The 54,934-nt window shown below is 64.6% G+C and carries 65 protein-coding genes and 1 tRNA gene (2 of these 66 running past the window's edge); 19 read left to right on the top strand and 47 right to left on the bottom strand.

Features of this window, described 5'->3' with window-relative positions; translation table 11 throughout:
• The 3 genes from QA639_RS26560 to QA639_RS26570 all read right to left on the bottom strand — a co-directional run.
• A protein-coding gene (locus QA639_RS26560; protein ID WP_198400322.1) for a hypothetical protein crosses the window boundary here: on the bottom strand, positions 1-43 show its beginning. The gene continues 380 nt to the left of window position 1, outside the view; only the first 43 of its 423 coding nucleotides appear in the window; the start codon lies at positions 41-43; the stop codon falls past the left edge of the window.
• 94 nt (positions 44-137) lie between these two features.
• Positions 138-611, bottom strand: a complete 474-nt coding sequence (locus tag QA639_RS26565) for a hypothetical protein (protein WP_283087660.1) — start codon at positions 609-611, stop codon at positions 138-140.
• A gap of 228 nt (positions 612-839) precedes the next feature.
• Positions 840-1,589 (bottom strand): sulfite exporter TauE/SafE family protein, encoded by a 750-nt coding sequence (locus QA639_RS26570; protein WP_283087661.1) that lies wholly within the window; start codon positions 1,587-1,589, stop codon positions 840-842.
• Between the two features lie 194 nt (positions 1,590-1,783).
• On the opposite strand from QA639_RS26570, the gene QA639_RS26575 reads away from it, so the two are divergent.
• The 8 genes from QA639_RS26575 (at position 1,784) to QA639_RS26610 (ending at position 5,236) form a co-directional block, all read left to right on the top strand.
• On the top strand, positions 1,784-2,224 hold the full coding sequence (locus QA639_RS26575) for a hypothetical protein (RefSeq protein ID WP_283087662.1): 441 nt from the start codon (positions 1,784-1,786) through the stop codon (positions 2,222-2,224).
• Positions 2,225-2,384: 160 nt separating this feature from the next.
• Positions 2,385-2,459 (top strand) — tRNA-Thr (locus QA639_RS26580).
• A 576-nt stretch (positions 2,460-3,035) separates the two neighbouring features.
• On the top strand, positions 3,036-3,293 hold the full coding sequence (locus QA639_RS26585; RefSeq protein WP_028335372.1) for a hypothetical protein: 258 nt from the start codon (positions 3,036-3,038) through the stop codon (positions 3,291-3,293).
• A complete protein-coding gene (locus QA639_RS26590) occupies positions 3,290-3,541 on the top strand; it encodes a hypothetical protein (protein ID WP_283087663.1) in 252 nt (83 codons plus the stop codon). Before QA639_RS26585 ends, QA639_RS26590 begins: the two co-directional genes overlap by 4 nt.
• Positions 3,542-3,770: 229 nt before the next feature.
• Positions 3,771-3,959, top strand: a complete 189-nt coding sequence (locus QA639_RS26595) for a hypothetical protein (protein ID WP_050384782.1) — start codon at positions 3,771-3,773, stop codon at positions 3,957-3,959.
• 55 nt (positions 3,960-4,014) lie between these two features.
• Positions 4,015-4,194: a hypothetical protein gene (locus QA639_RS26600; RefSeq protein ID WP_050384781.1), complete on the top strand. Its 180-nt coding sequence runs from the start codon at positions 4,015-4,017 to the stop codon at positions 4,192-4,194.
• A 137-nt stretch (positions 4,195-4,331) separates the two neighbouring features.
• Complete coding sequence (locus tag QA639_RS26605; RefSeq protein WP_157346258.1) at positions 4,332-4,562, top strand: hypothetical protein; 231 nt, start codon at positions 4,332-4,334, stop codon at positions 4,560-4,562.
• A gap of 134 nt (positions 4,563-4,696) precedes the next feature.
• Positions 4,697-5,236, top strand: coding sequence for a hypothetical protein (locus QA639_RS26610; RefSeq protein WP_157346261.1), 540 nt, complete (start codon positions 4,697-4,699; stop codon positions 5,234-5,236).
• A 36-nt stretch (positions 5,237-5,272) separates the two neighbouring features.
• Here QA639_RS26610 and QA639_RS26615 read toward each other — a convergent pair whose 3' ends face one another.
• The 3 genes from QA639_RS26615 to QA639_RS26625 all read right to left on the bottom strand — a co-directional run bounded on the left by QA639_RS26615 (position 5,273) and on the right by QA639_RS26625 (position 7,748).
• Positions 5,273-6,433, bottom strand: a complete 1,161-nt coding sequence (locus tag QA639_RS26615) for a DUF2652 domain-containing protein (protein ID WP_157346263.1) — start codon at positions 6,431-6,433, stop codon at positions 5,273-5,275.
• Positions 6,434-6,534: 101 nt separating this feature from the next.
• Positions 6,535-7,383 carry an alpha/beta fold hydrolase gene (locus tag QA639_RS26620; protein ID WP_283087664.1) on the bottom strand — a complete coding sequence of 283 codons (849 nt, stop codon included), beginning with the start codon at positions 7,381-7,383 and terminating at the stop codon, positions 6,535-6,537.
• Complete coding sequence (locus tag QA639_RS26625; RefSeq protein ID WP_028335365.1) at positions 7,380-7,748, bottom strand: hypothetical protein; 369 nt, start codon at positions 7,746-7,748, stop codon at positions 7,380-7,382. The genes QA639_RS26620 and QA639_RS26625 overlap by 4 nt, the downstream gene beginning before the upstream one ends.
• A gap of 537 nt (positions 7,749-8,285) precedes the next feature.
• On the opposite strand from QA639_RS26625, the gene QA639_RS26630 reads away from it, so the two are divergent.
• On the top strand, positions 8,286-8,537 hold the full coding sequence (locus QA639_RS26630; protein ID WP_028335364.1) for a hypothetical protein: 252 nt from the start codon (positions 8,286-8,288) through the stop codon (positions 8,535-8,537).
• A gap of 65 nt (positions 8,538-8,602) precedes the next feature.
• Here QA639_RS26630 and QA639_RS26635 read toward each other — a convergent pair whose 3' ends face one another.
• The 4 genes from QA639_RS26635 to QA639_RS26650 all read right to left on the bottom strand — a co-directional run bounded on the left by QA639_RS26635 (position 8,603) and on the right by QA639_RS26650 (position 11,197).
• Complete coding sequence (locus tag QA639_RS26635) at positions 8,603-8,842, bottom strand: DUF6719 family protein (RefSeq protein ID WP_028335363.1); 240 nt, start codon at positions 8,840-8,842, stop codon at positions 8,603-8,605.
• A gap of 298 nt (positions 8,843-9,140) precedes the next feature.
• Complete coding sequence (locus tag QA639_RS26640; RefSeq protein ID WP_283087665.1) at positions 9,141-9,857, bottom strand: outer membrane protein; 717 nt, start codon at positions 9,855-9,857, stop codon at positions 9,141-9,143.
• A 362-nt stretch (positions 9,858-10,219) separates the two neighbouring features.
• Complete coding sequence (locus QA639_RS26645; protein ID WP_028335361.1) at positions 10,220-10,645, bottom strand: hypothetical protein; 426 nt, start codon at positions 10,643-10,645, stop codon at positions 10,220-10,222.
• A 231-nt stretch (positions 10,646-10,876) separates the two neighbouring features.
• Positions 10,877-11,197, bottom strand: coding sequence for a His-rich protein BRANT (locus QA639_RS26650; protein ID WP_038377671.1), 321 nt, complete (start codon positions 11,195-11,197; stop codon positions 10,877-10,879).
• Between the two features lie 283 nt (positions 11,198-11,480).
• On the opposite strand from QA639_RS26650, the gene QA639_RS26655 reads away from it, so the two are divergent.
• Positions 11,481-12,029, top strand: a complete 549-nt coding sequence (locus QA639_RS26655; protein ID WP_028335359.1) for a tetratricopeptide repeat protein — start codon at positions 11,481-11,483, stop codon at positions 12,027-12,029.
• Between the two features lie 214 nt (positions 12,030-12,243).
• Here the strand turns inward: QA639_RS26655 and QA639_RS26660 are convergent, their stop codons facing one another.
• The 14 genes from QA639_RS26660 to QA639_RS26725 form a co-directional block, all read right to left on the bottom strand.
• Positions 12,244-12,522: a hypothetical protein gene (locus QA639_RS26660; RefSeq protein WP_038381721.1), complete on the bottom strand. Its 279-nt coding sequence runs from the start codon at positions 12,520-12,522 to the stop codon at positions 12,244-12,246.
• A gap of 146 nt (positions 12,523-12,668) precedes the next feature.
• Positions 12,669-13,418, bottom strand: a complete 750-nt coding sequence (locus QA639_RS26665; RefSeq protein WP_283087666.1) for a cation efflux transmembrane domain-containing protein — start codon at positions 13,416-13,418, stop codon at positions 12,669-12,671.
• A gap of 150 nt (positions 13,419-13,568) precedes the next feature.
• The gene (locus QA639_RS26670) at positions 13,569-13,871 is read right to left on the bottom strand and encodes a copper-binding protein (protein WP_050384848.1); all 303 of its coding nucleotides are present in this window, start codon (positions 13,869-13,871) and stop codon (positions 13,569-13,571) included.
• A gap of 29 nt (positions 13,872-13,900) precedes the next feature.
• Positions 13,901-14,374, bottom strand: coding sequence for a cupredoxin domain-containing protein (locus tag QA639_RS26675; protein ID WP_283087667.1), 474 nt, complete (start codon positions 14,372-14,374; stop codon positions 13,901-13,903).
• 41 nt (positions 14,375-14,415) lie between these two features.
• A complete protein-coding gene (locus tag QA639_RS26680) occupies positions 14,416-15,771 on the bottom strand; it encodes a multicopper oxidase family protein (RefSeq protein ID WP_283087668.1) in 1,356 nt (451 codons plus the stop codon).
• A 12-nt stretch (positions 15,772-15,783) separates the two neighbouring features.
• Positions 15,784-17,208: a TolC family protein gene (locus tag QA639_RS26685; RefSeq protein WP_028335353.1), complete on the bottom strand. Its 1,425-nt coding sequence runs from the start codon at positions 17,206-17,208 to the stop codon at positions 15,784-15,786.
• A gap of 9 nt (positions 17,209-17,217) precedes the next feature.
• A complete protein-coding gene (locus QA639_RS26690) occupies positions 17,218-17,535 on the bottom strand; it encodes a hypothetical protein (RefSeq protein WP_283087669.1) in 318 nt (105 codons plus the stop codon).
• 76 nt (positions 17,536-17,611) lie between these two features.
• Entirely contained in the window at positions 17,612-18,058 is a 447-nt protein-coding gene (locus tag QA639_RS26695) for a hypothetical protein (protein WP_428841188.1), read from the bottom strand.
• A gap of 140 nt (positions 18,059-18,198) precedes the next feature.
• Complete coding sequence (locus QA639_RS26700; RefSeq protein WP_283087671.1) at positions 18,199-21,366, bottom strand: efflux RND transporter permease subunit; 3,168 nt, start codon at positions 21,364-21,366, stop codon at positions 18,199-18,201.
• On the bottom strand, positions 21,363-22,805 hold the full coding sequence (locus QA639_RS26705) for an efflux RND transporter periplasmic adaptor subunit (RefSeq protein WP_283087672.1): 1,443 nt from the start codon (positions 22,803-22,805) through the stop codon (positions 21,363-21,365). The genes QA639_RS26700 and QA639_RS26705 overlap by 4 nt, the downstream gene beginning before the upstream one ends.
• An 11-nt stretch (positions 22,806-22,816) precedes the next feature.
• Complete coding sequence (locus QA639_RS26710; protein WP_157346277.1) at positions 22,817-23,218, bottom strand: FixH family protein; 402 nt, start codon at positions 23,216-23,218, stop codon at positions 22,817-22,819.
• A 99-nt stretch (positions 23,219-23,317) separates the two neighbouring features.
• Entirely contained in the window at positions 23,318-23,719 is a 402-nt protein-coding gene (locus QA639_RS26715; protein ID WP_283087673.1) for a hypothetical protein, read from the bottom strand.
• 86 nt (positions 23,720-23,805) lie between these two features.
• A complete protein-coding gene (locus QA639_RS26720; protein WP_283087674.1) occupies positions 23,806-25,983 on the bottom strand; it encodes a xanthine dehydrogenase family protein molybdopterin-binding subunit in 2,178 nt (725 codons plus the stop codon).
• A 3-nt stretch (positions 25,984-25,986) separates the two neighbouring features.
• On the bottom strand, positions 25,987-26,448 hold the full coding sequence (locus tag QA639_RS26725) for a (2Fe-2S)-binding protein (protein ID WP_283087675.1): 462 nt from the start codon (positions 26,446-26,448) through the stop codon (positions 25,987-25,989).
• A 181-nt stretch (positions 26,449-26,629) separates the two neighbouring features.
• Between QA639_RS26725 and QA639_RS26730 the strand changes: the two genes are divergently transcribed.
• On the top strand, positions 26,630-27,511 hold the full coding sequence (locus QA639_RS26730) for a LysR substrate-binding domain-containing protein (protein ID WP_028335346.1): 882 nt from the start codon (positions 26,630-26,632) through the stop codon (positions 27,509-27,511).
• Positions 27,512-27,882: 371 nt separating this feature from the next.
• Positions 27,883-28,389: a hypothetical protein gene (locus QA639_RS26735; RefSeq protein ID WP_283087676.1), complete on the top strand. Its 507-nt coding sequence runs from the start codon at positions 27,883-27,885 to the stop codon at positions 28,387-28,389.
• Positions 28,390-28,530: 141 nt separating this feature from the next.
• Here the strand turns inward: QA639_RS26735 and QA639_RS26740 are convergent, their stop codons facing one another.
• From QA639_RS26740 to coxB, 10 genes are all read right to left on the bottom strand, one after another.
• Positions 28,531-29,061, bottom strand: coding sequence for a tetratricopeptide repeat protein (locus tag QA639_RS26740; RefSeq protein ID WP_283087677.1), 531 nt, complete (start codon positions 29,059-29,061; stop codon positions 28,531-28,533).
• On the bottom strand, positions 29,058-30,065 hold the full coding sequence (locus QA639_RS26745; protein ID WP_283087678.1) for a winged helix-turn-helix domain-containing protein: 1,008 nt from the start codon (positions 30,063-30,065) through the stop codon (positions 29,058-29,060). Before QA639_RS26745 ends, QA639_RS26740 begins: the two co-directional genes overlap by 4 nt.
• Before the next feature lie 155 nt (positions 30,066-30,220).
• Positions 30,221-30,658 carry a DUF5658 family protein gene (locus tag QA639_RS26750; protein WP_028335342.1) on the bottom strand — a complete coding sequence of 146 codons (438 nt, stop codon included), beginning with the start codon at positions 30,656-30,658 and terminating at the stop codon, positions 30,221-30,223.
• 150 nt (positions 30,659-30,808) lie between these two features.
• Positions 30,809-30,973 (bottom strand): hypothetical protein, encoded by a 165-nt coding sequence (locus QA639_RS26755; RefSeq protein WP_167350399.1) that lies wholly within the window; start codon positions 30,971-30,973, stop codon positions 30,809-30,811.
• 452 nt (positions 30,974-31,425) lie between these two features.
• The gene (locus QA639_RS26760; protein ID WP_283087679.1) at positions 31,426-32,331 is read right to left on the bottom strand and encodes a heme o synthase; all 906 of its coding nucleotides are present in this window, start codon (positions 32,329-32,331) and stop codon (positions 31,426-31,428) included.
• 140 nt (positions 32,332-32,471) lie between these two features.
• Positions 32,472-32,879: a cytochrome C oxidase subunit IV family protein gene (locus QA639_RS26765; RefSeq protein ID WP_283087680.1), complete on the bottom strand. Its 408-nt coding sequence runs from the start codon at positions 32,877-32,879 to the stop codon at positions 32,472-32,474.
• A gap of 8 nt (positions 32,880-32,887) precedes the next feature.
• A complete protein-coding gene (locus QA639_RS26770) occupies positions 32,888-33,610 on the bottom strand; it encodes a heme-copper oxidase subunit III family protein (RefSeq protein ID WP_028335339.1) in 723 nt (240 codons plus the stop codon).
• A gap of 14 nt (positions 33,611-33,624) precedes the next feature.
• On the bottom strand, positions 33,625-34,329 hold the full coding sequence (locus QA639_RS26775; RefSeq protein WP_283087681.1) for a cytochrome c oxidase subunit 3: 705 nt from the start codon (positions 34,327-34,329) through the stop codon (positions 33,625-33,627).
• Positions 34,326-36,101: a cytochrome c oxidase subunit I gene (gene ctaD, locus QA639_RS26780; protein WP_028335337.1), complete on the bottom strand. Its 1,776-nt coding sequence runs from the start codon at positions 36,099-36,101 to the stop codon at positions 34,326-34,328. Before ctaD ends, QA639_RS26775 begins: the two co-directional genes overlap by 4 nt.
• Before the next feature lie 83 nt (positions 36,102-36,184).
• Complete coding sequence (gene coxB, locus QA639_RS26785) at positions 36,185-37,018, bottom strand: cytochrome c oxidase subunit II (protein WP_283087682.1); 834 nt, start codon at positions 37,016-37,018, stop codon at positions 36,185-36,187.
• Between the two features lie 546 nt (positions 37,019-37,564).
• Between coxB and QA639_RS26790 the strand changes: the two genes are divergently transcribed.
• Positions 37,565-38,461, top strand: a complete 897-nt coding sequence (locus QA639_RS26790) for a DUF2189 domain-containing protein (RefSeq protein ID WP_028342674.1) — start codon at positions 37,565-37,567, stop codon at positions 38,459-38,461.
• A 469-nt stretch (positions 38,462-38,930) separates the two neighbouring features.
• Here the strand turns inward: QA639_RS26790 and QA639_RS26795 are convergent, their stop codons facing one another.
• A complete protein-coding gene (locus QA639_RS26795) occupies positions 38,931-40,547 on the bottom strand; it encodes a S10 family peptidase (protein WP_283087683.1) in 1,617 nt (538 codons plus the stop codon).
• A gap of 163 nt (positions 40,548-40,710) precedes the next feature.
• On the opposite strand from QA639_RS26795, the gene QA639_RS26800 reads away from it, so the two are divergent.
• The 3 genes from QA639_RS26800 (at position 40,711) to QA639_RS26810 (ending at position 42,727) form a co-directional block, all read left to right on the top strand.
• Positions 40,711-41,490, top strand: a complete 780-nt coding sequence (locus QA639_RS26800) for an NAD kinase (protein ID WP_028336174.1) — start codon at positions 40,711-40,713, stop codon at positions 41,488-41,490.
• 103 nt (positions 41,491-41,593) lie between these two features.
• On the top strand, positions 41,594-42,139 hold the full coding sequence (locus tag QA639_RS26805; protein ID WP_028336173.1) for a response regulator: 546 nt from the start codon (positions 41,594-41,596) through the stop codon (positions 42,137-42,139).
• Positions 42,140-42,148: 9 nt separating this feature from the next.
• Complete coding sequence (locus tag QA639_RS26810) at positions 42,149-42,727, top strand: Hpt domain-containing protein (protein ID WP_050384756.1); 579 nt, start codon at positions 42,149-42,151, stop codon at positions 42,725-42,727.
• Between the two features lie 68 nt (positions 42,728-42,795).
• On the opposite strand, the gene QA639_RS26815 is transcribed toward QA639_RS26810, so the two are convergent.
• The 10 genes from QA639_RS26815 to folE all read right to left on the bottom strand — a co-directional run bounded on the left by QA639_RS26815 (position 42,796) and on the right by folE (position 51,612).
• Positions 42,796-43,977, bottom strand: coding sequence for a DUF2336 domain-containing protein (locus QA639_RS26815; protein ID WP_157346299.1), 1,182 nt, complete (start codon positions 43,975-43,977; stop codon positions 42,796-42,798).
• Between the two features lie 163 nt (positions 43,978-44,140).
• A complete protein-coding gene (locus tag QA639_RS26820; RefSeq protein WP_283087684.1) occupies positions 44,141-45,145 on the bottom strand; it encodes a transglycosylase SLT domain-containing protein in 1,005 nt (334 codons plus the stop codon).
• 92 nt (positions 45,146-45,237) lie between these two features.
• A complete protein-coding gene (locus tag QA639_RS26825) occupies positions 45,238-46,029 on the bottom strand; it encodes a c-type cytochrome (RefSeq protein ID WP_028336169.1) in 792 nt (263 codons plus the stop codon).
• Positions 46,026-47,651, bottom strand: a complete 1,626-nt coding sequence (locus QA639_RS26830; RefSeq protein ID WP_028336168.1) for a b(o/a)3-type cytochrome-c oxidase subunit 1 — start codon at positions 47,649-47,651, stop codon at positions 46,026-46,028. Before QA639_RS26830 ends, QA639_RS26825 begins: the two co-directional genes overlap by 4 nt.
• On the bottom strand, positions 47,641-48,204 hold the full coding sequence (locus QA639_RS26835; protein WP_028336167.1) for a cupredoxin domain-containing protein: 564 nt from the start codon (positions 48,202-48,204) through the stop codon (positions 47,641-47,643). Before QA639_RS26835 ends, QA639_RS26830 begins: the two co-directional genes overlap by 11 nt.
• Complete coding sequence (locus tag QA639_RS26840; protein ID WP_028336166.1) at positions 48,204-48,383, bottom strand: membrane protein; 180 nt, start codon at positions 48,381-48,383, stop codon at positions 48,204-48,206. Before QA639_RS26840 ends, QA639_RS26835 begins: the two co-directional genes overlap by 1 nt.
• Before the next feature lie 10 nt (positions 48,384-48,393).
• Positions 48,394-49,644 carry a c-type cytochrome gene (locus QA639_RS26845; RefSeq protein ID WP_428841064.1) on the bottom strand — a complete coding sequence of 417 codons (1,251 nt, stop codon included), beginning with the start codon at positions 49,642-49,644 and terminating at the stop codon, positions 48,394-48,396.
• A 13-nt stretch (positions 49,645-49,657) separates the two neighbouring features.
• On the bottom strand, positions 49,658-50,269 hold the full coding sequence (locus QA639_RS26850; RefSeq protein ID WP_080667172.1) for a c-type cytochrome: 612 nt from the start codon (positions 50,267-50,269) through the stop codon (positions 49,658-49,660).
• A gap of 205 nt (positions 50,270-50,474) precedes the next feature.
• A complete protein-coding gene (hisI, locus tag QA639_RS26855; RefSeq protein ID WP_283087685.1) occupies positions 50,475-50,903 on the bottom strand; it encodes a phosphoribosyl-AMP cyclohydrolase in 429 nt (142 codons plus the stop codon).
• A 28-nt stretch (positions 50,904-50,931) separates the two neighbouring features.
• Complete coding sequence (gene folE / locus QA639_RS26860; RefSeq protein ID WP_028336162.1) at positions 50,932-51,612, bottom strand: GTP cyclohydrolase I FolE; 681 nt, start codon at positions 51,610-51,612, stop codon at positions 50,932-50,934.
• Between the two features lie 240 nt (positions 51,613-51,852).
• On the opposite strand from folE, the gene QA639_RS26865 reads away from it, so the two are divergent.
• A complete protein-coding gene (locus QA639_RS26865) occupies positions 51,853-52,299 on the top strand; it encodes an iron-sulfur cluster assembly scaffold protein (RefSeq protein ID WP_157346303.1) in 447 nt (148 codons plus the stop codon).
• 74 nt (positions 52,300-52,373) lie between these two features.
• On the opposite strand, the gene QA639_RS26870 is transcribed toward QA639_RS26865, so the two are convergent.
• Entirely contained in the window at positions 52,374-53,300 is a 927-nt protein-coding gene (locus QA639_RS26870; RefSeq protein WP_283087686.1) for a COG3904 family protein, read from the bottom strand.
• Positions 53,301-53,582: 282 nt separating this feature from the next.
• Here QA639_RS26870 and yidD point away from each other — a divergent pair, with 282 nt between their 5' ends.
• Both yidD and QA639_RS26880 read left to right on the top strand, forming a co-directional pair.
• On the top strand, positions 53,583-53,894 hold the full coding sequence (yidD, locus tag QA639_RS26875; RefSeq protein ID WP_028336159.1) for a membrane protein insertion efficiency factor YidD: 312 nt from the start codon (positions 53,583-53,585) through the stop codon (positions 53,892-53,894).
• Positions 53,895-54,019: 125 nt separating this feature from the next.
• Positions 54,020-54,187: a hypothetical protein gene (locus tag QA639_RS26880; RefSeq protein WP_016843922.1), complete on the top strand. Its 168-nt coding sequence runs from the start codon at positions 54,020-54,022 to the stop codon at positions 54,185-54,187.
• 82 nt (positions 54,188-54,269) lie between these two features.
• Here the strand turns inward: QA639_RS26880 and QA639_RS26885 are convergent, their stop codons facing one another.
• Positions 54,270-54,934 carry the 3' portion of an MFS transporter gene (locus QA639_RS26885; protein WP_283090625.1) on the bottom strand. The gene runs 472 nt beyond the window's last position, so the window shows 665 of its 1,137 coding nt (coding positions 473-1,137); its start codon lies beyond the right edge, outside the window; the stop codon is at positions 54,270-54,272.

The raw sequence follows: 54,934 nt of genomic DNA on the forward strand, positions 1-54,934 counted from the left end.
TGACGGCCACCGCCGCAATCAGTCCTTTGATCATTTGACGCATTACTCTCTCCTGTAGGTCTCTCTGTTCGTCGCGTAGCTCTTGATGGCTATTCAGGATCCCCGTTCGAGGGGCTCTTGATTTCGGGCAGTTGACTTTAGAATCGTCGAGGTCGCGGTGGCCGCGGGAACGGGCCCGGCAACGGCCGCGGCCCGTTGAACTCGGGCGCGTAGATCACCGACGGCGGATCGACCGGCACGTTGGACTGTGCCGGCAGCGGAGCCGATTCCGCGCCCCACGATTGATGATAGCTCTCGGCCGGCTTGGGCAGGCGGCGGTTGGCCGGCGGCTCGATCTCGAGACGGCCGTAACCCGGCATGCGGCCGAGGCTCGGATAATAGTGGCCGACATTCGGCTGGGGATCGATCGGGCGGCCGCCATAGACGGTCGGCACCATCGACTCGTTGCGGGCGAGCCCCATCGCGCTTTCGACCACGGCGTAGGAGGCGTCGACGCCGTTAATGATGATCGGCACGCCGGGCCGCACCGGCACGACAATGTCGAAGCCGCCGCCGGCCAGCGCCGTCGAGCTCATCGCAGCCAATATCGCCAGCGCAAGACTTGCGCGCATGTTCACCCAGCGTCCCGAATTGTTCCGCCACAACCTAATCCAACGGCTTGGCGGAAGGGTTAAGGACGCCGGCCAAACTGCCGGTAAGCCTAACGCGTAAGCATCGGCATCCGGTCAATGCGGCCGTGCGGAATCAGAAATCGTTAACGGGCGCCCGGGAGCATGAGCCGGAAAAGTGCGAAGCGGACTTCCGAAAAGATCATGCTCGAACAAAGAGCCGCCTCCCCGTCAGGCGAAGGCGTTCTCGACGATCGAGTGGACGCCGATCGCGATCGTGACCGCGCCGACCGCCATTTGCAGGCCGCGATTGGCCCAGGTCAGCCAGCGCGCCGAGGCTGCGAGCGGCACCGCGATCACGCTGGACAGCACGCCCATGCCGATCATCGAGCCGATCCCGAACAGCGCGACATAGCCGAGCCCGGTCACCGGACTTGGGGCCTGCGATACCGTCAGCACCAGGAGCGCCGCCGAGCCGGCCATGCCGTGCATCAGGCCGACCAGGAGCGTGCGCCAGCGGAAGCCGTGCGCGTGGCTGTGCGCGGCGCGGACGTGCGGCACGGTGGACGCAGGCGCCACGGTGGACGCAAGCGCCACGGTGGACGCGAGCGCCACGGCTTCACCGGCATGGCTGTGGGCGTGGAAGTGCGTGGTGCCGTCGCCGTGCGAATGGGTGTGGAAGTGCACGCGGTCACGCCACAGCCGCCACCACACATGCACACCGAGGCCGACCAGCATGATACCGACCGCGGTCTCGATCGGCTGAGATACCGTTTCGGGAATCGCGCGCCCGAGCAGGATCGCGGCGCCGGCAAAGATGAACAAAGTGAGCGTGTGGCCAAGTCCCCAGGTCAGCCCGTGCTTGACGATGTCACCGACATGGGTGCGGCGGGCCGCGATGCTCGATACCGCCGCGATATGATCCGGCTCCAGCGCATGCTGCATGCCGAGCAGAAAGCCAAGACTCAAGATTCCGAACATCAATCCCCCGCGTCGGCACCGACATCAGTCCGTTCACCGCTGTACACGCAATTCTCGTCAAAGGCAGCATGCTCCGGAACGCATCATGCGCACGAACCTGCAGAACTTCACACTGCTTTGAACACGGGGCAAGGCCGCGCTGGAACAGGCACGGCACCGCCAGATTAGCTCTCGACGACGAGAGGAGATCTCGCATGACACAATTCAAAATCCTCGGCGCAGCAGCCCTGCTCGCCTCGGCACTGGCGGGCCCGGCGATGGCGCAACAGACGATCGGCACCGCCGCGCGCTGCTCGAATGCCTGGCCGGACGCCCCATGCCAGGCGATGGCACCGGGCACCACCCGCACCGCCTATCACCAGCGCATCGATCGGCGGGACCAAGGCTGGCAGGGCAGCTACAACCGCTATGATCCCGGCCCGTTCGCGCCCGTCGATGCCGCGGCCCGCGTGGCCGGTGGCGTCGTCGGCGGCGCGGTCGGCACGGCGACTGCGGTCGCCACCGCTCCGTTTGGCGGCCCCGACTATGCCCGCGCCCCGATCGGCGGCGCCGAATATGCGCGGCAAAACGGCTTTGTCTGCACCCCCGGCACCCGGTTCCGCGGCAGCGACGGCCGCCAGCATCCCTGCCAGTAGCTCAGCTGATTAGGCCGACGGCGCAGAAGGCGTGCGGGCCGCCTTTTTGCTGTCGGGCCGACACGGGGACGCGATCGCTTCTCGCCTGCTCGGTTCAAGCCTTGGTTCTGGCTCTGGCGCGCCAAGTCTGCTATGCGAGCGCGCAAATCATTGCCAATTCGCCGGCTTAGCTCAGCGGTAGAGCAGCAGTTTTGTAAACTGAAGGTCGGGGGTTCAATCCCCTCAGCCGGCACCAATTGGCTTGGATTTCCGCCATCCTTGCCGCCGCGACACAGCTTAGTCTGCCGAGATCGACCGTCGACCGCGGCAGCCCCTCCAACTCGCAGGCGAATACGGCAGTTCCGAGCATGGGGAAGCGTGCTTCGACGCTGCAGAGCTGTCCAGAGCATGCTTCTTCGATACCGACGCCGAAGCAGTCCGCTGCTGCAAATCCCTTGATGACCCCGTGAACGCCGACCGTCCTGCGGCCGATGCTGCCTTCAAACCGAAGTGCCTGGGCATCGCGTCCTCCATTCAGATATGCGCGGCTTTGCGCCGCGCGTCTTTCCCGGCTGCGATTCGAACACGTCGTCGCGATTCAATCAAAGCGCTTCGCTTGATTGCCCACAATGTACGGAGTGAGCCGTAGTATTCCGGGTGTCGGGCGTGCCACATCGTCGATCGCGTTCACCGATAGCCATGCAACGACCTCTGCGCTCGCAATGTCTTGCATGAAGCCCTAGCGAGAACGTTGAGTCCTCTCGCGACGACTACTTGTGATTTTGTTCCCGCTGGCTATTGTTCCCGCACTTTCACCTTCGGGAATTTCAAAATGAAGATTGTTTTCTGCACCGCGATTGTCCTGTCCACGCTGGCAGTCGCTCCGGCGAGCGCCAGGGAGCGCAATGACAGCCCTCACTCCCAGGCCTGCATGGCCAAGAACGGTTTCAATCTCGATATGTGGCGCGCTCACTCCGCGGGCACCGACGCGCAGGTCCTGAGGTACATTCAGTGTCGGGATCGGGTGTCCGCAGCACAGGCCAAGGCGATCGGCATCCGCGACCATAACTTCAGCGCGGGCTATCGATGAGCCTTGAGGGTGACGCGAAAATCGGACTCGCCCTCGCTTTGCTTGCCAGCGGCTGCATCCCGGCAAGCGCCGCAGGCTGGACCTGCTCCGCCGCGGGTCTGATCTCAGGGTCGTATGATGGCGGCGATAGCGCCTACATCCATCTCACCGGTTTCCCGAACGGCAACAACTATCCTGTCGCCAAGAAGGGCAGCCGGGCCACCGGCACGACGAAGAACGGCACCCGCTTCGCCTGCACGCAACGCTAAGGCACATCGGCGGGACGACAGGAACCGCCACGTCGACGTGGTCGTGACGCGCTGAGACAGCTCGCCCGTCCGGACCGATGCCGCGCCGCAGGGCCGGTACGGAAGGCCGTTGCGACACTCCCCTGGCAGGAATCGTGGGATCCTTCCCGTAGGATCACCCATCCCTCGCCTTGCTTCTGTTCTTGCGGCCCCAAACAGGGTATGCAGAATGCGGGGTGGGACTCAGCCAATGACCTATTTGATCCTTGCCCGAGATGGCACCAGCCAAATCGTGCTGAAGCGCGACAGCGAAGACGCGGCCGAGAAGAAGGCGCGCGAGCTGAAGGAGATGGGCTGGTTCGAAGTCGAGGTCCGCGAGGACAAGACGGCGCCCGTCACGTCGGCTCCCCCGGCGGATCGTCCACCGACGCTGCAATGACGCCTTGATGAACCTTTGCCGGGTGGCCCTTACAGATATGTGAGGAGCCGCCACCATGTCCGACACAGCACATTACCGCTTCCAATCCGATCAGGCGCGACGGCTGGCCCGGCAGGTGACCGACGCCGCGGTGCGAGAGAAGCTGCTCGAAATGGCCGAGGAATATGGCCGCTACGCCGACCTGATCGAGGCGCGCAGCGCCGAACAGATGCCCGCCGCGATGGCGGCCCATTAGGCTGAACCCCGCCCCGTTCCGGCCGGCTCACCGGTTCGTCCTCTCCTGATGCTCGTTCTCAAGGTGAGGCCCGATCCGCTCGACAACGCCTGAGGATTTGTTTGGAACATGATGCCTCCTCACGCGATTTTCCTCGCATGAGGGTCCGCGAATCCGACCGCAATTTGCTGCTTCTGGGCACGTTCACGCTGCTCGGCGTGGTCGCTGCCGGCCTCGTCGCCCTGCTTGATCCGGCGCCCGCGCCGGCAAATGCCGCGCCTCGGCCGGCCGCGAATCGCGCGGCGGCATCGGATCAGGGACGGGCCCAGACCCCGGTCCGGATCGTCGGTACCCCGTTCGTCCCGAACACCAATCCCCGTCAACGCTGACCGCCCACGCCCGCGGGACGTGTCACAATTATGTCACCGCGCCTACCAAACAGGCGTCTTCATCAACCATCATGATGGCGAGCGCTTGATTCCGCACGGTTGCTTTGCTGGAATCCGCGCGCTCAGGGTGCGCCATGAAGTGGATGAAAGAACGCGATCTCCTGATCGCGCAGACAATGGCTTTCGTACAGTCGGTGAAGGGCAAGCTGCCCGACGCCGAGCCGCTGGTGCCTGCCCCGCAGACGGCGGTGCCGCCTGCCGCAAAGCCGACCGCGGCGCCACCCGCTGCTACGCCTGCACCCGCCGCCGCGTTGCCAACCGCCGCTGAACAGGCCTTGGCCGAGGCGATCGCCACGTTCAGCGTCAAGCCTGCGGCCGAGGTGCGGGCTGCGGTCGTGCCGCCTCCGCTTCCGGTGCCGACCGTGATCGAGGGCCTGCCCCCCGCTCCGTCGCCGTTAGCGGTGACGGTCGTCGAAGTCCCGCCTCAACCGGCGCAGTTGCCGCATTTTGCCAGGCTCGACATCAGCGGCGACTTCGGATCCGAGGTGCGGGAGCGGGTTGCCAATTTCCGCGCACAGCAGCAGCGCTTCCTGAAGGAGCGCGAGGAATATTGCACCACGACCATGGCCAAGGTCCGCGCCGCGATCAACGAGCTGCCGCGCTCGGGCAAGTAACGCAGCCCCATTAGACCCCGGACCGTGCGTTGGGCATCAGCCGCGCGCGCCCGATTTCACCGGCTCGGTCAGGAAGCGCCCGCTCGATCGCGTCAACGCCGGCTCCTCCACTGCATCGAGGGCAGGCTGCTTTCCTTCCAGCATGGATCGCAAGCCGGCGATCGCCTTCGTCATGCGTTCGGCGTATTTCACCGCGGCGCCGTCGACGAACTCTCGATCCTTTGGTTTAGGTTTGGCGACCCGCAGCTCCAGATGTGTCATTCCGTTTGGACCGTCCAGAACGGCGCGGGTCATCACGATCCGCGGCGCGCCGGGAATCGGAAGCGTGATGCCCACCGTGAAATAATCGGTCGGGCGCCAATCGAGCATCTCCTCAACGACGGTATGGTTGCCGTGCATACAGTGGTTCCTGGTGCCGGGACCGCGTCGTCCCCTGCCGGAATCCTCGACGATGGTGTCGGCGTCCCACCATTTCTGCCATTGCCCGGGCACGGTGAAAAACTCCCAAACCGTCTGCCGCGGCGCGGCGATGTCGAATTCCAGCATGACGTAGGCATCGTCGCGCGTCACCTGCATCCGGGTTTGCGCGTCTTCCTGCCGCCACGCCGCTTCGAGATCGCGCGCCCACAGCGTCACGTCGCCGATGACGTCGATGGTTTCGCGATGCGCGATGAGACCCTGGGCGACCGGATCGACACCCATCGCGCGGATGGCCGCGTCGCTGTAGAGCGCGTAGGCGCGTCCGCCGACCTTCTCACCAACCGTGTTCTTGAGCAGCCGGTGGACCAGAATGACGTCGCGCCCGGCGAGCTCCTCCCTGCCGCCCATCTTCTGCTTCACCATCTCGCCATGATGGATAACGAACTTGAAATCGAGATCGCCCATCGCGACGCAGGCCTGACACTCGCAAGTCGAGGCCTGGCGCACGTTGCGCAGGCGCCGGCGGAATTTGAAATAGGCGCCCTCGATCGCGTCCTGCAGCAGCGAGCCGTCGATCTTTTCGGCGGTGGTGTAGACGAACGCGGCGTCGCCTTCGAACTTGGCGAGGCGGAATGGCGGGCGCAGCGCTTTCACCACCGTATCCATGAAATCGGCGATGATGTCCTGCGCATGGTCGAGCTCGACCGCCGCGAGGAAGTTGGTATAGCCGGAGATGTCGGCAATCGCGAAATAGGCCGCTTCAGCCTTCGGAAGCATGGGGACCTCCTGCGCAACCGGTTCACGCCCAATCGTGCGGACGCGCAGTCTGTCATACCTCGCCGCCCGAGGTCGAGGAGCAAAGCGACCCCAGGCGTGCGCTAGCGGCCGCCGATCTTCTCCAGCACCGGCAGCAGGTGTGTGAGAAACTCGGCCGGATTCTCGCTCATCGGGAAATGGCCGAGGCCCTTCATGATGGTGGCCTCGGCTCCGGCAATGCTGTTCGCCACCGCCAGCGTCTCTTCCGGCGTGCAGGAATAGTCGTACTCGCCCGACAACAGAAACAGCGGGCAACGTCTCGTGTCGATCTCGGCGACACGAGCGCGGATGTCGCCGTCGATCTTGTAGAAATAGAGGTCGCCCTTGAACACGCCGGGCCCGCTCTGCATGTAATGCCACAGCGTCTCCCACCGCTCCTTGTCGGGCGCGTCAGGGCCGACGAGGCCCGAGACGATGGCGGAGGCGACCTCGCCGCCATGCACGTCCGGCCGGTGCAGGAAGTTCAGGTCGTAATAGGGATCGACATGCGCGCCCGCCTGCAGGCCGATGATGGCGCGGAAACGTTCGGGATGCTCGAGCGCGAGATGCAGCGCGATCCGGCCGCCGATCGAGCAGCCGATCACGATCGGCCTGTCGAGGTCGAGCGCGTCCATCGCCGTCAGGATCATGGTCGTGTATTGCGCGGAGGTGAGCTGGTACTCCTCGTCGTGCCAGCCCTGTGGCGGCGACGACTTGCCGTGCCAGGGCATGTCGAAGGCGATGACGCGATGGTTGCGCGTGACGCGCGCATCGTTCATCAGGCCGCGATATTGCCGCCCGTCGGCGCCCGCGGTGTGCAGGCAGAGCAGCGGCGTGCCCTCGCCCGCCTCCTCGACATAGACGCGGTGGGCCCGGCCGAACAGCTCCAGATGCATGTAGCGGCCGATGATCGGTTCAAATCTGGCGCTCATGCGGCCACTCCCTCGCGGCGCAGCTTGCCGAGCGCCTCCTTGAAGTAGCGCAGGTTCGCCATGAAGATCTGCAGCTCGCCCTCGGCCTTCAGCACGCGGCGCTTGATCAGTGCCATCAGGTCGTTCGAGCCCGGCGGCGGCCGCATTTCGCAGAACCGGTCCCACTCCGCCTGCGAGGTGCGCAGCGCGAACGACGACGAGGGCATCACGAACGGGCCCTTCGTCACCGCGACGATCCGGCCCTCATGGATCGCGATCAGCCAGGCGGCCGCGCCGATCTCGAGCAGGAATGTCGTGGTGAGGTAGCGGCCGCGCCGCACCAGGCCGGCGTCGCCATTGACCCGTTCCTTCAGCGTGTCGATCATATCAGCTCCCCGATCGCGGCCCGTCCGCGCAGCGCGCGGCGGGCGCTTTTCTGCCGGCAATGATGGAAGGAATGGTGTAGCCGTCAATCGCCGGCGGCGCCGCGCGGCTCCGGCGTTTTCGCGTGGCCGCCACATACGAATTTTGGCGAGAGCCGGGAGATCTAAAGCCAGGATATCTAAAGCCAGGATATCTAAAGCCAGGATATCTAAAGCCAGGACCAGACCAGCGCCACGTTGGCGGCGCAGGCCGCGAGCAGCGCAACCGCAAGCGCGAGTTGCACGCGTTCGTAAGTGGGCTGGTGGATCGCTCTCATGGGCCGGAGCATCCGGCGATTCTACCCGGAGAGTCCCGGGGATTCTTTTTTCGGGGGTTTACCACCCGTTAAGGACTCAAGGCCCTTCCGCGAAAGGGCCGAAATGACTCATATTTTCAGATGCTTGCCGCGGATGCTCGCTCACGGTTCCGTGACCGGAACGGCGATATTGCCTGAAACCCAAAACGGGGGCTGGCGTTGTCGGTTGTTTGGGGAACGACGAATGCCGTACGCGCTGTTTTATCAGGACGCCAAGCTGAGCAAGGCCTATCCGACCGAGGCGGATGTCTGGACGCTGGCCAGGAAATCCGGCCTGGTGGTGGACGCCATCTCCGGGGAGGAGAAGTCCGCGCCGCGCCCGGTGCTGGATAACGACTACGAAATCCGGCCCTGTCAGCTTGAGCCGAACGAGGATCCGGCCAAGAACAAGGCCGATGCCGATCGCGAAGCGCGTCTGGAGCCGCGGTTGAACTGATCAGACGGTAGGCTGGCCGGCGCGCAGCGGCGGGCCGGGATGCAATGGGTGCGGTCGCCCCGCGCCTACGGCATTGCCGTCGCCAGCGAGGCCTGTTCGGCGGCGAGCGAAACGCAAATCTTCCGCCGATGCAGACCCCGGATCGCGCCGGTCACCTTGAGCACCTTGCCCGCCGAGCAGGACGCGTCCTGCACGAACACGACCTCGTAAGGCGCGAGCGCCAGGGGTTCGGATTTGAGGATCGTCTGGGCAAGGCACGGCATGGAGACCGCAGAGAGGATCAGCCCTAACGCAAAACTACGCATGTTCGTTTGTCCACCAGCCCGGCGATCGCATAATAGCGCAGCACGATGAAAGTTCCGTGCAATGCAGGAATTATTTTTTGCATTGCACGATCAGGCCTGAACATCAGGTGAATGTGGGGTCGTAACCCGGATGGAGCGGAGCGAAATCCGGGACTTCGTTCGTCGGCTGCCCCGGATTGCGCCGCGCTCCATCAGGGCCAACGGGTCACCGCATCCGTCGTCATTGCGGGGCGAGCGGCTGGCCAACAAAAAGGCCGACCCGAAGGCCGGCCTTTCGATTGATGCGATGAAGCCGCGATCAGTAGCGGGAGCCGACCGGGCCACCCCAGCCGAAACGGTAGTTGACCCCGAGCTTGACGGTGTGCTCGTCGTTCCGGAAGCTCGTCCCGACGAGGTCGGCCGGGCCGCTGGTGAAGTTGGTCTTGCCGAAATTGTAGTACTGGTATTCGGCCTTCGCCGACCAGTTCGGGGCGAACATGTATTCGAGGCCCGCGCCGACCGTGTAGCCGTCCTTGTGGCCGCCATCGGTGGTGAAGGACGCCGGCACGCCGCCGACCGACGCAGTGATGTTGTTGCTGTCGCGCCAGGCATAACCGCCCTTGGCGTAGAGCAGCGCCGGACCCCAGGTGTAGCCGAGGCGGCCGGTCACCGAACCGATCTGGTCGGTGTTGCCGGTCACCAGCGTTCCGCCCGGGAGCAGCACGCCATTGTTCGAGGAGCTGGGCAGCCAGGAATACTGCGCCTCGGCGCCCATCACCCAGTTCGGGGCGAACTGATAGTCGAAGCCGCCCTGCACGCCACCCATGAAGCGCGCGTCGCTGCCCATCAGGTTGTTGCCGTCGGTGAACGCGCCGCCGACATGGCCGCCGATATAGAAACCGGTCCAGTTGTAGACGACGGCGGGGGCGGTATAGGGCGGCGGTGCCTTGGTATAGGTGCGGGCCGGCATGTCAGCCGCAAACGCAGGGCCCGCAAGGGCGGCCAGCGCGACTGTGCCGAGCAAAAACTTCCTCATTTCTGATCCCCGTTACTAACGCTGCGCTGTTAAGCCAAACAACGTGACCTCAATTAGGTTGCTTTGGGGCAATGCCGCACCCGTGATGTTTCCGAGCTGTGACAGGGTCGCAACAACGCCCGTTTGTTCCCTGGCACAGAAGGTTTTTTTCACCGGTTAAAGCAGCCGCATCTCGGCTGAATGTAAGTCGCAGACGGCTAAAGTGAAGTTCAACGCTCCCCGAAAAGTGATCGGAGTTCGCTAACGTTTCGATCAGGCTTGCGACAAGCGGCCGCGCGGAAGCGCGATCAGATCGCGCTTCTGCCTCTTGTTCGGGCATGATCTTTTCGGAAAAGCCGCTTCACACGTTTCCGGATCATGCCTTAGCGCGACATCTTTTCCAGTTCCGGAAATGCCGCGTAGGACGCGCCGGCGCAGGGCTCGGCGGGGTTGTCGAGGATGCGGTCGAGCCGGCCGTCGACAAACAGGACACCGCGCTCCCGGGCGGGGCGGTAATTGCCGTCGGTATCCTTCGCGCTGTAGCGCAGGCACACGACGTAGCGCAGCCGGCCGCCGACCGTGCGCTGCGCCGGCTCGGCGATAGCAGCCTCGCGGACCCCGACCGGATTGTTCAGGTAGGTCCGCATGAAGGCGAGGATCTGGTCGCGGTAGCGGTCCGGGAACGGCTGATTGGCGACGCCCCGGTCATCGGTGAAGGTGGTCGGCCCGCCGCCGTCGTCGCTGGTGAGGCAGCCGGCGAGCGGAAGCGAGAGCAGCAGGATGGCTGCCAGTTGTGATGAAATCCGCAAACGACGCTGTTCCCTGAGTCCCCGGAGGCGTCTCATAAACTGCCGGGCGGCCAAAGGGAATTCGCAACTCGGTTATTCCTCGCCCGGGTTCACAACCGGAGCCAGACGCACTCCGGCCCGTCGCCATTGGGGAAGCAATGGACGGACGGGCCGGTTCTGCATCCAAAAAGGCGCAGCGGGGCAATGTGGATCGAAACTACGCCCTTCGGATCAGATTCAACCGCGCCTGGGTCACCCGCGTTTGGCCGGCGCGACGTGCTTGGTCGCGACCTTCGCGTGGACGTGCTTGGTCGCATGCTTCGGCGCCTTCACCTTCAACATGCCCATGTGCTTGTGGTGGCGGTGATGGCGATAGTGCTTGTGGTGCATCTTGGCGTTGGCGTTGCGCACCTTCGACGGCAGCTGCTCGCTCTTGATCACGGGAGCGGCCTTGGTCGCCGGGGCAGTCGTGGTCGCCGGCGCGGGTGTTGCGGCCTTGCCGGTCTCGGCGGCGAGCGCGGGCGCTGCGATCACGGACATGGCGAGCAGCGCGGCGGAAATCGTCTTCAGCATGATGGTCCTCCTCGTCGGGATCGAGAGGTCCCGGCCGGATGGTCGGCCTCACCGATCAATGCACGTGACCTTATGGGTCGCGCACTGAACCCGTTCTGAAGGACCCTGACGGACTTCATTCATGTGCATGACATCTCTGTCATGTTCTCCTCTACCGTCGGAAAAGCGGGATCACGCAATCGTGGGATCGGCCGGGAATGTTCTGCACCCCTGGGTGTTCAAGTCATCAGGCTTCGGTGTACGATTACCGAGCACGATCAGGAACGATCAGGAGCAACCAGGAATGAGCAGGAAGACGAAGTTTTTGGGCCTCGCAGTGCTCTCGATGACGCTCGCCTCCGGGCCGGTCATCTCGGCCTATGCCGCGGGCAGCGACAATCCCTCGCCGCCGGCTTCCGACAGCGGCAGCAGCAAGGGCAAGAAGGCGAAGAAGGACAAGAGCTCCGCGATCGACGATCAGAAGTTCCTGGCCGGCTATCGCGCCGCCTACACTACGATCTACGACAAGCACGACTATACCGCTGCGATCGAGCAGCTGAAGGCGCTCGGCCAGGATGATCGCGCCGACGTCGCCAACCTGATCGGCTACTCCTATCGCAAGCTCGGCGACTACAAGGTCTCGCAGATCTGGTACGAGCGCGCGCTCAAGGCCGACCCGGCCCATGTCCGCACCTGGCAGTATTACGGCCTCTGGCAGGTCGAACAGGGCAACCGCGATCAGGCGCAATACCACCTGAACCGCATCGCCCAGCTCGCCGGCACCAACAGTGACGAATATCGCTCGCTCGCCGCAGCGCTGGAGAAGCCCCCGGGCACCGGCCTGGTTTACTGAGTTAAGGCAACCGCTTCCTACATCGAGCCGGCGTGGTCGCGACGACTGCGCCGGCTTTTTGCTGCGTAGGATGGGTAGAGCCAACGGGTCCGCGCAAAGCGCGGCCCGACGATAAACTCCGCGAAACCCATCATGCTTCCGCTCGGATCAGAGGTGATGAGTATCGCTTCGCTCCACCCATCCCACGGATCAGCATAGTCGTTACGGATGGAGATTACGGATAATGCTCGAGGCGACGATCGGGCTTTTGCGGACGGCTCGCCCCCACCGTGTTGCCCGCAGCACCGGCATCCGGCTTGGCCGGACGCGCGGCCTTCTCCACCGGCGGCCCGCTGTCGCCGGTCTTCTTGGCGCTGTTCAGCGCCTCGCCGGTGGTGGTCACGTTGGCGGCCTGCCCGGCCCCCGCCGAGCCGGCCGAAGGGCCGGAGCTTTGCGCCAACACGGTTCCCGATAGCACCAATGCCGCCATCAGTATTGCCGCGTTGATTGTCATGGAGGGGGCCTTCTGCGCTCGAATGATGCACAGCAACGCGCCGCTGCCACGGACGTTCCCACGGAGCCATCATTTAAGGTAAATGCGCGGCAAATTTCCGCCCTGGCGCGGCCTGTCGCAGGAAGCACCGGGCGCTTGCGGCTTCCTCAGCCATGCGCCGCTGACGGGCTGCGTAGTGCCGCCTCGCGATATTCGGCCCATGCCTGCCGCAGGATTTGCACCGACGAGGTGAGGAATATCACCGCCATCACGGCGGCGACGGCAAGGTCAGGCCAGGCCGAGACCGATCCCCACACGCCGAGGGCGGCCGCCATCACGATCAGGTTTCCGATCGCGTCGTTGCGCGAGCAGAGCCAGACCGAGCGGACATTGGCGTCGCCGTCCTTGTACGGCAGCAGAAGCAGAACCGAGCCTAGATTGGCCGCGAGTGCCAACGCGCCGATGGCGCCCATCACCTCGGCCTTCGGCACGCCGAGCACGAACGTCTGGTAGACGGTCGAGCCGAACACCCACAGCGCCATCAGGCTCAGCGACGCGCCCTTCAACAGCGCGGCGGAGGCGCGCACGCGCAGGCCGGCGCCGATCACCGCAAGGCTCAGTCCATAGGTGACCGTATCGGCAAGGAAGTCGAGCGCATCGGCCTTGAGCGCCTGCGATCCGGCAAGCTGACCCGCGATCATCTCGGTCAGGAACATCGCGCCATTGATGCCGATGACCGTCCAGAGCACGCGCCTGTAGCGCGGATCGAGACCGTCAAAGACGGGAACGCCGCCCGAGCAGCCGCACGAATCGGCCGCGCGATCGCGGTCCCCTGCCCGCACGCCGGCCTTGATCGGCAGCGTCAGCGGCGGTGGTGCGCAGCAATCGGACGTCTTCTGCCCGCAGCAATCGTTCATGGCTCGTCCTTACAGACGACAGGATAAGGCCGGCCACGCAACGCCTTCAAGCCGATCCATCCGGAACAGCTCCGGCGATCATGCGTCGCGGGTTGAAGGGCTGCCGGCTGCGTTAGCCGACAGCCCAACCTGCTGATGCGGGCCGTCGCCTCACTTCGCCTTCTGGATCGCGGTGACGGTGTAGCCGCCGTCGCCCTCCTGGGCCTCGAACTGGACCTTGTCGCCGACCTTGACCTGCTTCAGCAGCGCCGGATCCTTGACCCGGTAAACCATCGTCATCGGCTCGTCCATGCCAAGGCTCTTGGCGGGGCCGTGCTTGAGCGTGATCTTGCCCGCGCCCTCGTCGATCTTCTTGACCTCGCCATTGATCGCGGCGGCCTGCGCGAGCGCCGCGCCCAGGGTCAGAGCCAGCGCGAACGCGCCGGCGCCGGCAAGTTGGATCATCCTGTTCATCATTGTTGTGCTTTCTTTCGCAGCTGGTTTCATTTCACGATGACACGGCCGGTCATCCCGTAGTCGCGGTGATCCGGGATCAGGCAGGAATATTCAAACGTTCCGGCCTTGGTGAACTTCCAGACGATCTCCGCACTCTTCTTCGGTGCGAGGCGAACGCCGTTCGGATCGTCATGCTCCATGTGCGGATGCTTCTTCATCACTTCGGCATGCTTCAGATTCTCTTCGGTGGTCGCGAGCAGGAATTCATGATCCTCGGTGCCCGCGTTGCGGATCACGAAGCGGATCTGCTCGCCGCGCTTGACCTCGATGTGGAACGGCGTGAACTCCATCTCCTTCATCTCGACCTCGACCGTGCGCGAGGGCTTGCTCGGATCGCCGGGCTCGCCGGCCGAATAGGATTCATGGCCGTGCTTCTCGTGACCGCGCGACGGCACTGCGGTAACGGACAGCGCAATCAGCACGATGCCGATGCTGGTAAGTTGCTTCACTGGATTCTCCATTCTGTGTTTGATGCTTGTCGTTGGTGAGTGAGCCGGATCCGCTACATCTTCATTCCCTTCATCGATGGCTTGGCTTTTTGCCCGGGCGCCGCCGGCGGCTGGCGCGCAGGCTCGGCGGCGGGCGCCTCGACCTCATAGGCAACCGTGCCCGGCGGATATTTGTACGGTCCGGGGTCGGCGTAATCGTCGCGGCCGAGCCCCTCGCGGATCTTCATCACCGTGAACATGCCGCCCATCTCGATCGGCCCGAACTGCCCGGTTCCGGTCATCATCGGCAGCGTGTTGTCGGGCGCGGGCATCTCCATGTTGCCCATCGCCATGCCGGTCGATCCCATCACCATGGCGTCGGGCGCGAGCTTGCCGACCGCCTTGGCCAGATCCTGGCGCGACACGCCGATGAAATTTCTGACGTCGTGGCCCATCGCATTCATCGTGTGGTGCGACTTGTGGCAGTGGAACGCCCAGTCGCCCGGATTGTCGGCGAGCATGTCGAACGCCCTGACCGCGCCGACCGGCACGTCGGTCGTGGTCTCTGGATACTGCGCGCTCTCCGGCACCCAGCCGCCGTCGGTGCAGGTCACCGCGAAATTGTGCCCGTGCACATGGATCGGATGGTTGGTCATGGTCAGGTTGCCGATCCGCACGCGGATCCTGTCGCCGAGCCGGATCGGCATCGGATCGATGCCGGGATAGACGCGGCTGTTCCAGGTCCACATGTTGAAGTCGGTCATCTCATTGACCTTCGGCAGATAGGTGCCGGGGTCGATGAGGTAGCTGCTCATGATGAAGACGAAGTCGCGGTCGACGGCACGGAACGCCGGATCGCGCGGGTGCACGATGAACATGCCCATCATGCCCATCGCCATCTGCACCATCTCGTCGGAATGCGGGTGGTACATGAAGGTCCCGCTGTGCTTCATCTCGAACTCGTAGACGAAGGTCTTGCCCGGCTTGATGTGCGGCTGGTTAAGCCCGCCGACGCCGTCCATGCCTGACGGCACGATCATGCCGTGCCAGTGCACCGTGGTGTGCTCCGGCAGTCTGTTGGTGACGAAGATGCGGACCTTGTCGCCCTCGACCGCCTCGATGGTCGGTCCCGGAGCCTGGCCGTTATAGCCCCAGAGATTGGCCTTCATGCCGTCGGCGAATTCGCGCACCACGGGCTCGGCGACGAGATGGAATTCCTTCCAGTCGCCGTTCATCCGCCACGGCAGCGACCAGCCGTTGAGCGTGGCCACCGGCCGGTAGTCCGGCCCGCTGGTGGGATGCAGCGGCGGCTGCATCACCACCTTGTCCATGGTCGGCGCTTCGGGAATGGCGGCGGCCTGGACGCGGCCGCTGACCGCGCTTGCCGTGACCAGCGCCGCGCTGCCCAGAAATCCTCGTCGAGAAAACATGTGCTGCTCCATTCAGTGACCGCCGCCGGCCGCGGGCTGCGCGGCCGAGGCGATGGAAGACGGTGTCGATGCTGCGCCGGCCGAGCCGCCGCCGTTGATCGCGGTCTGCAGCTCGGATTGCGCCAGAAGGAAGTCGCGCCTGGCGTCGATCGCCGCGCGCAGCGAGGCCAGCCGCTGCCGCGCTTCGGTCAGAAGCGCGAACACGTCGACCTGCATGCTGGAGAAGCGCAGCTGCATCTCCTCGGTGATGATCTGCCGCAACGGCAGCACCTCGCGCTGGTAATGGCGCGCGATGTCGTAGGTCGAGCGGTAGACGCGGTAGGCGTCGCGCGCCTCGGAACGGACGTTGATCGCCTTCTCGGTCAGGCGGTTCATCGCCTGGCGGTAGGTCTCCGCCGCCTGGCGTACTCGCACCTCGCCGCCGTCGAAGATCGGAATCTGGAACTGGACGTCGAAGCCGCGCTCCCTGAACGGCGGAGCTTCGGGATCGTGCGTCCGCTTGTCGATGCCGGCGACGTCGAGCAGCGTGACGAAACGCGTCGCCTCGGTGAGATCGAGCGCCTTGGCGAGCGCGACGATTTCCATCCGCGCGATCTGCAGGTCGACGCGATGGCCGACCGCGGCGATCTCGATCGACGGCTGCTGCAGCGGCCGCTTGGGCAGCGGCGGCAGCCGGTCCGGAATCCGGAAGCCGAGATCGCCGTCCCACAATCCGAGCAGACGCGCCAGCCGTTCGCGCGAACTCGCCGCATTCTGCCGCGCGCTGGCGAGGTCGGCGGTGATCTCGGCGTAGAACACCTGCTCGCGGGCCTGGTCGAGCTTGTTCATGCCGCCGGTCTCGCCGAGCTTTTTGGCGAGCTGCGCGGTCGACTCCGCGGTCGCCTTCGCATCCGTCAGCAGCGCGACCGTCTCGTTCGCGGCCACCGCCGCGACGTGGCTGCGCCGCACCTCGGCGGCAAGCCGCAAGGTAGCGAGTGCGGCCTTGAGCTGCGCCTGGCGGAAGCGCTCGCGCGCGATCTCGGAGCGGGCCGGGACGGTCGCGAGCGCCAGGATGTCGCCGACCACCTGCCGCTCGAGCTCGCTGGCGCCGTTGCCGGCGATGCGGGAGACCGAGAAGGTCGGGTTCGGCGGCAGGCTCTCGGCGACGTAGTCGGTCTCCGCCAGCGCCAGCTCGTTATAGGCGGCCTGCAGCCCCTTGTTGTTCAAGAGCGCAACCTGCACGGCTGCATCCGCCGTCAAATTGCGCGCGAGCAGCCGTTTCACCGCGGCGTCGACGGTCGCGGCCGCGTCTGTGCTGCGAACGAAGGCGACGTCCTTGCCGATCGCCTGCTCGGTCACCTCGGAGACGACGCCCATGCCGGTGTCGGGCGAGAACGACGCGCATCCCGCGAGCGCGGATGTCAGCAGCAGGATCGGCGTGATGGCCAGATATCGCATGGCGCCCTCCTACCGATCCGACTTCGAATTGGCCGGCGGCGTCACGCCGTCATTGCGCTCTCGCCAGGGCAGCGGCGTCGACGGACGCAGGCTGCTGTAGGGCGCGATCGTCGAGCGGTAGCCGACGCCGGCCGTCCCCGCCGCCGGATTTGCCGGATCGCCTGCGACGGCGACCGGCCGACCGTCGGCCATGCAGCCGGCGAGCGGCGCAGATGTGAGGATGACCGTGGCCATCCGCGACAAGAATATCGATGGCGGGCGCCGGCCCAGCCTGTTGCCAAGCCTGGTGGCCACGGCGGCGAGCCTCGCCCCGAGATGCGAAAACATGGATCTGTCCCGATCAGCAATGAATCACCGGCATGCGGACGCGAGCGCGCGGCGCAGCCACGATGTCAACGAAAGATCAGGCGATGGGGGGACGATAGAGCCGCGCCGGCGCCTCGCTCCGCAGGCTCTGATGAACCTCGGAAAGGCGCGTGGCGATCGGGTGCAAGGGGGTTGCGACGATTGGAAGATCAGCCGGCAGCGCCGATACACACATCAACGCGCAGCACGGCCCCGGCGCATTCTTGCCGTCGTGGCTGTGCTTCGCAGGCGGCGCAGCATCATCGGCTGCGTGATGCATATGCATGCCGCCATGATCGTGGGCGGCATGATCGTGCGCGACGCCTTCGGCAGGCGCCATCGGCATCGACGCCGCATGCACATGCGCCACGGCGTCGGGCTGCACCTCATCGGTCAGGCACGGAAACGGCGCCCCGAATGCGAGTGCGAAGGACGGCGCGAGCACGCAAAACAGATAGGCCAGGATGATGGAACATCCTGCCCGCACCCGCCCTGCCCTCGTCAATCGCACCAACACCCGCCTCGCGTCTCCAACCACCCGCAAGCTAACCGCAAATCAGCCTGCCGCAAACCGCCATCAGCTATATACCCCCTCAGGGTATCATTCAATCCGGTTTGACTCCACGAACCGACGTCATGTTTCCATCACATCCTTGCCTCACGGCGTGCGGCACAGGAAGCAACTTCGCGTACCGACACTTCCGCTTTTATCTTGATGCCCTTCACGACGGCGAAGATCGCGGGAATCACGATCAGCGTCAGCAAGGTCGACGAGATCATGCCGCCGATCATCGGCACCGCGATGCGCTGCATGATCTCCGAGCCGGTGCCGGTGCTCCACATGATCGGCAACAGCCCGGCCATGATCGCGACCACCGTCATCATCTTCGGCCGAACGCGCTCGACCGCCCCCGCGATGATCGCGCGATTGAGATCGTCACGATCGATCGTGCGTCCCTCGGCAGCGCGGCGCGCCGTGACCTCGCCCAGCGCCTGGTTGAGATACATCAGCATCACGACGCCGGTCTCGGCGGCGACGCCGGCGAGCGCGATGAAGCCGACCGCGACCGCAACCGACAGGTTGAAGCCGAGCGCCCACATCAGCCAGAAGCCGCCGACCAGCGCGAACGGCAGCGACAGCATCACGATCATCGTCTCCGCCACCGAGCGGAAATTGAGGTAGAGCAGCAGGAAGATGATCGACAGCGTCACCGGCACCACGATCCTGAGCCGCGCGGCGGCGCGTTCCAGATATTCGTACTGCCCGCTCCAGACCACATAGGTTCCAGGCGGAAACTGCACGCCGGCCTGCACCGCGCGCTGCGCGTCCGCGACATAGCCGCCGAGATCGCGATCGCGGATGTCGACATAGATGTAGGTCGCGAGTTGCCCGTTCTCGGTCCGGATCGTGGTCGGCCCGCGCGCCGGTTTGATGTCGGCGACCTCGCCGAGCGGCACCGCGCCGCCCGCCGGCATCGGCACCAGGATGTCGCTGGCGATCGCGCCTGGATTGTCGCGCAAATCGCGCGGATAGCGCATGTTGACGGTGAAGCGCTGGCGTCCCTCGACCGTCGTCGTCACGCTCTGGCCGCCGAGCGCGGTCGCGATGGTGTCCTGCACGTCCTGCACCGCGATGCCGTAGCGCGACAAGGCCTCACGGTTCGGCGTGATCTCGAGGTAGTAGCCGCCGAGGCTGCGCTCGGCATAGGCCGACGAGGTGCCGGGCACGCCCCGCACCACCTGCTCGACCTGTCGGGCGAGCTTGTCGATCACGGCGAGATCGGGACCGATCACCTTGACGCCGACCGGCGTCCTGATCCCTGTCGAGAGCATGTCGATGCGCGCCTTGATCGGCATGGTCCAGGCGTTGGAGACGCCGGGAAATTGCAGCGCCTTGTCCATCTCCGCGATCAGGCGGTCGAGTGTGAGGCCGGCGCGCCATTGCGCTTTCGGCTTCAGGTTGATGACGGTCTCGAACATCTCCGACGGCGCCGGATCGGTTGCGGTCGCGGCGCGGCCAGCCTTGCCGTAGACCGAAGCGACCTCCGGAAAGCTGCGGATGATGCGGTCCTGCATCTGCAACAGCTCGGCCGCCTTGGTCACCGAAATCCCCGGCAGCGTGGTCGGCATATAGAGCAGCGTGCCCTCATTGAGGTCGGGCATGAACTCGGTGCCGAGCTGCCGCGCCGGCCAGATCGAGACGGCGACGGCGCCGAGCGCGAGCACGATCACCAGCGTCTTCGCCCGCAACACGCCGTTGATGACCGGACGGTAGATCCAGATCAGAAAGCGATTGATCGGATTTCTGTGCTCGGGGACGATCCTGCCGCGGACGAAGATCACCATCAGCGCCGGCACCAGCGTCACCGACAACAGCGCCGCCGCCGCCATCGCGAACGTCTTGGTGAAGGCGAGCGGCGAGAACAGCCGCCCCTCCTGCGATTCCAGCGTGAGGATCGGCATGAAGGACACGGTGATGATGAGCAGGCTGAAGAACAACGCCGGCCCCACCTCCGCCGCGGCCTCGATCAGGATCGCGACCCGCGGCCGGCCGGGCTCGGCGCGTTCCAGGTGCTTGTGCGCGTTCTCGATCATCACGATCGCCGCATCGATCATGGCGCCGATCGCGATCGCGATGCCGCCGAGACTCATGATGTTGGAGCCGATGCCGAGCAGCTTCATCGCGCCGAACGCCATCAAGACGCCGACCGGCAGCATCAGGATCGCGACCAGCGCGCTGCGGACATGCAGCAGGAACAGGATGCAGACCAGCGCGACCACCGCGCTCTCCTCCAGCAGCGTGCGCTTCAGCGTGTCGATCGCCGCATAGATCAGATTGGAGCGGTCGTAGACCGGCACGATCTCGACCGATTTCGGCAGGCTGGTCGCGATCTCCTTGAAACGCTTCTTGACGTTCTCGATCACGTCGAGCGCGTTGACGCCGAAGCGTTGCAGCACGATGCCGCTCGCCACCTCGCCCTCGCCGTTCAGTTCAGCGATGCCGCGCCGCTCGTCGGGGCCGAGCTCGACGCGGGCGACATCGCGCAGCAGCACCGGCGTGCCGCTGTCGGTCTTCAGCACGATGTTGCCGAGATCGTTGATGTCCTTCAGATAGCCCTTGCCGCGGATGACATATTCGAACTCGGAGAGCTCGACGGTGCGGCCGCCGACATCGGCGTTGCTGGCGCGAATTGCATCGCGCATCCGTTGCATGGTGATGCCGCGGTCGCGCATCCGCTGCGGATCGAGGATCACATTGTACTGCTTGACGAAGCCGCCGACGCTCGCGACCTCGGCCACGCCTTCCGCCCGCGCAAGCGCGAATTTCAGGTTCCAGTCCTGGATCGTGCGGGTGTCCGCAAGGTTCAGCTCTTTCGACATCACGGCATACTGGTAGACCCAGCCGACCCCGGTCGCATCGGGCCCGATGGTCGGCGAGACACCGGCCGGCAGCCGCGACGCCGCACCATTGAGGAATTCGAGCACGCGCGAGCGCGCCCAGTAGATATCCGTGCCGTCCTCGAAGATGACATAGACGAAGGAGACGCCGAAGAACGAGAAGCCGCGCACGACCTTCGACTTCGGCACCGTCAGCATCGCCGTGGTCAGGGGATAGGTGACCTGGTCCTCGATCACCTGCGGCGCCTGGCCGGGATATTCGGTGTAGACGATGACCTGGGTGTCGGAGAGATCGGGGATCGCATCGAGCGGCAGATGCAGCAGCGCGTAGAGGCCCGCGGCTGCCGCAAAGCCGGTGCCGAACAGCACCAGCAGCAGGTTGCGCGCCGACCAGGCGATGACACGGGCAATCATCGCCGCTCCCCCGTCTTGTCGCCCTCGCCCGCCTGCGCAGCACCGGCCTCGGCGAAGCCCTTGATGGCCGCCTTCAGGTTGCTTTCGGCATCGATCAGAAACGTCGCGGAGGTCACGACCGCGTCGCCCTCGGCGATGCCGTCGCGGATTTCGACATAGCCCTCGCCGCGCCGCCCGAGCTTGACCTCGCGCGGCTCGAACCGCCCGTTGCCGCGGTCGATCAGCACGCTCTGGCGGCTTCCGGTGTCGAGGATGGAATTATCAGCTACCGTAAGTACCGACGCCGCGCCGCCGGTGTCGATCTCTGCGTCGACATACATGTCCGGCAGCAGTGCGAGGTCGGCATTCTGCAATTCGATCCGCACCCGCGCGGTGCGCGTCTCCTTGTTGACCTGCGGATAGATCACGCTGATCCGGCCGACGAAACTGCGGCCGGGATAGCTGCGTGCGCGTACGGTCACGTTCTGCCCGACCACGATATTGCCGAGATCGCGCTCGGCAACGTCGACCAATGCCCACACGACAGAGACGTCGGCAATCCGGAACAGCACGTCGCCGGGCTGCGCGCGCATGCCCTCGATGGCGGCGCGCTGCAGCACGATGCCGTCGCGCGGTGACAGCCACTGGATCGCGATCGGAACCGTTCGGCTCTTCTCCATCTCGACGATAACCGGTTCGGGAACGTCGAGATTGGTCAGCCGCTGCTTGGAGCCGCGTCCGTAGGGCTCGATGTTGGCAGTCGCCTTCGACGTGATGGTCGCGACATATTCGGCCGCAGCGGACGATATTGCCGGGCTGTAGATCTCCATCAACGGCTGGCCCTTGGTCACCCGGCTGCCGGTCGTGACGTCGGCGACTTTCTGCACGTAGCTCTCGGCGCGCATTGCAATCACCGACACCCGCCGTTCGTCGAGCTGGATCGTGCCGGGTGCGCGGACCAGCGTGCGAATGCGGCGCATCTGCGCAGGCTCGGACTTGACGCCGCTGCGCTGGATCCTGCCGGGCGACAGCGTGATCGACCCGTCGTCGCTGTCATCGCCGTCATAGACGGCGATGTAATCCATCCCCATGGAGTCCTTCTTCGGCACCGGCGAGGTATCGGGAAGTCCCATGGGATTGCGATAATATTTGACCTTGCGCTCGCCTTTCGCGGCAGGCGCGCTCACGTCTGCCGATTGCCCGGGCCCGCCTGCACCGCCATCGTCATCAGCAAACACCGGCAGAAAGTCGCGCCCGTCAGGCGTCTTCTTCGGTGTCGCCGAATAGAACGACTTGCCGTCGGGATCGCGGTAGTAGATCGGCGCGGCAGTCTCCGCCGCCCGCGCGGCGGAGACGATGGCAGCGGTCACTGGCCGCGGCGGCAGGTTGCGGCCGATCCATGCGGCGCCTGCCGCTGCGGCGATCGCAGCGGCAGCGCCGGCCCATGTCAAGGCGCCCATTGCCCGGCGGCTCATTGCTCGGCCGTGACGACGAGCTTGTTCTCGACCGCGCCGGTCTCGCCCTGCACCTTGGCGCCGAGCGACAATTGCCAGCGGCCGGCCATGCCGAAGGTCGCCTTGAACCGGTAGGTGCCGGCTTCGGTGCCCGGCATCGGCGTCACCTTGGTAGCCATCTCCTGCATGCCGTCGGGCGCCATGTCGAGCCGGGTCGAGAAGATGACCGCGTCGGGCACGGCTTTCCCGCTCGTCTTGTCGACCAGCCGCACCGTGACGATGCGATCGGCACCCGCCTTGACGGTCGGCTGCACGAGCTGGAATTCGTAGTTCTTGATCTCGGCGTGGGCAGACATGCCCGTCACGGCAACGCCGATCAGCGCGGCGGCAGTGGCGCGCGCCAGGTGGAAAGTCTTCATCGTTATGATCCTCGATACGTCTGATGAACCGCGTGAGCGGCATGCAAAGGCACGCGCGCCATTGGCGCACGCGTCAGCGATCAGGCGCTGGCGCGCCCGTCAGACGTTGGTTCGAGGCGGATGATCGGGAGGTTTGGCACCAAGGCCGTCGAGCAGACGGTCGTCATGGGCGGCGATGCGGCTGCGCAGCGGATCGCGCTCGATCAGCGACATGGCGCCGGCGGGCACCGGCAGCGAAACGCTCAACATGCAGAGCGCGAGGAACGGGCAGTCGTCGCAGCCCTTGCTCTTGCCCTGCTCCGGACAGCACGGCATGTCGTCGGCCGTCGGCTGCTCGGACATCGCCTGTCCAGACATGGCGTGATCGTCCGGCATCGCCTGCATCGCAGCGGCCGAGGCATCCGGCATCGTCCGGGCAAATGCCGGCGCCACGGGCGCGAGCAACAGCTCGGCCGCGACGAGCAGCAGAATCCAGAGATTGGCGAGCCGCCTCAGATGCATGCCCGCTTCTCGCACGGATCAGCGCACGGCGCAAATCCGTCCGGCTTCACGATCGCGCCAGCACCCGGGGGAGCTCTCACTCGCCCCTAGGTCTGCTTCAACAGCGCCGGATCGACCGGCATCTTGCGCAGCCGCTTGCCGGTCGCCGCGAAGATCGCGTTGCTGATCGCCGGCACGATGCCCGAGGTTCCGGTCTCGCCCATGCCGCCGGGCGGCTCGGTGCTCGGGACGATATGGACCTCGATCGCCGGCGCCTGATCGATGCGCAGCATCTGGTAGCTGTCGAAATTGCTCTGCTCGACGCGGCCATCCTTGAGCGTGATCTCGCCGTAGAGCGCCGCGGTGACGCCGAAATTGATGCCGCTCTGCAGCTGCGCCTGCACCGTGTCGGGATTGACCACGGTGCCGCAATCCATCGCGCAGGCGACGCGGTGGACACGGACCGAACCGTCCTTGGCGACCTCAACCTCGGCGACCTGCGCGAGGTAGCTGCCGAACACGAATTGCAGCGACACGCCGCGTCCGCGCCCGGCCGGCAGCTTGCCGCCCCAGCCGGCCTTGGCCGCCGCGAGCTCGAGCGCCGCCTTGGCGCGCGGCGACTTGCCGAGCAGCGCGCGGCGGTAGTCGACCGGATCCTGCTTCGCCGCCGCCGCCAGCTCGTCGATCACGCTTTCGGTGACGAACACGTTGTGCGAGGGCCCGACGCTGCGCCAGAACGCGGTCGGAATGCCCGGCGGCTCGACCCGGACATATTCGACGTGGAAGTTGGGGATGTCGTAGACGAGATCGATCGCGCCCTCGGTCGTGTCGGGGTCGAGCCCGTTGCGGAACGCCGGCGGCGCCCATCGCGCCAGCACCGACGAGCCGGCGAAGCGGTTGTTCCAGGCGACCGGCTTGCCGGATGCATCGAGGCCGACCGCAATCCGGTCGCACCAGTAGGGCCGGTACATGTCGTGCTGGATGTCCTCCTCGCGGGTCCACACCACCTTGACCGGCGCATCGACCTGCTTGGCGATCTGCACGGCGCGGATGACACCATCGACCTCGAGCCTGCGGCCAAAGCCGCCGCCGAGCAGATGATTGTGCACCACCACCTTCTCCGGCGCCATGTTCAGCACCTTTGCGGCTACCGCCTGCGCACGCGAGAGCGCCTGGCTGCCGACCCAGATCTCGCAACCGTCGGAACGCACATGCACGGTGCAGTTCATCGGCTCCATCGTCGCATGGGCGAGGAACGGCAGTTGATAGGTCGCCTCGACTTTCGTCGCTGCGCCCGCCATCGCCTTGTCGGCGTCGCCAATATTTTGCGCGACCGCGCCCGGCTTCGTGGTGGCGGCTTCGAGCTCGCGCGCGATATCCGATGTGGCGAGCTTCGCGTGGGGGCCCTCGTCCCACTCGATCGTGAGCGCCGCCAGACCTTTCTTCGCCGCCCCCATGTGGTCGGCCACCACCGCGACTGCGTCGTCGAGCGTCACGATCTGGCGCACGCCCTTGACGGCTTTTGCCGCCGCATCATCGACGCGCTTCACCCGCCCGCCGAACACCGGCGACTGCGCCAGCGTCGCGACCTTCACCCCGGGCGGCCGCGCGTCGATGCCGTAGACCGCCGCGCCGTTGATCTTGGAGGGCGTATCGAGCCGCTTGGCCGGCGTGCCGATCAGCTTGAACTCGGACGGGCTCTTCAGCGTGACATTCTCCGGCACTGGCATCTGCGCCGCGTCAGTCGCCAGTTCACCGTAACCCAGCTTGCGTCCCGAGGCTGCATGATGCACCTCGCCGTTCTCGGCGCGGCATGTCCCAGGCTCGACGTTCCAGCGCTTCGCCGCGGCCGCGACCAGCATCGCCTTCGCGGTCGCGCCGGCCTTCCGCATCGGCTGCCAGGCGCCGCGCATTGCGTTCGAATTGCCGGTGGCCTGCACGCCGAGCAGCGGGTTGGCGTAGAGCTTGTCGCTCGGCGGCGCGTGTTCGAGCCGGACCTGCGTCAGGCCGATCTCTAGCTCTTCGGCGATCAGCATCGGGATCGAGGTGTAGGTGCCCTGCCCCATCTCGACATAAGGCATGGTCAGCACGACCTTGCCGTCGCCGCCGATCCGGACAAAGGCGTTCGGCGCGAAGCCGTCGGAGGCCGCCGCCTCGCTCTCGCGGCTCGCGAACGGCAGGCTCACGCTGAGCAGCAGGCCGCCGCCCGCGATCGCGCCGGCGCGAAGGAAGTTGCGCCGCGACAGGTCGGCGGCGCGCTCGGACAGATTGTCGATCAGCGTCATGGCTCAACCTCCCGACTGCGCGGCTTGCTTGATGGCTTCGCGAATGCGCACATAGGTGCCGCAGCGGCAGATATTGCCTGACATCGCTTCATCGATATCGGCATCGGTCGGCTTCGGCTTGCCCGCGAGCAGCGCGGACGCCGACATGATCTGCCCCGACTGGCAGTAGCCGCATTGCGGCACCTCATGCGCGAGCCAGGCATCCTGGATCTTCTTGCCCGCCGGCGTTTTGCCGACCACCTCGATGGTCGTGATCCTGGAGTCGCCGATGCTGTCGATGGTCGTGATGCAGGAGCGCACCGCGGTGTCGTCGAGATGCACCGTGCAGGCGCCGCACAGCGCCATGCCGCAGCCGAACTTGGTGCCGGTCATGCCCAGCACGTCGCGCAACACCCAGAGCAGCGGCGTGTCGCCGTCGGCATCGACCGAATGACTGGTCCCATTGATCGTGATCTGGAAGGGCATCGTGACACTCCTGTCCTGGTTCGAGACTTGCCCGGACGGCGCCCCTCCGGGCGCGTCCGGGCCAGATTCCAAGGGCATGGCGCAGGATCGCGCCGATTGCTCACTTATGGTAATAAATGCAGTTCCCACGCCCTATAAGTGGCGCTTTCATCCGCAGTGAAATAACCATTGGTTTATAATCATGGACCGACTGACCAGCATGTCCGTGTTCGCCCGCGTCGCCGATCTCGGCTCCTTCACCGCGGCCGCCAAGGAGTTGCGGATGTCGCCGACCATGATCGGCAAGCATATCCGTTTTCTCGAGGACCGGCTTGGCTCGCAATTGATCAACCGGTCCACCCGGCGGCAGGGCCTCACCGAACTCGGCCGCAGCTATCTCGATCACTGCAAGCAATTGCTGGAGCAGGCCGAGGCCGGCGACGCGCTGGTCGAGGAGGCCCTGAGCGCGCCGCGCGGCAAGCTCCGCGTCGCGACCTCGGTTGCCTTCGGGTCGTACAGCCTGGCGCCCGCGCTGGTCCGCTTCATGAAGAAATATCCGGAAGTCTCGGTCGACCTCATCCTCAGCGACAGGATGGTCGATCTGCTCGAGGAAGGGCTGGATGCAGCGATCCGGGTCGGCACGCTGACCGACTCCACCATGATGTCGCGCTCGCTGTCGCCCTATACCGGCGTGGTTTGCGCAGCGCCGAGCTATCTCGCCGAACGCGGCACGCCGACCCATCCGGCAGATCTCGCCCGCCATGAATGCCTGCGCTACCCGGGCTGGTCGGACGGGCAGCGATGGACATTCTCGGGGCCGGAGGGCGAAGTGCATGTCGATGTCGCGAGCCGCCTCTTCATCAACAGCGCGTTCGGCATCCGCTATGCGGCGCTGGCGGGCGCCGGCATCGTGCTGATGCGCGACGAGCTGCTGGCCGACGATATCGCCGCGGGGCGGCTGCAGGTCCTGCTGCCAAACTACACGACGCAGACCCGCGCACGCCAGATCCTGTGGCCGAAGCACCGCAAGATGACACCGAAGCTGCGCGCGCTGATCGACTTCATCGTGGAGACGTACGGGTGAGACAGATCGCCGCGGCCAAACCGCTCAACGCGACTGGCCAAGGTTGTGACATCGCGACGGAGCGCGTAGGATGAGAATGTGCAATGAGGCCGTCGCGCCGATGCCGGGCGGCTTCCGTTCAAGTGAGGCGCGACATGCTGCCTGCCGAGGTTTGGACGCGCCTTCCCAGCTCGAGAATTGAAGATCCAAGCGACGCCGTTCGCGGCGCGCGCCTTGACGCGCCCCAGATGTCCAGCGGTCATCTCTCGGGCAGTCTCGTCTTTTCGAACTCGGACGGCATCGAGTGCAGCAGCGGGCTGATCGACGGAGGACAGTGCCGCGCCCACCGGATCGATCGGTGGACGTAGCCGAATTTAGCAGGAGATACACTGATGCTTGACTTGAAGCGTACTACGATGCTTGCAGCGTCCATCCTCATCGCCTCGATCGTTGCGGCGATACCGCTTGAATCGGCGTCCGCAACGCTGCTCGGCGCGATGCCGATCGGTAATCACGTCGCGCAATCATCCGACGTCGTTGCAGTCCGCGCGGCCGGCCGCCGTGGCGGCGCAGCGGTCGGTCCCCGCGGAGGTGCCGTCGTTCACCGTGGCGGCGCGGCCGTTGGGCCGCGCGGTGGCGCCTATCGCGGCCGCACCGCCGTCGTCGGGCCGCGCGGCAACGTCGCGGTTCGCGGCCGAACGGTGGTAGGAGGTGGCGGATGGGCGCGTCCGGGCCGGTATTACTGGCCAAGGGGCGGCGCAATCGCGGCCGGCGCTGCCATCGGGGTCGTGTCGGCGGCAACGGCTGCGGCGTGGGCCGGTGCCGCGCCGGCACCCGGCATGTGCTGGTACTATACCGATCCGTCCCGGACGCAGGGGTTCTGGGACTACTGCCGGTAATCGCCGCAGCGGGCGAGCCGATGTTGCGCCAGTGATGTCTCGCGCCTGCCCTGGCGGAGGCACCACTGGTTGGGTCACGAACATTCGGCTCTCGCGAATGCGCGCCCTATAGATCAGCCTGTCGATGCAGACGAGCACGGCTCACTCGGTCAATCCCGCTTTCCGAAAACCCTCGATCATCAGCTTCGCCGTTTTCGATAGCTGGCTCCGGGCGATCCACGCCGATATCGTGAACGCAGGATCGATCTCAAGCATGCGAGCCGCCGCCTCACGGGCTTCAGCGTCCCGTCCGAGATGGGCGAAAGCGGATGCGAGGCAGCGGTATGGTCCTGGATAGGAAGGGTTCTGACGGAGGGCTTTCTTCCCTGCAATGATGGCCTCGTCAAAGCGACGAAGCTCGATAAGGGCAAATCCCATCCCGGTAAACGCTGTGTATAGTTGCGGGTCTACCGGGCTCATGCGCATGGCACGTTCAAAACTCCGGATCGCTTCCTCTGGCTGCCCCGCAATCTTGTAGACCCAGCCTCTGCAGTTCCACGCGCGATATGAATTCGGGTTGAGCTTAACCGCCTGGTCGGACATCTCGATCTCAGTCTCACGATCGCCGACCAAAAGTGCCGAGGTCAAGGCAGCACTTGCCAACGTGCTGGGATCACCATCGTCGAGGCTCAATGCCAAGCGCATCGGTCGAATTGAGGATCGATAGCATAACCCCTAACCACGTTTTCCGTGTGAGAGGCACCTGCCAGGACAGCGGCCTCGGCAAACCCAGGGTCAAGCTCCAAGGCCCGCTGGACCAGTCGGACCGCCTCGGCCAACCCTTCGCGGGTCGCTGGCCGCACCTGCTGTATGGCTCGCAGATAGAAATCATATGCGGTGAGGTCTTCCGGTCGCCGCCGCGTTGTCATTGCAATTTCTGCTTGAAACAACTTTGGCTGAATGGCTGAGACAACGGCGGCCGTGACTTCGTCCTGCAACGCGAAAATATCCGTCATGTCGCGCTCGAACTTGTCCGCCCAGATGTGTGCGCCCGTAGCCGCTTCAATCAACTGGCCGGTGATGCGGACCTTCCCCGACGCGTTGCGCACCGCGCCCTGAAGGACATAGCGCACGCCAAGCCGGCGCCCGACTTCCTTGATGTCGACGGCCTTGCCCTTGAAGGTGAAGCTCGAATTGCGCGCGATCACGAACAACCATTTGAACCGCGAGAGCGCGGTCGTGATCTCCTCAACCATCCCGTCCGCGAAGTACTCCTGCTCGGGATCGCCAGACATGTTCGCGAACGGCAGCACGGCGATGGAGGGCTTGTCGGGTACCGCAGGGGCGCTCTCGGGCGCATCGCCCGGATCCGGACCTGCAACCTCTCGCGCCTCCTGCACCTGTCCGACGAAACGGAATCCCTTGCGTGGCAACGTCTTGATCAGCCGCTGCTCCTCCCCGGAATCGCCGATTGCGCTTCGGGCGACATTCAGCCGGGTCGTCAGTGCCGCATCCGAAACGCTGCGCCCGTTCCAAACGGCATTGATGAGGTCGTCCTTGCTGACGACGCGCTCCCTGTTGCGGATCAGATAATCGAGCAGATCGAACACCTGCGGTGCGATGCGGACGACGTCCGCCCCGCGATACAACTCGCGCCGGTCAAGGTCGAACGCGAAATCCTCGAAGAGATAGCGCAAGATGCGAATCCCCCTGGATGAGAGCACCCCGACAACTGGGTGGCGCCTTGGGCTGGCCGGAAATCGCAGAATAAGCTGCAGGTGAGGAAAATGTAAGCCACCGGTCAAGCCTACCCGCCGCACTCGCGGCGACCTCGTGCCGGCTATGACGCGCCCTACTTCGTGCTTGCTATGATGAGAAGATTATTGAGTACGGGCGTGCAGCAAAACGCCGCCACGATCGCGATATTGTAAGGGTTGTTGCTGCGCCAAAGCAGCCACATCATGAAATAGGTCAAACCGAGCTTCGGGATCAGCCACCAGGGGCCGAGCCATGTCTGAGCGACATGCATGAACGGGTTCAACTCGCCGAGGCCGAGATTCAGGATCGTGTTGGTGGTGTAGAGATCGGCGATGCCAAGAAGCAGCACGGACAGCACGAGGAGCGTCTTGGCCAAGTAACGTGGCCCCAGAATAATCTCGTAAGCAAATGCGACGCCCTCCGGTACGTTTCGCTTGAACCACGACTGCGCGGCGTCATTGGTCGCGAAAATCTTCAGATGCTCCGGCTCGCCAACGGGCTTGCTTGTGTCGGTATAGACCCAGACTTTCATACGATTGCTCAAATATCTCTTTTCAAACCACAAAAAAGTATCATCTGCCGAGATGGTCATCTCGGGAGACCAAGGTAGCTCTGCCGTCGCCGTAAGGGTGATTCCGGAGAGTGGCGTTGCGTTGGCCTCGAGGTGCCGCCTCAGGGCGGTTCAATCGTTGCGGCGCTTCAGGTCCAAGCGTCCGATGCGTTCATCAATCAGTCGATTTAGCTTCTCGTCCCGCAGTGAATTCTTCCTAAACAGCCCGCCATGCAGCCGATAGGCAAGAAGGAGCAGGACAATAGCAGTGCCCCCGAGATAGTAGGACCAGTCCATTCTTGAACCGCGCCTGGTTGCTGCAATGGGCTAAGCTTAGGGCGAGCCTGTCCTGCTTGTCCAACGCTATCCTGTGCGCCGCACCTCTCCGTGCCCGAATGGATTGGCCTGATTTATGCTTGGAAATGACCGCATGCGGAGGACGCGCGATGAGGCGGGACCTTTTGGTTATTTGCGGCGGAATGCTGGCCACGGGCGCTATCGCCTGGATCCTATTGGGCAACCCGGCGAGCGGGCCACATATGCACGGGCTCCAGACGATGTCGGCAGATCAAGACTTGAGACTGGTCTCCCAGCGAAGTCCATATATGCGGGACGAGCGCTAGGGGCGTCCCTGGCGGGTGCTTCGCGAAATTCAATCACTGAGTTGCCCAACGGCGCAGGCCCGCTCGGCAACAATACTCGCTTTTTCCGAATATTGTCCTGCGGGCTGTCGATTCGAATGCGTTCAGTCAGTGGGACTGAGCGTAGGGAGCAGCATTCATCAGCAGCCCCCCGAAAAGCAGGACCAGATAGAGCATCGAAAACACGAACAAGCGACGAGCAGGCCGCCTTTCCTTGTCGTCGCTCCGGCGCAACTGCCATGCGAGAAAAATCATGATCGCTCCCAGCGTCGCCGCGGCCGCGCCGTAGGCGGCTCCCGCGAACCCCAGCGCACAAGGCAGCAGTGAGATCGGAACCAAGAGCGCGCAATACAGAAGAATCTGGCGCTTTGTTTCGGTCCTGCCAGCCACGACCGGCAACATCGGCACACCGGCACGGGCATATTCTCCAGCAAGATTGAGCGACAGTGCCCAGAAGTGGGGTGGCGTCCAAAGGAAGATGATCAGAAACAGGATGAGCGGCTCGAGCCCGACATGTCCCGTGACCGCAACCCAGCCAATCACCGGCGGAAGCGCACCGGCGGCACCGCCAATGACGATATTCTGCGGCGTTCGGCGTTTGAGCCACATCGTGTAGACGACGACGTAGAAGAAGATTGTGAAAGCAAGCAGCGCAGCGGCGGCCATGTTCAGCAAGGTGCCGAGGGCCAGGACGGCGCACGTGCCGAGCATCAATCCGAAGACCAATGCTTCCGGGCGCGATACGCGGCCGCTGGGAATTGGACGGATGGCGGTACGCGCCATCACCGCATCGATGTCGGCGTCGTACCACATATTGAGCGCACCTGCGGCGCCAGCTCCCGCGGCTATGCAAAGAAGAGCAGCGAACCCGGTGAAGGGATCGATGCCGCCGGGTGCGACCATGAGACCGACCAGTGCGGTAAAGACGACCAGCGACATCACGCGCGGTTTCGTCAGTGCGACGTAGTCTCCGATGTTGGCATAGCTCCGGCGAATTGAACGATTGATTTGCACGAGATTAATTCCTCGTCAGTTCGAAAAAGCCATCGGTGGAAGGCCTGCTTCGCAGGGTTCCGGACGATGTGGCGAGTCCTCCGCCTTCATGACGCCTTGCCTTGTCCGGCATGACCCACGGGGTCATGGCCGTCCCGTTCTTAGCTTGCTGACGCGAAGAACATGACCCGAAGCAGGTGCGTATAGTCGGATTCGAACATCATGATCCCGACAAAAACCAACACCAGCACCGGCGGCAACAGGATGGCGTAGGCCAACGCCAACCGCTCCCAGGCCATGTGCATGAACACAGCGACGATCAGCCCGGCCTTGAGCACCATGAACAGCAGGATCAACGACCATCGCAGGTGGCCGTGGATACCAAAATAGTCGACGAGATAGGAGCAGGTGCTGAGCACGAACAGCCATCCCCAGACCACGAGATAGAGCTTGATCGGGTGCTGCTGGCCCTCCGCATGCGCGGCGCCCGATGCCACCGCACCATGCCTATAGCTGTGTAGCGCATGCTGTGCTGCCTGCCCTTCCACATGTACCGCTGCTTCTGTCATGCGCGACCTCACCAGAGATAAAAGAAGGCAAAGATGAACACCCAGACCAGATCGACGAAATGCCAGTACAGGCCCATGATTTCGACGATCTCGTAGTAGCCCTTGCGGCTCGTGAAAAAGCCGCGCCGCTCGACGTCGAAGTCTCCCCGCAAGACCTTTCGCGCGATAGCGATCAGGAAGATCACACCGATGGTCACGTGGGTGCCGTGGAAGCCGGTGATCATGAAGAAGCAAGCGCCGAATTGCGGTGCGCCCCACGGGTTGCCCCAGGGCCGCACGCCCTCCATGATCAGCTTCGTCCATTCGAAGGCCTGCATTCCGACGAACGTCGCGCCGAATGCCGCGGTGGCCAGCATCAAGGCGGCCGTTTTGACGCGATCCCGGCGGTAGCCGAAGTTGACGGCCATCGCCATCGTCCCGCTGCTGCTGATCAGGATGAAGGTCATGATCGCGATCAGGATGAGCGGGATGTGCTGGCCGCCGATATTGAGTGCGAAGACCTCGCTGGGATTGGGCCACGGCACGGTCGTCGACATTCGCGCCGTCATGTACGACAGCAGGAAGCAGCTGAAGATGAAGGTGTCGCTCAGAAGGAAGATCCACATCATGGCCTTCCCCCAGGACACGTTCTTGAACGCGCGCTGGTCGGAGGCCCAATCGGCGGCGATGCCTCGCAATCCGGGTATCGTTCCGGGCAGCGCCTTGGGAGTTGCGAGCGTGGTTTCGGTCATCGCTTCCTGCCTCGCTAGGTGAGCAACTGGCGACAGATGTCGACGAAATTGTCGGTCCAGCCCGTCAGCAGACCGAGCAGGACCAGCCACACCAGCAACAGGAAATGCCAGTAGATGGTACAAAGCTCGACGCTCAGGCGCATCTGCGTCATCGGCGCGCCGCGCCACAGTTTTACGGTCGCCCTGCCGAGCGCCACCAGGCCGCCGGTCACGTGCAGTCCGTGGAGCGCTGTGATCAGATAGAAGAAGGAATTGGCCGGATTCGACGCCATGACATAGCCGGCGATGTTGAGCTGCTGCCACACCACGAGCTGCCCGATCAGGAACATCACGGCCGATGCACCGCCGACCAACAGGCCCGCGATCAGGCCCTCATGGTCGTCGTGGCGAGCGGCCGTCAGCGCCCATTGCAGCGCCACGCTGCTGATGACGAGGACGCCGGTGTTGAACCACACCAGCCTCGGCAGCGGCAGCTCGCGCCAGTCCACCATGGTGGTGCGCATCGAGTAGGCGCTGATCAGGAGCGCGAACAGCGAGCCGACCACCGCGAGAAAAACACCGAGGCCGATTTTCGCCGCCGGCACCGAAGAGCCGCGCTCGCCGCGAAGATCGACGGCAATGCCCTGCTCCAGCCACGGCTTGGCGGCCAGCCGTTGCTGCGAGAGCCACCATCCCGCGATCGCTGCAATCGTAGCAATGAACAGGACGACGGCACTCACGGATGGGCTCCCTGGGCCAGCACCTTGGCCGGCGGTTCATTCTGCGGGATGAAGTCCCTCGCGGCACCGGGCACGCTGTAATCATAGGCCCAGCGATAGACGACGGGGAGCTCCTTGCCCCAGTTGCCGTGGCCCGGCGGGGTCTCCGGCGTCTGCCATTCCAGCGAGGTGGCACCCCAGGGATTGCCGCCCGCCTCTTTTCCTTTGAACAGGCTCCAGACCAGATTGAACAGGAAGACGAGCTGAGCGAAGCCGACAATCAGCGCCGCCACGCTCATGAACGCATTGAGGTCATGGGCGGATGCCGGGACGAAGGTGGTCTCGCCGATGTCGTGATAGCGGCGCGGCATCCCGAGCAGGCCGAGATAGTGCATCGGGAAGAACACCGCATAGGCCCCGATGAACGTCACCCAGAAGTGGAAGCGTCCGAGCGCGTCATTGAGCATCCGCCCGGTGACCTTCGGATACCAGTGATAGATCCCGCCGAACACGGCCATGATCGGCGCAATCCCCATCACCATGTGGAAGTGCGCGACGACGAACATCGTATCGGACAGCGGAACGTCGACGACAACGTTGCCGAGGAACAGCCCGGTCAGGCCGCCATTGACGAAGGTGACGATGAAGCCGAGCGCAAACAGCATCGGCACCGTGAGATGGATGTCGCCGCGCCAAAGGGTCAGCACCCAGTTGTAGACCTTGATCGCCGTCGGAATCGCGATGATGAGCGTCGTGGTGGCGAAGAAGAACCCGAAATACGGGTGCATGCCGCTGACGTACATGTGGTGCGCCCACACGACGAAGCTCAGCGCCCCGATCGCCACGATCGCCCAGACCATCATGCGATAGCCGAAGATGTTCTTGCGCGCGTGCGTACTGATCAGATCCGAGATGATGCCGAACGCCGGCAGCGCGACGATGTAAACCTCGGGATGGCCGAAGAACCAGAACAAATGCTGGAACAGGATCGGGCTGCCGCCGCCGTACTTGGTCAGCTGGCCCATCTCGACCAGTGTCGGCATGAAGAAGCTGGTTCCAAGGAGGCGGTCCAGCAGCAGCATCACCGAGGCCACGAACAGCGCCGGGAACGCCAGCAGCGCCATCACGGTGGCGGTGAAGATGCCCCACACCGTCAAGGGCATGCGCATCAAGGTCATGCCGCGTGTGCGGGCTTGCAATACTGTTACCACGTAATTGAGCCCGCCCATCGTGAAGCCGATGATGAACAGGATCAGCGAAGCCAGCATGAGAACGATGCCCCAGTCCTGCCCGGGGGTACCGGAGAGAATCGCCTGGGGTGGATAAAGCGTCCAGCCGGCGCCGGTCGGTCCGCCCGGCACGAAGAACGTCGCGGCCAGCACCAGTACGGCGAGCAGGTAGACCCAATAGCTCAGCATGTTCACGTAGGGGAACACCATGTCTCGCGCGCCAACCATCAGCGGGATGAGGTAGTTGCCGAAGCCGCCAAGGAACAATGCCGTGAGCAGGTAGATCACCATGATCATGCCGTGCATGGTGATGAACTGAAGGTACTGATTGGCATCGATAAAGGAGAATGTGCCGGGAAATCCCAGTTGCAGCCGCATCATCCACGACAGCACCAGCGCAACCATTCCGATCGACATCGCCGTGATCGAATACTGGACGGCGATCACCTTGGCGTCCTGCGAAAAGACGTACCGCGTCCACCAGCTGTGCGGATGATAGAGCTCGACCTCAGCGACTTCGGCGGGCGGAATGCCTGCGACCTGATCAAACGGGATATCGACCATCGGAACACCCTCCTTGGTCTTCCGCTCAGCGACGAGTTCACTTCATATCCGGCCGAACATCCGGCCGATCCTCGTCGGCATGTTCATTCGCTGCCAGCCTTGTACGCGGCCTTCGCGACGTTGCGCTGGCCGGACAAGGCGGCGAACGTGTGCTGCTTGTCCAGCCACGCGTGATATTCCTTCTCTTCTTCCACGACGACCTTGCTGCGCATCTGTGCGTGCGCGGCACCGCAAAGCTCCGCGCAGAGGACGTCGAAGGTTCCGGTCCGGGTCGGCGTGAGCCAGTAGTAGGTCACCGAGCCAGGGATCATATCCATCTTCGCCCGGAACTCGGGCACGTAGAAATCATGCAGGACGTCGATCGAGCGGAGCAGCACCTTCACCGGCTTCCCGACCGGCAGATGCAGATCCTCGTTTTGCACGACGATGTCGTCCTGCCCGTTCGGATCATTGGGATTCAACCCGAGTGGATTGTCGGAGCTGATCAGGCGCGCATCCGACGTGCCGAGCCGGCCGTCCTTTCCCGGAAGCCGATAACTCCACATCCACTGTTGTCCAACGACCTCGACGTCGGTCGCGTCGGCGGGAACGGTGACGAACTGGTGCCAGACGATGAGGCCCGGCGCCAGCATGGCGACGACGCCGATCGCGGTGCCGATGCTGAGCCACCATTCGAGCTTCTTGTTCTCGGGATTGTAGTGGGCGCGCCGTCCCTCGGTGTGGTGAAAGCGCAGGACGCAATAGGCCATGAACGCGATCACCGCGCAGAACACCGCTCCGGTGATCCAGAATGTCAGGTTGATCGTGTGGTCGATATAGCTCCAGTTCGAGGCAATCGGGGTCCACCACCAGGGGCTGTAGAGGTGGAACAGCACCGAGGCGACGGCAACCAGGAGCAGTAAGATCGCTACAACCATCCCTCATTCCTCCTTGCCATTGAAGGCTGCGGAGACGAACGAAAGGGCGGAGCTCACGTCAGAGGGATGGTCTCACGTTCACCATCACCGTGGCTTTTGCCTCGCCCATTCTGCCGGTCGCGATGCTGGGACATGACAAAAACTCAACGTCACGGCCGCAACCTCATCGGAGCTGGGGGCGTCAAGCATCAACATGGTACCCATCGAGCCAGACGTCAATAGAGGAGTAATGCCCGCCGCTGTCGGGCACGTGTTGGCGGGAATGCATTGGATGCCGCGAACACTGATCGGTCCTCCCCTATCGCATGGTGCATCGCAAGATCTCGTTTGTGCATCTGCACAATTCTCCCGACCGCATTCGTCACCTTGCTTCTGCCGCGCATCGGACTAGTTTTACTGGACCGGTTGCGACAGATGTCGTCCGGCAAGCTCCTTCTGGTTGAATCTGATTTGCCGGACTCAGTCGCGATTTTCGCGCATGAGGCGGATGTGCGTGTATTGATGGCGCTCCGTTCCCCTGCGGCCACAAGCAAGGAGACCGGAGCCATGACCACGGTGTTCGCACGACCCAAGCTGCAATTGTTTGGCGTCTCTACCGCCTTCGTCGTTCGCAAGATCAGCCTTTCCGACCTGGGCGACGCGCTTCGCCTCGGCTGGGAAGACTTCAAGGCCATCCCGACCCACGCAATCGTCCTGTGCGTGATGTATCCCGTCCTCGGACTTGTCTTGTTCAGACTTGTGCTTGGCTATTCGGTGCTGCCGCTGCTGTTTCCGCTCGCCGCCGGCTTCGCCCTGATCGGTCCTTTCGCCGGACTCGGCCTCTACGAACTGAGCCGACGACGCGAACGCGGAGAGGAGCCAGGAGCCTGGGACGCGATGCAAGTGCTGCGCGCGCCGTCGTTCGGCGCCATGTTCGAACTTGGCGTTCTCCTGCTCGTTCTGTTCGGGGTCTGGATCGCCACCGCGGACGCGATCTACATCATGACGTTCGGCTATGCGCCGGCTGCGAGCATCCCTGATTTCGCAAAGCGCGTGTTGACGACGCCCGAAGGCTGGTCGCTCATCATCGTCGGATGCGGCGTCGGCTTCCTTTTCGCCCTGGTTGCCCTGTGCGTCAGCGTCGTCTCCTTTCCACTGATGCTCGACCGTCATGCGACCGCGATCGATGCGATCCGCACCTCGATACGGGCCGTGATGATGAATCCAATTGAGATGGCCGCGTGGGGATTGATCGTTGCGGTATTGCTGGCCGTGGGCTCGCTGCCATTCTTCGTTGGTCTCTGCGTCGTTCTGCCGGTGCTTGGTCATGCGACCTGGCATCTTTACAGGAAGGTGGTCGAGCCTGACCGGAATCCTCCGCAAGAAGAGCCCCGCCCGCCGATCGGTCACCGCTACGCGGCCGATTTCCCGGCCTCCCTCTTCCCGTGGAGCCGTGAGCGCTAAGCGTTTTCGCGCGAATCATGTCGCGAGAATTCGGGTGCATGGCACCAATGCCGCAACAATTCAGTGTCGTCCCGGCCCAGTGCGCAATTGCGCACTGGGCCGGGACGACGAATGTGGATGTCGGCCGTGCCACACAATCGATGTCGTCCTGGCGAAAGCCAGGACCCATTACCCCAAACCGAATTTGTTGCGCGACGTCGGGGGCCGCGATCCCGTTCACAACCGAATTCGGTGGTGATGGGTCCCGGCTTTCGCCAGGACGACGAGAATATCTGCCCTGGGCATCCCAACAAACTCACTGTCGTCCCTGCGAAAGCAGGGACCCATAACCACAAATGTTGATTGTTGCGCGACGTTGGGACGACGAGTCCCGATCACAACACGAGCCGCGGCGCATGGGTCCCGGCTTTCGCAGGGACGACGGCTGCGGGCATGGCGCAGCTGACTTTATCCAAACTGCCACGCCCCCTCACTTCATCAGCGCCTCGACCTCCTTGCGGAACGCCTGGCGCGAGCCGTCGCGGGAGTAGAACATGTGGCCGCCGGGATAGACCGCGAGCCTGGTGCGGCTCGGGCCCGCGAAGGCCGGCAACTGATCGAGGATGATCTTCGAGGCGAAGTACGGCGTGGCGAGATCGAACAGGCCGTGGCCGACCAGGAGTTTCAGGTTGGGGTCGAGCGCCAGCGCCTGGCGAAGCTGCGTCACCGACTCCGCCGGATTGATGCCGTGACCGAACTCCCAGGCCTTGTTCACGCTTTCGCTGAGCAGATGATAGGAGCCGTCCGGCCGCCAGTTCAGCTTGCGCGTGGTGAGGTCGACGGCGGCGCTGGTCAACGGCGCCATCAGCGGGTCGCCGGACGGATCGTTGAAACGGAAATAGCTGGAATCCGGATAGGGATCGAAGCCCTCGATGGACGCGTCGTAGCGGCCGGTCACCTTGCCGTTCTTGCGATCGAACTCGCGGCGGAATTCGCCGATGTCGAAACGGCCGGCGAGCCTGCGGCTCACCGCCTGATCGATCCCGGTCAGGCTTGCGACCTTGTCGGCGAGCCGCGTGGTGGCCTCGGTGTCGGCCTGACCCTTGACGAGGTCGAGCAGGAAATCGCCGCGCGCGTAGCTCTCGACGTCGGCGAGATCCTCACGCGTCACCGGCCCCTTCGTCTGTCGCGCGACCGCGGTCATGGTCGGCAGGCTTGCGACATATTGCAGGAGGCTGGAGCCGGTATATTCGCGGAAATCGAGCACAGGCGAGATCAGCACCAGGCCGCGGACGCCGACGCCCTGCTGCATCTGCAGATTGCGCACCACCTTGGGCCCGCGAATGCCGCCATAGCTTTCGCCGACGAGATATTTCGGCGACGTCAGCCGGTCGTATTTCTCCAGCCAGCGGCGGATCACCAGCGCGACCGAATTGGCGTCGCCGTCGACGGTGAAGAAGCGCTTGCGCGCCTCCTCCGAGGTGGTGACGAAGCGGCTGTAGCCGGTGCCGACCGGATCGATGAAGACGAGATCGGTGAAATCGAGCCAGGTGTCGGCATTGGCCTGCAGCTCGGGCGCGGCCGAGGACACCGCGCCGTCGAACGGCAGCCGCCACGGCCCGACATTGCCGAATTGCAGCCAGGCCGACGCGGAGCCTGGACCGCCGTTGAACAGGAAGGTCACCGGACGGTTCGCCTTCTCGGCGCCGTCGAGCTGATAGGACGTATAGGCGATGTCGGCGAGCGGCTCGCCCTTGTCGTCGAACACGCGGATCGAACCCGCGGTCGCGCTGAAGTTCAGGGTGCGGGAAGGCAGCGCGACCGATTGCTTGGTCGTGGAGTCCGGCGGCAGGCGGTGTTGCTCGGCGGCAGGCGGATTGGCAGCAGTGCCAGCGCCGGGGCCGGCCTCGCCGCCGCGCCCTGCCCGCCCCTTCTGGCCGCTCGGGTTCTGACCACCTGGATTCTGGCCGCTCGGGTTCTGGCCGCCTGGGGCCTGCGCGCTCGGCGACGGCGATGGCTGCGGGACGTCATCGTCGGCTCGCGCCGCGGTCGCAAGGCAGGCCACCAGCAACGCCGCGGCGAGCCGTGTCGCAAGACTGTTAGCCATATCGTTCACTCCCTGCGCCCCGATTTACGCAATCCAGCAGCAAACTGCGCTAGTTTGGCGGCGCCGGCGTGGCATGCGGTCCGTTCCCGGACCATCTCGACAAGGCCGCCCGGGATGTATAGACGAGCGCGGCGTGTTCCGTGCCAAACGAGTTCGTGAGCGAATGGCCAGCTCCAAGCGGTATGACAAGATCGCCTTCGTCGCCAGCGCGAGCGTGGAAGCGCAGTCGGCGCTCGAGCAGCTGACGGAAATGTACGGCAACCATCTACCCGCGGATGCCGACGTCGTTGTCGCGCTCGGCGGCGACGGTTTGATGCTGCAGACGCTGCACGCCAACATGCGCAGCGGCAAGCCGATCTACGGCATGCACCGCGGCACGGTCGGCTTCCTGATGAACGAATATTCGACGCACGATCTGCGCACCCGGCTTGCCGCCGCGCGGGAGTCGCTGATCAATCCGCTGTTGATGCGCGCGACCGACATCCACGGCGCCGTGCATCTGCATCATGCCATCAATGAGGTCGCGTTGTTCCGGCAGACCTACCAGGTCGCCAAGCTGCGCATCCTGATCGACGAGCACGAGCGGATGCCCGAGCTGATGGCCGACGGCATCCTGGTGGCAACGCCGGCCGGATCGACCGCCTACAACCTCTCCGCCCAGGGGCCGATCCTGCCGATCAACGCGGCGCTGTTGGCGCTGACCCCGATCAGCGCGTTCCGGCCGCGGCGCTGGCGCGGCGCGCTGCTGCCGAATTCCGCCTTCGTGGTGATCGAGGTGATCGAGGGCGAGAAGCGCCCGGTCGCCGCGGTCGCCGACCATGACGAGGTCCGCGACGTCCGCCGGGTCGAGGTGCTGTCCGACAAGACGATCGCGATGCGGATGCTGTTCGACCCCGGCCACTCGCTGGAAGAACGCATCCTGCGCGAGCAGTTCGGCTACTGACGGCGCCTGCCCCTGCCCGGCAACCAATCATTAACCCCGGACGGGATATGGTTAACGTCGGGTAATACCGCATTGGCCCGGTATGCCCTATCAGGGCCGGACCATGTATCGCATCGACTTCAACAAGCTGCGATTTTTGATTTGCGACGACAATCCGCACATGCGCCGCATCCTGCGGACGCTGCTGCATTCGTTCGGCGCGCGCGAGGTGTATGAGGCCGAGGACGGCGCCACCGCGCTCGAGATGTATACGCACTACGTGCCCGACATCGTCATCACCGACTGGTCGATGCCGATCTTCGACGGGCTCGAGCTTGCGCAGATGATCCGGCAGCCGGAATCCAAGGGCAACCCCTACGCGCCGATCATCATGCTGACCGGGCATTCCGAGAAGCGCCGTGTCACCGTGGCGCGCGATGCCGGCGTCACCGAATTCTTGGCCAAGCCGATCTCGGCCAAGGGCCTCTACCAGCGCATCATGAACGTGGTCGCCAACCCGCGCCCGTTCATCAAGACCAAGACCTATTTCGGCCCCGACCGCCGCCGGAACACCACCAACACCTATATCGGCCCCGAACGCCGCGGCAGCGGCGAGGTCGAGGTGCTGCAACAACCGTCGCTGCTCGAAAAGGCGCGCTCGGCCATCTAGGACATCGCCATGGCGAAAGACAAACCCGGGACGATCGAGGTCAAGAGTTTCGGCACGCACCACGTCATCACGCAGCCCAATCCGCTGCGCAAGATGCTGCTGCGCGTCCCCGAGAGCGATCTCGACGATCCGGTCGGCCGCGCCGAACAGGCGCTCGCCGGGCTGTCGGGCGAGTTCAAGGAGTGGATGACGATCGAGGCCGACCGCCTCTCCGCCGCACACGCCACCGTGCTGCGCGAGGGCTTCAGCGACAAGACGCGCGAGGAGCTGTTCCGCGCCGCGCATGACATCAAGGGTGATGCTGCGACATTCGGCTATCCGTCGGCGGCCGCAGCCGCGGAGAGCCTGTGCCGCATCATCGAGCACGCGCCGGATCTCGGCGCCGTGCCGCCGCAGCTGATTGCGCACCACATCAACGCCGTGCAAGCGATCGTGCGCAACCGCACCAAGCTCGACACCGCGGTCGTCGCCGGCGTGCTGAGCAAGCAGCTCCGCGGCATCGCCGATGAATTCCTGACCCACGCCAACCGCGACCGTCCCGAGCACCTCGAGGCGATCCTCGCGCCGAGCATCGTGCCGGGCGAATAGCTGCGCGGCCGGCTGCTCGCATTGCGGCAGCCACTCAAGCATCCATCAATGGGAAGGAAACGCGGCCTTCAGGCCGCGATGAGATCGTCGTCGTAGGGCAGCACCGCGATCGCGTCTTCCGCGGCGAGCTCCTCGCAGAACATCCGCGCGTCCTCGCGGGCCGATTCCGTCGCGAAGCGGCGCAGCAGGATCAGAAGCGGCTCGGCCGCCGAATGATCGGTCTCGCAATGCGTCAGCACCCGCTCCACCATGCGGCGATGCAGCCGCGCCGCGCCGTCACCGCTGTCGACATAGCCGACCTCGTGGCTGGCCTCGAGCGCGACGCGGAACGCGGCGTAGGTGGATTCCGGCAAGCCGGCACGGCGCAGCAGCGCCTGCAGGCCGTTGCCGCCGCGGTCGTTCAACAGTGCGGAGACGCGGCCATAGGGCAGCCCGGACAGTTCGGCGAGCGCCGCCCCGAACAGATCGAGATTGCCCGACAGCAGCGCGCGCAGGATCAGCCCGGCGGTCAATTGCCCGGTGGCGCGCAGATGCGTGATCAGGTTCTGCATGTCGTCGCCGAAGGCGCGCGCGGCGATGTTCACCGTGGAGCGTTCCCTGGCCTCGCCGGCGATCCGGTCGGCCCGATCGCTGCCGAGCCAGTTTCGCGCGACGACGAACTGCGCCAGTGTGTCGGAGAGCTTTGCGACCAGCGCCAGCCGCGTTGCCGACGGCAGGTCTTCCAGCTGCAGCATCGATTCCCTGATGGCGGCGAGATGGCCGTGGCGCTCGACGATGCGATCCCAGGAGAACGGCGCGAGGCCGGCGTAAGGATTTTCGATCAGCTCCAGCGCGGCGGCCGCCGAGCCGACCTCGGCAATCGCGGCGGCGACGGAGGCCGGCAGATTGATGCGGCGCGCGATCGCGCACTGCATCTCGTCGGAGCCGGTGGCGACGATGTCGACGAGGTCGGCATCGATCAGGAGCGGTGAATGCTCCAGCACCGGCAGCGCGATCGCCGGCTGGTCGGCCGACAGCGCCTGCACGATCGCGGCAGGCGCGTCCGCGCTGCGCGCGAACACCTCGGCCATCGCCTGCCGTACCAGCGGCGACGGGTCGTCGAGCAGCATCAACAGCGCGCCTTCGGCTGCGATGCGGTCGTCCTCGGTGAGATCCGAGATGAGCCAGGCCCGGGCCAACGCCCGTGTTGCCTCTGCTCGCTCACCTGCTGGAGCGGTCCTAATCCAACTAATAAACTGCCGAACGATCATGGTCCTTCCGGCTTACGCAACGAAACGGCATCGACATACGACGCCACTGCAAGGAAAAATAAACCATGACGCTTAACAAAGGGTTCACCATAAACGTTTGGGATTATTGACGTTTCGTTAAAGCCATAACGACGCGCGGCTTCGCGCGCGCAGCAAGACAGCGCTAGCCGTTGCTGTAGGTGCCGCTCGGATCGCTGAACAGGTCAAGCCGCCCGGGCGCGCGGACCTTCGGCGTCGCCGACGCGGTCAGCGAAGCGGAATTGCCCCACAGCTCCTGCACCGCCGGCGAGATCGGCTCCGAGCGGTCGCCGGCCTGATAGAGCGAGCGGAAGGTCGGCGCCGGCTGCGTCGATGCCACAGCCGAGGTCGCAGCGACGGGCGCGGCCGACCGGGAGTCCGGGAAGGTCAAGAGATAGGACGCGGTGTCCATGCTCAGTGCCGTGGTAGGCGCGGCGCTTGCGATCGCGTAAGGCGACATGGCGTCGCCGCCCGCCGCCGCGAAGGCGGTGCGCGTGTCCTTGGAGTTCGCGGCCGCGGCGTACCGCGTGGTCAGCACCGAATAGACCTGACCGACGCTGCGCGCGCTGCCCGACCTGTCGTAGAAGATCGACTGGTTGGCGGCCGCCGCCTTCGGAAACATCGCGGCCGCATTGGCGCTCGGGCTGTCCTCGGCACTCGAGATCAGCTTGCCGGCGCCGCCGACGCCCATGAAGTGGGCCATGTAGAGTTCGGCATCGGTCGGACGGCGGCCGAGCTTGCCGGTAAGCTTGAAGCTGTTGGACTGCGTCAGCACCGCCGCCATCGAGGACGCCGCGTCCGGATCGTCGCGCAGCTTCATGACAGCGGCGCGCGCCGAGGGATCGCTGACCGAATAGCTGCCGTCGGAATTCCTGCTGATGGCGTCGGCATACTGGCCATAGCCGAGCTGGCTTCCGGCCTCCTTGACGGTGCCGAGCCAGGTCTGGTCGATGAATTGATAAAGTCCATGCGCCGACGAGGTCGTGGCGCCGGCCCGCGGATTGAAATTGGATTCCATCTTCGCGGTCGTGAGCAGGTATTCGAAGCTCGTGCCGGTGGTCGCGGCCGCCTGCTTGATCGAGCTCGCGACCTTCAGGCGCGAGGGGTCGACACCTGCCGAAGCCGTCGCGTTGAAGAGGTCGACCGCCATCTGTCCGGGTGCCTTGCCGGGTGCCGGCAATCGGCACCCATGTCCCGTCAAGGTGCCGTAATTATGGTTAATGGCGCGTTAATAGCGTCGGTTCAGGGCTGGGCCTCGTAGTAATGCGCGACCTGGTCGATCTCGTCGGCCGTCATCTGGCGCGCGATGTTGCGCATCTGCTGGCTGATGTCATTGCGGCGGGCTCCGGATGCAAAGGCCTCGAGCTGTGCCTTGATGTAGACCGCCGACTGGCCGCCGAGCCAGGGGCTTCCCGCCTTGTTGTCGACATCGCCGTGGCAGGAGCCGCAAGGCGCGATGTTGCGCATCGGGGCGCCCGTCACCACGATCACCGGCGCGGGACGCCCGGTATCCAGATTGTTCGAAGGCACCCGCGGCAGATAGGCGTAATAGGCCGCAACGTCCTTCATGTCCTGATCGCTCATCGCCGCGGCGAACGGGCTCATCACCACGCTGACCCGAGCGCCGGTCTTGAAGTCGTTCAGTTCCTTGTAGGTCACCGCGGCAAATTGCCCGGCGAGGTTCGGTGAATGGGCGTCGCTGACGCCCTGCGGTCCGTGACAGATCGCGCAGCGCTGCGCCAGCGTTGCGCCCCGCCCGATCGAGACCTGATTCACCTTGGTCAGCATTTCCGACGTCATGACGACATTGGACGTCTTGAAATCCGGCTTGATGCCGGTCTCCTGCACGGCGGCACGCGGAACGCCGGCCGCGCTGCAGATGGCATCCCAGACCCCCGCAAGCTTCAAATTGGGTTGCGCCAGCGGCAACCAGATCAGGCCTGCGACGGCCGACAACACGGCGATCGCGGCCGTGATGCCGACGCTGGCGCCGAACCACGGATTGCGCAGCGAGAACAGCGGCTGGTCGCTCATCGGCCTGCTCCGACATAGACCGCGGGCACGCTGGTCTCGTTCAGCGCCATCAGCTGTGCGATCGGGAAACCATAGTTCACCACCGTGAGACCAACCATCAATGCGAGCCACAGGCCGAATGAGTTGAGCGCGACCGGAATTCGCTCCGGCATGTGCAACGGCACCGCGAAGCGGTACGCACCCGCCTCGCCTCGCGCGCCGAACTGCCCGCGGATCAGCACCAGCAGGAACAGCAGGCCCGACAGCAGCAGGATGAAGCCGCCGATTGCCGACATCGTGACCGACAGGGCCTGCGGCGAGATCGCCGGGTTGGCATAGTCGTAATAGGCCATGCGGCGCGGCATGCCGAGGATACCGACATAGTGCCACGGGAAGGTGGTCACGATCATGCCGATGAACCACAGCCAGAGCTGCGTGCGCATCAGGCCAAAACTGTCCAGCGCACGGTCGGTCAGATGCGGCCACAGATCATAGGCGATGGCAAAATACATGATCACGATGGCGCCACCGAAGATCAGGTGGAAATGGCCGGTGATCCACTGCGTGTTGTGCACGGTGGCGTCGAGCTGATAGCTCATGTTGATCAGACCGCCGGCGCCGCCGAAGCCGAGCATGACCAGCGACAGTGCCGTCGCCAGCATGATCGGATTGGACCACGGCAGCGCGCCGATCCAGCCGAAGGCGCCGCGGCCGCCACGCAGGCGGCTGGCAATCTCCGCCGACGCGCAGATCGTGAACACCGTGAGCAGCGTCGGCAGCGCGACGAGGCCGGTGAACACCGAATGCATGAACTTGAATCCGGCGCCGACCTGCGGGTCGGCAAACAGGTGATGCACGCCGATCGGCATCGCCACCACGACGAACAGGATGAACGAAATCCGCGCCATCGCGTCGCTGAAGAGCCGGCCGCCGATCGCCCGCGGGAAGATCGTATAATAGGCGATGTAGGTCGGGATCAGCCAGAAATAGACGATGGCGTGCAGCGTCCAGGAGAAAAAGACGCGGGCCAGCCCCGCATCGATCGTCGACTTCAGCCCAAGCGCCACGGGCAGGATCTGGAACAGGATCTCCAGCGCCGCGCCGACCGCGGTCCAGCCCCAGAGCAAAGAGCCCGCGACGTTGGCGTACATCGCAAGCGGCACCGGCTTGCCCGGGTTCTCGCGCTTCCAGATCACGAAATTGGTCACCATCAGCGCGACCCAGATCCATGAGCCGACCACAACCATGACGACGCCGATGTAGTAGAAGGGATTGCCGACCATCGGCGGATAGAAGGTGTAGAGTACCGAGGCGAGCCCGAGCGACACCGGGATCATCGCGACGACGGCACCGACGGCGACCAGGAAGAAGCCCACCCAGGCCCAGCGCCGTCCAACCAGCTCTTTCTCGAGCGAGGCTTCGGTGATCGCGTAACCGAATCCCATCGCAATCAGCGTCGGGAATACGTATCCCATCGCCGAGCCATGGGCGGTGACCGAGCGATAATAGAATTCCGGATTGAAATGCCAGGCGTTCAACGGGCTGCGGACAAACATCTGCCAGGCGCCGAGCACCAGCGCGACGCCGAACACGATGAAGGCAAGCCAGAAATGCGCCGCGATCAGCCGCTTGTTAATCAACACAGGTCAGCCTCCGCTTCGCTGCCGCCATGTCACGGAACGCAGCCTTGTCGATCACCTTGACCTTGCCCCACATGCCCTGGTGGCCGATGCCGCAGAATTCCTGGCACGGCATCACGTGATCGCCCGGCGCCTTGAAGCGCACCGGCAGGTCCGTGACGTAGCCCGGCACCAGCATCGTGTTGATGTTGGTGCCCTCGATCAGAAAACCGTGGACGACATCGGCGCTGGTGGCGCGGAAGGTGATCGGCGTTTCCGCGGGCACCACGATGCATTGCGGTGTGAAGGAATATTGCTGGCCAATCGCGCGCACGGTGACCGATCCGTCGGCCTGCATTTCGCTGCCGAGATTGCTCTCGACGAATTCGCCCGACAGATGCAGCGTCTTGGGATCGGCGGTTTCGACCCGGCCCTGCGGCATCGTCGCCTGATGGATGCCGATATAGGTCGCCATGCCGACCAGGACGCCGACAATGACGATCGACAGCGTCGCCCAGCGCCGCTCGATCCGTGCGGCAACGGCCTCGCCGAGGCTGTGATCGGTCTCGCTCGCCATCAGGGAACGCTCCGCGGCAGGAAGACCAGCAGATAGAAGGCAAACCACAACCCGACCACGACCGCCGTCGCAATACCCGCGACCGCGACCGCGCCGCCCGGACCGGCGCGCACGATGGCCTCGACATCATCGTCTTCCGAGCCCGATGCCGGCGGTTGCGGCGAAGACGAGTTGATCATGATCGCACCCCTAGTTCAGCGTTGCTGCCCGCAGTTCGTTAGCCTGCCGCGCCGACACCGGCTCGCCGCGATTGCCCCAGGCCGTTCGAATGTAGGTCACGACAGCCGCGACCTCGTCATCCGACAGCTTCTGCGCGAACGGCGGCATGCCGTGGGGCATCGGATTGCCCGACGTCCCCGGCGGATATCCGCCATTGAGCACCATCCGGATCGGGTTCACCGCGGAGACCATCTGGATCGACTGATTGCCGGCAAGCGGCGGATAATCCGGCGGCATGCCCTGCCCGGTCGCGCCATGACAGCTTGCGCAGTCGCGGTCATAGATCGACTTGCCAAAGGACAGCAGCAGACTGCTCTCGGCCGACGGCAGCGAAGTCGACGCCTTCTCCGGAGGACCGCCCTGCGCAAGGCCCTTCAGGTAGACCGCCATCGCGCGCGCATCATCATCATTGAGATATTGCAGGCTGTTGTAGACGACCTCGGCCATCGGCCCGTACACGGCGCCCTTGGCGGACACGCCCTTGCGCAGATAGTCGACGATCTCCTCGATCGTCCAGTCGCCGAGCCCGGTCTCCTTGTTGGAGGTCAGCGACGGCGCGTACCAGTTCTGCATCGGGATCAGGCCGCCCTCGAAGGCCTGCGACTGCTTGCTGCCGCCGAGCGCATTGATCGGGGTGTGACACATCCCGCAATGACCCAGCCCCTCGACCAGATAGTTACCTCTGTTCCACTCTGCCGACTTCGTTGGATCAGGCTTGAACTCGCCTTCCCTGAAGAACAGCGTGCGCCAGCCGAGGATCAGCGAGCGGTTGTTGAACGGGAATGTCAGGTCATGCGGCTTGTTGAGCTGCCTGACCGGCGGCACCGTGCGCAAATAGGCGTAGATCGCGTCGCTGTCCTCGCGCGTCACCTTGGTATAGGAGGCGAACGGCATCGCCGGATAGACCAGGCCGCCATCGGGGAAGCGGCCATTGTGCATCATCTGGTAGAACTGATCGGAGGTCCACGTGCCGATCCCGGTTTGCGGGTCGGGCGTGATGTTCGACGTGTAGAGCGTGCCGAATGGCGTCTTCATCGGGAGGCCGCCGGCGAAGGTCTTGCCTTCGCGCGCGGTGTGGCAGGCGATGCAATCGCCGGCGCGTGCGAGATACTCGCCCTTGGCGAGGACGGCCGGATCGGCCGCCTTCTGCTGCGCCGAAGCCCCAATTGGCGACAATGCCAGCATCAATCCGACAAGCAGTCCTGTTAAGGTTCGCGACATCGGCACGATCCCTTCAATGCGGTTCGCTGCCGCATTCGAGCGGCATCGGAAGACTGCCTCGCGGCGCGAAGGATGGATCCGCCGGCGCCGGACGCGAGGACAGGTAGGCAGCCACCGCCTTCACATCGTCCTCGGTCAGCAGGCTCGCGACGATCTGCATGCAATCGGGAGCGAACGCGGTCCGCGTGCCGTAGCGCCAGCCGCCGAGCTGGCCGCTGATATAGGCCGCGCGCAGGCCAAGCAGGCCGGGAATGCCGGGCTCCATGCCGCCCAATGTGGGACCATGGCAGGCTGAACAGGGCGGAATGCCGTGCTGCGGATCGCCGTTCTTCACGATCGTCTCGCCGCGCGCCAGAATCTCCTTGCTGTCGACCGGCGGGACGGGCGGCGGAAATGCCGGCCTGAGTGAGGCGAAATATTCGGCGATCTTCTTCAGGTAATCGTCGGTCTGAAACTCCAGCAGGTAGTTCATCGGCGGATATTTCCGCCGTCCATCCCGGAATGCGACGAGCTGGTTGTAGAGATAGCCCGCCGGCTTGCCGGCCAGCCGCGGGAAATAGGCGTCGCTGGTGCCCTCGCCTTCGGCGCCGTGACACGGCGCACAGGCAAGGACGCGCGCGGCCATCGTATCGGGTGCGCGCTCGGTTGTTTGCGATTGCGCTGCACCGATCGGCAACACAACCCAGGCGAGAAACCCAACAAGCGGTATCAGACGATGCGCCACAACTCACCCCCAGCGCGACGACGATGTGCAATTACTTGCACACAGCCGAACAGGAGGCAACGCAGTGCACCACTTCGATGCATCGCATTTGATCTAGGTCAACGCTCTATTTGCGATAGACCTGCGCCGGATCGAACAGCTGCTCGGCGTCGACAAAGGACAGGCTGACATTGCCGCCCTCGTCCTTCACCGCGCGATAGAAGCAGGAGCGCCGTCCGGTGTGGCAGGCGGCGCCGATCTGCTCGACCTTGATCCACACCGCGTCCTGATCGCAATCCATCCGGATCTCGACCACGCGCTGGGTCTGGCCCGAGCTCTCGCCCTTGCGCCACAGCGCATTGCGCGAGCGGCTGAAGTACCAGCCCTCGCCGGTCGCGATCGTCTTGCGCAGGGCTGCGTCGTTCATATGCGCGACCATCAGCACGTCGCCGGTCGCGGCATCGGTCGCGACGCAGGTCACAAGGCCTGCCGCGTCGAACTTGGGCTGGAAGGCCAGCCCCTCCTCGCGGTCGTGATCGTGGGTCGCTGCGGACACGGAAAACCTCGCTCGGGAAAATGCGAGGTTACCGGTTCGGTCCTCGCACCAGGGACAGGAAACGCTGCTGCTCCGCCGGATTGTCGCGGAACATGCCGGTGAAGCGGCTGGTGAAGGTCGATGCACCATGCTTGGCAACGCCGCGCACCGACATGCAGGTATGCTCCGCCTCGATCAGCACGGCAACGCCGCGGGGCTTCAGCACCTCGTCGATCGCAGCAGCGACCTGCGCGGTGAGATGCTCCTGGGTCTGCAGACGGCGGGCGAAGATGTCGGTCAGCCGCGCCAGCTTGGAAAGGCCGACGACGCGCTCCACCGGCGTATAGGCAATATGCGCCTTGCCGTAGAACGGCATCATGTGATGCTCGCACTGCGAGGTGAACTCGATGTCGCGGACGAGGACGAAATCGTCGTAGCCGGCGGTCTCGCCGAAGGTGCGGTTCAGCACCTCGGCCGGGCACTGGTGGTAGCCCTGATAGAGCTCGTCATAGGCCTCGACGACCCGGCGCGGCGTGTCGAGCAGGCCCTCGCGGCCGGTGTTCTCGCCGATATAGGCGAGCAGCGTCTTCACGGCGTCCTCCGCCTCCGCCCGCGACGGGCGCGGCTGGTCGGCACGAACGGCCGCCGTCATGAATTCTGAGGGGTCGAGCTCGCCGGGCTTGGCGTCGGCCGGCTTGCTGGGGCGAATCGATTTGATCAAGGCGTCCATGTCTTCTCCGTTCGACCGGCCCTCGGATTTGACCTTGGTCCGGATGTGTCACCGGGCAGACGGGGCGGATGGTTCGACCGCCGGGCGCCTGAGTCCCATAATTGTAGCACCGCCGCGGCGGAGGTGGGCCGCGGTGGCTGCATGGCCGGGCTATGTTTCCGACGTTGCCGTCCATATATAGGACGGTGCAACCCAGCCGCCAAGAGCGCCCGGCACGGCCGGAACCAGGCATCTGTCCCCATGCTGAACGACATTTACAACAAGCGGATCATCGAGTTGGCCGGCAATATTCCGCGCCTCGGACGGCTGGCCGACCCGGACGCCAGCGCCACCGCCCACTCCAAATTGTGCGGTTCGACCGTCAAGGTCGACCTCAAGATGGACGGTCCCGTGGTGACGGATTTCGCCCATGACGTGAAGGCCTGTGCGCTCGGCCAGGCCTCCTCCTCGATCATGGCGAGCCGGGTGGTGGGCTCGACCGCGGACGAGTTGCGCGAATTGCGCGAGACGGTCCGCAAGATGCTGAAGGAAAATGGCCAGCCCCCGCAGGGCGGCAAATGGGCCGATATCGCGCTGCTCGAGCCGGTGCGCGACTACAAGGCCCGCCATGCCTCGACCATGCTGACCTTCGATGCCGTGGTCGATGCGATCGGCCAGATCGAGGCCAAGGCGTCGCAGCCGGCGTAAGATTCCACCTCGAGGTCCCCGATGCGCAATTGCGCATCAGAGGTCCGCTTACGCATCCACGAACGAGACGAAGCTTACTGCGCGGGCTGGACCGGCGCCGGCGCTGCGCTGCCACCGGTCGGCACCACGGCCTCGGCGGTCTTGGTCGCCCTCGCCGCCTGCGACGCCTCGCCCTCCATCGCGCTGCTCACGAAGCGATCGTTGTTCTTCGGATTCGCCTCGGCGACGGGAATTGCGTTGTCCTTGGTGTTGTCCTGCCGCGGCAGCACGTCGGCAACCGCCTCGGTGGTGATGAGATTGGTCAGCCGCAATTCGGCCGTCGACAACTCGTGCAGGTCCTCCCACGGCGGCACGCTGAGCGAGAGCGCCAGCAAATCCCCCGCGCCGCCCATATCGAAGGTGTACTTGGCAAGACGGCCGATATCGCGCTCGACGATCATCAGGTCCTGCGCGGTGTAGCTCGCGGCCTTGGCGTCGTCAGCGCGATCGCCCATCCAGATCTGATGCACGCGGACATGGGCGGCCGGCGGAACATAGCGCGTCTTGCCCGACAACAGCAGGAACACGCACATCGACTCGCAATAGGCATCCGGCAGAACGCTCGCGCGGCCGCTCTGCGCGGCCTGATTGACGACGCTGGTGCCGACCGTGGTCAGCACGCCGAGACCGCGGAAGCGGCGGCCGAGCGCGATTGCGTCGTTGACCGAGCCGCCGCTGGAATCGAGCACGATGGTGGCGCCGTTGAGCTGGCGGCCGCGCGCGAACTCGTCGAATTCCCTCGGACTATCGGCCGTGATGATACCGACCGCGGACACCCAGCCGCGGCAATTCGGCTGGCAGGCGATCCAGCTGAACTTCATCGGCAGCTTGCGCTCTTCGAGGGTCGAATTGGCCTGCGCGGAACCGCCCGCCATGGCGGCGGTGCCGGAAACCGCGAAGCAAAGAGCAACGGCGCCGGTAAGCGCCCAACTGCGCAACGAGAGCGACTTGACGAGCCTCAATTTGGTTCCTTCCCCCAAGCCCTTGGTGATGCGAGCGGTGGCAATGGCCCCATGGCAATGCGCCACGATTCTGTCAGCGGCGCGTTATGGGAACGGTAGCGCTGCTGACCCGGACCGTCCATAGAGCCCTTGCTGCAGCGCCATCGGTGCTGTGCAATAATAACGAACTGTGGCGTAAATATCTGCAACAAAACAGTTCCTTGGCTTGGAACCCCCGCAAGACTACGTACATACTTGCGTATGCCGCCGACAGACCATTCAACGACACACCATCCACGATGCATGGACTGTGCCAGCACCATGCGCCGCTTGCCGCGCAACCTCGGCCGCGCCCTGATCTGGATCTACCGGCACACGCTGTCGCCGCTGGTCGGCTACAACTGCCGGCATCTGCCGACCTGCTCCATCTATGGCGACGAGGCGATCGAACGCTTCGGCCTGTGGGGCGGCGGCTGGATGACGCTGGCAAGGCTGCTGCGCTGCCAGCCCTGGGGCACATCCGGGATCGATAATGTCCCGCTGACGAAGCCGCCCGGGGCACGCTGGTACCTGCCCTGGCGCTATGGCCGCTGGCGCGGCGTCAACGAAGGCTGACGCGGCGTCAACGACAATTGATCGATTGCTGCGGCACGTCCAAGCGCGGCGCGCATTGCTGCCCGGCGGAACTGTGGCGATAGTTGGCGCATTGTTTCATTGCCCCCCTTGGGGAGGAAACAACAATGCGCTGGAAAATCAGCCACAACGGTCATGATCCCCGGCAGATCGACTTGCTGGCCGTGCTTGCCTTGCTCGTCGTGATCGTCGCCGCCTACGGCTACTTCACCCACAATCCGAACAAGCCGAGCACGACGGCGTTCATCGTGCCCAGTCAAAGCGTGAGGTGGTGACGCGCAGTCGAGTTCCCGGATGTTCCTCACGCGGATCGTTGCTTGGGATGCTCTCGCGAACACAAGCGTGAAAGCCAACCGTTCACTCGGCCGCGGCGGTTACAGCCGTCCGTCGCGGCCGCGTGATGACCACGACCGCAAGCGCCGCCGCGACGAAGGCCGTGGCCACGTAGCCCGCGCTGTGCAGCCATTCGCGGGCGAACAGCAAGCCACCGATCGCGGAGCCGATGGCCTGGCCGATATACAGCACCGAGGTATTGAGCGAGACCGACGCCGAAGCGAGCGCCGGAGCAGCACCGACCAGGCGTACCTGCTGCATCGAATTGGTCGACGCAAAGCCGAGGCCCCACACCGCGACGGAGGCGGCCATCAGGGCGTAGGCGCCGGCGCTCAGCGCCCAGCCGGCGACGCCTGCGAGCAGCAGCACGGTGAACAGGACCGAGGTCTTCCAGGCGCCCCAGGAATCCACCACGCGCGTTGCGATCACGATGCCGACGAACCCGAAGATGCCGTAGAGCGCGAACACGATCCCGACGGCGTCCGCATTGGCGCCGGTCAGCTTGGCGAGCAGCGGCCCCATGAAGGTGAACACCACGAACTGGCCGGACATCTGCAGCGTCGTGATCGACAGCAGCAGAATGACCATCGTATTGCGGCCGAGATCGACCCAGGTTCGGAGATCAACCGGCGCGCCGTGCAATCCGCCTGGCAGCCGCCACCACAGCAGCAGGGAGCTGACGAGCCCGG

It is taken from the genome of Bradyrhizobium pachyrhizi (assembly GCF_029714545.1).
GTDB lineage: Bacteria > Pseudomonadota > Alphaproteobacteria > Rhizobiales > Xanthobacteraceae > Bradyrhizobium > Bradyrhizobium pachyrhizi.

Coding starts and splice junctions, on each gene's coding strand:
- QA639_RS26565 (WP_283087660.1), bottom strand. CDS start 611: ATGCGCGCAAGTCTTGCGCTGGCGATATTGGCTGCGATGAGCTCGACG.
- QA639_RS26570 (WP_283087661.1), bottom strand. CDS start 1,589: ATGTTCGGAATCTTGAGTCTTGGCTTTCTGCTCGGCATGCAGCATGCG.
- QA639_RS26575 (WP_283087662.1), top strand. CDS start 1,784: ATGACACAATTCAAAATCCTCGGCGCAGCAGCCCTGCTCGCCTCGGCA.
- QA639_RS26585 (WP_028335372.1), top strand. CDS start 3,036: ATGAAGATTGTTTTCTGCACCGCGATTGTCCTGTCCACGCTGGCAGTC.
- QA639_RS26590 (WP_283087663.1), top strand. CDS start 3,290: ATGAGCCTTGAGGGTGACGCGAAAATCGGACTCGCCCTCGCTTTGCTT.
- QA639_RS26595 (WP_050384782.1), top strand. CDS start 3,771: ATGACCTATTTGATCCTTGCCCGAGATGGCACCAGCCAAATCGTGCTG.
- QA639_RS26600 (WP_050384781.1), top strand. CDS start 4,015: ATGTCCGACACAGCACATTACCGCTTCCAATCCGATCAGGCGCGACGG.
- QA639_RS26605 (WP_157346258.1), top strand. CDS start 4,332: ATGAGGGTCCGCGAATCCGACCGCAATTTGCTGCTTCTGGGCACGTTC.
- QA639_RS26610 (WP_157346261.1), top strand. CDS start 4,697: ATGAAGTGGATGAAAGAACGCGATCTCCTGATCGCGCAGACAATGGCT.
- QA639_RS26615 (WP_157346263.1), bottom strand. CDS start 6,433: ATGCTTCCGAAGGCTGAAGCGGCCTATTTCGCGATTGCCGACATCTCC.
- QA639_RS26620 (WP_283087664.1), bottom strand. CDS start 7,383: ATGAGCGCCAGATTTGAACCGATCATCGGCCGCTACATGCATCTGGAG.
- QA639_RS26625 (WP_028335365.1), bottom strand. CDS start 7,748: ATGATCGACACGCTGAAGGAACGGGTCAATGGCGACGCCGGCCTGGTG.
- QA639_RS26630 (WP_028335364.1), top strand. CDS start 8,286: ATGCCGTACGCGCTGTTTTATCAGGACGCCAAGCTGAGCAAGGCCTAT.
- QA639_RS26635 (WP_028335363.1), bottom strand. CDS start 8,842: ATGCGTAGTTTTGCGTTAGGGCTGATCCTCTCTGCGGTCTCCATGCCG.
- QA639_RS26640 (WP_283087665.1), bottom strand. CDS start 9,857: ATGAGGAAGTTTTTGCTCGGCACAGTCGCGCTGGCCGCCCTTGCGGGC.
- QA639_RS26650 (WP_038377671.1), bottom strand. CDS start 11,197: ATGCTGAAGACGATTTCCGCCGCGCTGCTCGCCATGTCCGTGATCGCA.
- QA639_RS26655 (WP_028335359.1), top strand. CDS start 11,481: ATGAGCAGGAAGACGAAGTTTTTGGGCCTCGCAGTGCTCTCGATGACG.
- QA639_RS26660 (WP_038381721.1), bottom strand. CDS start 12,522: ATGACAATCAACGCGGCAATACTGATGGCGGCATTGGTGCTATCGGGA.
- QA639_RS26665 (WP_283087666.1), bottom strand. CDS start 13,418: ATGAACGATTGCTGCGGGCAGAAGACGTCCGATTGCTGCGCACCACCG.
- QA639_RS26670 (WP_050384848.1), bottom strand. CDS start 13,871: ATGAACAGGATGATCCAACTTGCCGGCGCCGGCGCGTTCGCGCTGGCT.
- QA639_RS26675 (WP_283087667.1), bottom strand. CDS start 14,374: ATGGAGAATCCAGTGAAGCAACTTACCAGCATCGGCATCGTGCTGATT.
- QA639_RS26680 (WP_283087668.1), bottom strand. CDS start 15,771: ATGTTTTCTCGACGAGGATTTCTGGGCAGCGCGGCGCTGGTCACGGCA.
- QA639_RS26685 (WP_028335353.1), bottom strand. CDS start 17,208: ATGCGATATCTGGCCATCACGCCGATCCTGCTGCTGACATCCGCGCTC.
- QA639_RS26690 (WP_283087669.1), bottom strand. CDS start 17,535: ATGTTTTCGCATCTCGGGGCGAGGCTCGCCGCCGTGGCCACCAGGCTT.
- QA639_RS26700 (WP_283087671.1), bottom strand. CDS start 21,366: ATGATTGCCCGTGTCATCGCCTGGTCGGCGCGCAACCTGCTGCTGGTG.
- QA639_RS26705 (WP_283087672.1), bottom strand. CDS start 22,805: ATGGGCGCCTTGACATGGGCCGGCGCTGCCGCTGCGATCGCCGCAGCG.
- QA639_RS26710 (WP_157346277.1), bottom strand. CDS start 23,218: ATGAAGACTTTCCACCTGGCGCGCGCCACTGCCGCCGCGCTGATCGGC.
- QA639_RS26715 (WP_283087673.1), bottom strand. CDS start 23,719: ATGCATCTGAGGCGGCTCGCCAATCTCTGGATTCTGCTGCTCGTCGCG.
- QA639_RS26720 (WP_283087674.1), bottom strand. CDS start 25,983: ATGACGCTGATCGACAATCTGTCCGAGCGCGCCGCCGACCTGTCGCGG.
- QA639_RS26725 (WP_283087675.1), bottom strand. CDS start 26,448: ATGCCCTTCCAGATCACGATCAATGGGACCAGTCATTCGGTCGATGCC.
- QA639_RS26730 (WP_028335346.1), top strand. CDS start 26,630: ATGGACCGACTGACCAGCATGTCCGTGTTCGCCCGCGTCGCCGATCTC.
- QA639_RS26735 (WP_283087676.1), top strand. CDS start 27,883: ATGCTTGACTTGAAGCGTACTACGATGCTTGCAGCGTCCATCCTCATC.
- QA639_RS26750 (WP_028335342.1), bottom strand. CDS start 30,658: ATGAAAGTCTGGGTCTATACCGACACAAGCAAGCCCGTTGGCGAGCCG.
- QA639_RS26755 (WP_167350399.1), bottom strand. CDS start 30,973: ATGGACTGGTCCTACTATCTCGGGGGCACTGCTATTGTCCTGCTCCTT.
- QA639_RS26765 (WP_283087680.1), bottom strand. CDS start 32,879: ATGACAGAAGCAGCGGTACATGTGGAAGGGCAGGCAGCACAGCATGCG.
- QA639_RS26770 (WP_028335339.1), bottom strand. CDS start 33,610: ATGACCGAAACCACGCTCGCAACTCCCAAGGCGCTGCCCGGAACGATA.
- ctaD (WP_028335337.1), bottom strand. CDS start 36,101: ATGGTCGATATCCCGTTTGATCAGGTCGCAGGCATTCCGCCCGCCGAA.
- coxB (WP_283087682.1), bottom strand. CDS start 37,018: ATGGTTGTAGCGATCTTACTGCTCCTGGTTGCCGTCGCCTCGGTGCTG.
- QA639_RS26790 (WP_028342674.1), top strand. CDS start 37,565: ATGACCACGGTGTTCGCACGACCCAAGCTGCAATTGTTTGGCGTCTCT.
- QA639_RS26795 (WP_283087683.1), bottom strand. CDS start 40,547: ATGGCTAACAGTCTTGCGACACGGCTCGCCGCGGCGTTGCTGGTGGCC.
- QA639_RS26800 (WP_028336174.1), top strand. CDS start 40,711: ATGGCCAGCTCCAAGCGGTATGACAAGATCGCCTTCGTCGCCAGCGCG.
- QA639_RS26805 (WP_028336173.1), top strand. CDS start 41,594: ATGTATCGCATCGACTTCAACAAGCTGCGATTTTTGATTTGCGACGAC.
- QA639_RS26810 (WP_050384756.1), top strand. CDS start 42,149: ATGGCGAAAGACAAACCCGGGACGATCGAGGTCAAGAGTTTCGGCACG.
- QA639_RS26815 (WP_157346299.1), bottom strand. CDS start 43,977: ATGATCGTTCGGCAGTTTATTAGTTGGATTAGGACCGCTCCAGCAGGT.
- QA639_RS26820 (WP_283087684.1), bottom strand. CDS start 45,145: ATGGCGGTCGACCTCTTCAACGCGACGGCTTCGGCAGGTGTCGACCCC.
- QA639_RS26825 (WP_028336169.1), bottom strand. CDS start 46,029: ATGAGCGACCAGCCGCTGTTCTCGCTGCGCAATCCGTGGTTCGGCGCC.
- QA639_RS26835 (WP_028336167.1), bottom strand. CDS start 48,204: ATGGCGAGCGAGACCGATCACAGCCTCGGCGAGGCCGTTGCCGCACGG.
- QA639_RS26840 (WP_028336166.1), bottom strand. CDS start 48,383: ATGATCAACTCGTCTTCGCCGCAACCGCCGGCATCGGGCTCGGAAGAC.
- QA639_RS26845 (WP_428841064.1), bottom strand. CDS start 49,644: ATGTCGCGAACCTTAACAGGACTGCTTGTCGGATTGATGCTGGCATTG.
- QA639_RS26850 (WP_080667172.1), bottom strand. CDS start 50,269: ATGGCCGCGCGCGTCCTTGCCTGTGCGCCGTGTCACGGCGCCGAAGGC.
- folE (WP_028336162.1), bottom strand. CDS start 51,612: ATGGACGCCTTGATCAAATCGATTCGCCCCAGCAAGCCGGCCGACGCC.
- QA639_RS26865 (WP_157346303.1), top strand. CDS start 51,853: ATGCTGAACGACATTTACAACAAGCGGATCATCGAGTTGGCCGGCAAT.
- yidD (WP_028336159.1), top strand. CDS start 53,583: ATGGACTGTGCCAGCACCATGCGCCGCTTGCCGCGCAACCTCGGCCGC.
- QA639_RS26880 (WP_016843922.1), top strand. CDS start 54,020: ATGCGCTGGAAAATCAGCCACAACGGTCATGATCCCCGGCAGATCGAC.